The following is a 57,671-nucleotide window of genomic DNA, read 5'->3' on the forward strand; positions in this document are numbered from 1 at the left end:
GAGGGGCTGGGGGAGGGGAGGATAGCGTCTCGCTTCTACATTCAGGCCCTCTCCCGACCCCTCCCGCAAGCGGGAGGGGAGCGCGAGTGGAGAGGGAGAGGGATCCCAAGATGACCAACCCCTTCGACCTTACCGGCCAGGTGGCCGTCATCACTGGCGCCAACACCGGCATCGGCCAGGGCATCGCGCTGGCGCTCGCCGCCGCGGGGGCGGATATCGCCGCCGTCGGCCGCACTCCGGCCGAGGAAACCGTGCGCAAGGCACGCGCCCTCGGCCGCCGCGCCGAGATCATTTCCGCCGACCTGTCCACAATCGAACCTGTGAACAGGGTTGTGGACGAAGCTGTGGATAAGCTGGGGAAAGTCGACATCCTGGTCAACAACGCGGGGATCATCCGCCGCGCCGACAGTCTCGATTTCACCGAGGCGGACTGGGACGCGGTGGTCGATACCAACCTCAAATCGGTGTTCTTTCTCTGCCAGGCGGCGGGCAAGTTCATGGTCCGCCGCTATGGCGAGACGGGCGAGCGGGGCCGCATCATCAACATCGCCTCGATGCTCAGCTTCCAGGGCGGCATCCGCGTGCCGAGCTACACCGCGTCCAAATCGGGCATTGCGGGGCTGACCAAGCTGCTGGCCAACGAGTGGGCGGGGAAGGGCGTGAACGTCAATGCGATCGCCCCGGGCTATATCGCCACCAACAACACCTCGGCGCTGCAGGCCGACGAGACCCGCAATCGCCAGATCCTCGAGCGCATCCCAGCGGGGCGCTGGGGCGATCCGGAGGATCTGGGGGGCGCTGCGATCTTCCTTGCATCGCGCGCTTCGGATTATGTGCAAGGGCATATTCTCGCCGTTGACGGAGGCTGGCTGGCACGATGACGTTCGCATTCTTCGGGGAAATGATGCTGCGGCTCTCGCCGCCGGGCCGCGAGTTGCTGCTGCAGACGCCCAAGCTCGACGTGGCGGTCGCGGGGGCCGAGGCGAATGTCGCGACCGGCCTGGCTTGCCTGGGCCACGATGTGGCGATGATCAGCGCGGTGGCGGACAATCCGCTCGGCGCGGCGGCGGTGGGCGAGTTGCGCCGGCGCGGCGTGGATACCCGGCGCGTGCTCGCCGAGCCGGGTCGGATGGGGCTGTATTTCCTGACCCCCGGTGCGGGGCTGCGCGCCTCCGAGATCGTCTATGACCGCGCCAACTCGGTGTTTGCGACGCGGCCTGCGGAAAGCTGGGACTGGGACGCGCTGCTCGACGGCGCGACCCGGCTGCACCTCTCGGGCATCACCCCGGCCCTGGGGCCGAACACCGCCGCCGCCGCCATCGCCGCGGCCGAGGCAGCGAGCGCGCGCGGCATCGCCGTGTCGTTCGACGGCAACTACCGCGCCAAGCTGTGGGAAGCCTGGGACAGCGATCCGCGCGGCGTGCTCACCCAGCTGATCCGCCATGCCGATGTGCTGTTCGGCAACCACCGCGACATCTCGTTGCTGCTCGGCGAGCATTTCCCGGGCGACGGCGCCGATCGCCGCCGCGAAGCGTCCGAGGCGGCGTTCGCAGCCTTCCCCAAGCTCCAGCTGATCGCCTCGACCGCGCGGCACGTCGACGATGTCGACAGCCACCGCATCGCCGCCCGCGTCGACACCCGCGACGGCGGGCACCAGACCGAGGAACTGCGCGTCAGCGGCATCGTCGACCGCATCGGCGGCGGCGACGCCTTCGCGGCGGGCGTGCTCCACGGGCTGCTGGAGGGTGGCGACGCCCGCGCGATGGCCGAGGCCGGGCTGGCGTTGACTGCGCTCAAGCACTCGCTGCCGGGCGACGCGAGCCTGTTCACCCGCGCCGATCTCGCCGCTTTCGCCGAGGGCGGGCTGGACGTTCGGCGGTAACCGCATGGCGCGCGGTGTGTGCGGGTGGTTTCGCACCTGCACGGCACCGCGCGCAGGACCCGCTTCCTGTGTCGATTTGGGCAGTTGAAGGCACCTGTCCACCGGTGTCGGGCACGTCGTTCGCTATCGCCATCGGTGCCGCCGCCGTATAGCATGGCGGCATGGAGAAGACGGGCAAGCCCACCATCAACGACGTCGCCCGCATCGCCGGGGTGTCGAAAAAGACCGTCAGCCGGGTCATCAATCGTTCGCCGCTTCTGAACCAGGATACCCGCGCCAAGGTGGAGGCGGTGATCGCCGATCTCGGCTACATCCCCAATGTCCAGGCGCGCGCCTTGGCCTTGCGGCACAATTTCCTGCTCGGCCTGATCCACGACAATCCCAACGCGCAGATGGTAATGAACGTCCAGGCGGGCATCCTGGAGGCCATTCGCGACACCGAGTTCGAGCTGATCGTCCGCCCGATCGATCGCGGTTCGTCCACCATGCTGTCGGACGTGCGCGCCTTTCTCGAGCGGCAGCGGCTGTACGGCGTGCTGATCCTGCCCCCCGTTTCCGAGAACGACATGCTGGCGGAGCTCTGCCAGAGCCTCGGCACCCGCTATGTCCGCATGGGGTCGACGACGCTGGATGCGCCCGAGCACATGGTCGCCTCGAACGACTGCGACGTGGTGGTGGAGGCGGTGCAGCATCTGGTTGCGCTCGGCCATCGCCGGATCGGGCTGATCGCGGGCCCGCACGGTTTCCGATCCGCGCGCGAACGCCGCAAGGGCTTCGAGCAGGCCTTGAACGAGGCCGGCATCAAGCTGCCGCGCAGCATGATTGCCGAAGGCACCTACACGTTCGAGAGCGGGCTGGCCGCCGCCGACCGGTTGCTGGACCTGTCGCCGCGTCCCACCGCGATCTTCTCCTGTAACGACGAAATGGCGGCCGCGACGCTCCATGCCGCGAGACGTCGGGGAATGAGCGTGCCCGAGGATCTGTCGATCATCGGTTTCGACGACACGGCGATAGCGGCTCATATGTGGCCGCCGTTGACCACCGTGCACTGGCCGATCGTGTCGATGGGCCGATCGGCCGCGCTCAAGCTGCTGGCCGATTTCTTCGGCGACGAGCAGGGGGTGGAGGAGCCGTCGCTGTTCCCCTCGACGCTGATCCACCGCGCCTCGGTAGCCCCGCCGCGGCCGGGCACCGCCTGACGCGCTTAAGGTAGTGAAAGCGGGGCGACGGCAAGCCGCCGCCCCGCATCGCGCGTCAGAAGCTGCCGCGCAGGCCGACCAGGAACTGGCGGCCGGGCTTGTACTGGGTGAACGTCGCGTTCGGGAACTGGAAGTAGGAACGCAGCGTCGCGTTGGTGAAGTTCGACACGTTGATCGTCAGCTGCGGCGCCTTCTTCACGCCGAGGATCTTGTCGAGATCGAAGGCCGAGGAGAAGTCCCAGGTGGTGTAGTCGGCGTTGAACAGCGCCGCTGCCGGGATGCCGTTCTGCGTATCGCCGCTGCTCTGCGACCCCTCGCGCGAGGTGGTCGACACGCGCAGCATCACGCCATTGCGCTCGTAGTAGCCGGTGATGTTGTAGGTGAACGGTGCTACGCCGAACGCGCGTGCCGCACCATCGCTGGTCTGATCGACGATCGTGGCGTTGGCGTTGAAGCCGAAGCCGCGGAAACCGAGCTTCTCGGTAAGGAAGTCGAGCGGCTGGACCCACTGGAATTCCAGGCCGTTGATCTTCAGCTTGTTCGGCACATTGACCTGGCTGGTAACCAGCACGCGCGCCGCGGTCGGTCCGCCGCGCGAATCCAGCGCGATCCGTTGCGTCGGGTTCAAGGTGTCGTAGGTGATGCCGTACTGGGCCAGCGCGGAGAACGGAACGTCGAGATTTTTGTTCTGGGTGAAGCCGTTGATCGACTTGCGGAAGGCGTTGAAGCTGATCACGCCGTCGCGGCCGGTATAGTATTCGAAGCCAAGATCGATGTTGGTGGAGATGTACGGTTCAAGCGCGGGGTTGCCGATCGTCGCCTGGTCGGCCGAAGGCGCGCCGAAGCTCACGCCGGGCAGCTGCGCCGAGGGATCGGGGCGCGTCATCGTCTTCGAGGCGGCGAGGCGGACAACGGCGTGCGAGCTCACGTCATAGGCGACGGTCGCGGCGGGCAGCCAGTTGGTGTAATTGTTGCGGGTCGACACGATGGTGACCAGGTTGGGATAGCGGCTGCCGTCCGGAATCTGGGTGCCGCCGGCGGTGGTGTTGCGCGGATCGGCAACCGATACGCGGCCTTCGATCGTCTGGATCGTGTTGACGTAGCGCAGGCCGAGATTGAAGCGCAGCGTGTTGCCGCCGACTTCCTGCTCGCCGTTCAGCGTGGCGAAGGCCGACTTGACGACTTCGCGGATCAGGCCGCCGCTGGCGCCGGTGTTCGATCCGCCGCTTTCCGGCGTGTTGTCATGGAAGAAGTCATAGTTGCTGGCCTTGCGGAACGCGTCCCAGTCGACCGTCACGAAGCCGGCAGGGCCGGGCTTCAGATAGCTCGGGAACGCCGCATTCGGGATCAGCGAACCGGCATAGGTGACCGGTCCGCTCTGACCGGCGGTGTAGCCGGTGCCATAGCCCGGATAGTTCGGATAGCCCGCCGGTGCCGCGCCCGGCTGGTTGAGACCCGCACAGGGCGGCTGACCGTTCGGGCTCGGCAGGTTGACGCTCGGGTTGTTGCCGCACGCCGCATTCTGCCAGGCGCCGCTATTGTCATAGCCGCGGATCCGGCGCGAGACATCGTCATACGCGCCGCCGACCTTCAGGTTCAGCGCGCGATCGCCCCAGGTCAGGTCGCCGCGGATACCCTTGTTCTTGTTGAGCCGGCGCTCGTCCTGCATGTTGAGGCGCGCACCGGTGTACCAGCCGAAATTGGCCGGATTGTTGAGGTCGATACTGCTCTTGATGTCCGGGATGCCGCCATTGTTCGTATAGGTGACGGTGCCGCCCTGGCCGAGCGGGGTCATGCCGCCGACGGTCGGGCTCTCGCGGTGGAAGGTCGAACGGGCATAATTGCCCTGCAGCGTCGCCTTCAGCTTGTCGTTGATCTCCCATTCCGCGCCCGGATTGACGCTCCACAGCTCCGTCGTCTCGTAATAGGGGCGGAATTCGTCGAAGAACTGGGTGTTGGCGAAGGTGCCGCTCGTGACGGTGCAGCCGGCGCTGCAATCCGACTTGTCGAACTTCAGGTTCAGCGGGATAGAGGCGCCGTTGCGGCCCACCCACGCCATGTCCTCGCGGATCAGCTCGTTGTGCTTATAGCCGTACAGGCCGTCGATGTAGAAATGCAGCGTGTCCGACGGACGGTATTCGGCGCTGAGGATCGCGTTGATGCGATCACGCGGGCCGCGGATGTCGGCGATGCGGCCCAGGCGCGGGATCAGGCCGTTGTCGATCTGCTGGAGCGTCGCGCCGGGGTTGTTGGCGAGCAGGAAGTCCTGGTTGATCGCGGTGCCAGCCACCAGGCCTGCACCCGCGCCTGCCGGTACGACCGACGGGATCGTCCAGTTGCCGCCGCCGGTGGTGTTGCAGCTGCCGGTACGGCACTGCGCCGCCGCGATCTGCGCGGCGGTGGCATTCGCCGGCGGCGTGGTCAGCGCCGGATTGGTATAGCCGATCGTCTCGAAGCCCTTGGTGCGGGTGTACAGCCGCTGCGCCGAAACACCGGCGAGGATGCCGATCGTGTCGTTGTGCCAGCTGCCGATCAGCGAGCCGCGGCCGCCGATCTGCTTCGCCGGCTCCTGGTTCGAACCCTGGATGTTATAGGCGATGAACGAGTCCGCACGGTCGAACGGACGTGCCGAGCGCAGGTCCACATTGCCCGCCGCGCCGCCCTCCAGCAGGTCGGCGGTGTAGCTCTTGTTCACGGTCAGCTTGGTGAACAGATCGGTCGGGAAGAAGCTGAGGTCGACCGAGCGATCGGTGCCCTGCGCATCGGTGGCGCCGGAGGAGGCGACGGCGATCGGCGCGCCGTTCAGGGTGACGTTGGTGAAGTTCGAGCCGAGGCCGCGGATCGCGACGTTGACGCCTTCGCCGGTCACATCGCGCGCGATGGTGATGCCGGGGATGCGGTTGAACGATTCCGCGATGTTGGTGTCCGGGAACTTGCCGATGTCTTCGGCGAAGATCGAGTCCGTGAAGCCGGTGGAATCGCGCTTGGCATTGACCGCCTTGGCCAGCGACGAGCGATAGCCGGTGACGACGATTTCCTGCTCGCTGCCCTGCGCGATCGGCGCTTCGCCCGACTGGGGCGAGACGGAGGGCGCATCCGGCGCGGTCTCGCCGGCGGGAGGCGTGCTCTGCGCCCAGGCGGTGGAGGCGCAGGTGGCGCTGAGGATGGTGGCGCACAGCAGGGCGGTACGGGCAGGGCGGAAGCTGCGGGAAAGGTTGGTCATGTTCAGGTCCCCTCGAAGTGGCCCGGCGCGCGGCCGGTCCTTGTCTTCATCATTTCGCTGTTCGCGGACGAGATGCTCCGACGGCGGACGCACGCAGTGCCCGCAGGGAAGAGGTTCGTTCGCGCTGTTGGTTCAAAGGTGCCGGGTCAGGGTGGATCGGCGCCGCCTGCAACGCCCGCCCTCGCGATCGATTCGCTCGGCATGCAATGCGTTGATCGGCTCATCCATCCTCTTCCCGCGGTGTGCGCCGACTTATGCTGTCAGCGTCATGTTAGCGTTATCTTCCATGCTTTGGTCTGGCCGTCAATGGTCCGTTGGTCAGGCCATGCGGTTTGGCACCATGCGAGGTTTTGCAGCAACACCTATGGGGGCGCTGAACAATTGTGTCGCGCGCGACGGCGTGCCAGACCATGGATCCGCTGGGAGGGACCAAAGCATGCACGCACTTCGCCTCGGGCTTCTGCTCGCCACCGCCGCCATCCTGCCTGCCGCCGCGCAGACGCAGAAGGCGGACCTGATGACGCCGCCTGCGGGCGCGCGGCACTTCACCATCACCTCCACCGCGGGGAAGCATGGCGACGTCTGGTCGTGGACCCTGGCCGACGGGCGGATCGCCTATCGCATGTCGATGTCGCTGCGCGGCTGGATCACCGAGACAGACGAGGTGGTGAAGCTCGGCCCCGACCAGCGGCCAATCGACCTCGCCGTACGCGGCTTCACCGACAGTGGCGACGCGACGGAGACCTTCACCGTCGATGCAGGTGGTGTCGCCCGTTGGAAGACGGCGGTCGATGCCGGCGAGAAGCCGTTCGGCAAGGCGCGCTACAGCAGCTATGGCGGCCCCTGGCTGGCGTTCGAGAACGATGTCGACGCGCTGGTCGCCGCCGGCTCGGCGGGGATCGACCTGCTGCCGAGCGGCCATGCCGGCATCTCCATCGGCAAGGCGGTGGAGATCGACGGACCGGCCGGCAAGAAGACGGTGAAGCTCGCCTATGTCACCGGCACCGGCTTTTCGCCTTCGCCGGTGTGGCTCGATGCGCAGAACCGGTTCTTCGGCATGGCCGGGGGCATGTCGCTGCTCCCCGAGGGCTATGAGGCCGCCGGCCCGAAGCTGAAGGAGATCCAGGACAAGGAAGCGGCGGAGATGGTGCGCGGGGTGGCGCACCGCTTCCTCGTGCCCGCTAACCGCACGCCGACGCTGATCGACCATGTGCTGCTGTTCGACTCGGTGGGCGGCCGCTATGTGCCCGACCAGGCCGTGCTGATCATGGACGGCAAGGTGGCCAAGGTCGGTCCGGCCGGCAGCATCGCGGCGCCTGCGGGGGCGACGGTGCTCGACGGCAAGGGGCGCACGCTGCTCCCCGGCCTGTGGGACTCGCACCAGCATGTCGGCGACGACTGGAACCTGCTGCAGAACGTCGCCACCGGCATGACCAATTATCGCAGCCCCGGCTCCTCGATCGAGGATGCGCAGAGCATCTTCAAACGCCGCGCGGCGGGCGATCTGCTCGCGCCCGATGGCAAGGTGTCGGTGATCATCGACAAGAAGGATCCGCTGGCGGCGCAGGGCGCGCTCACCGTCTCCTCGGCGGCGGAAGCCGTGGCGGCGGTGGACAAGATCAAGGCCGCTGGCATGTGGGGGGTGAAGTTCTACACCTCGATGGACCCGGCCTGGATCGCGCCCGCGGCGGCCGAGGCGCACAAGCTCGGGCTGCACGTCCACGGCCATGTGCCGGCGCATATGCGTCCGCTTGATGCGGTGCGCGCGGGCTACGACGAGGTCACCCATATCAACTTCATCCTGATGCAGGCGATGCCGCAGGACGTGGTCGACAAGGCGAATACTGCGGCGCGGCTGGAGGGGCCGGCGCAGTACGGCAAGGACCTCAACCTCGACTCCCCCGAGCTGCGCGCCTTCTATGCCGAGCTCGCCAAGCGCAAGACGATCATCGACCCGACGCTGACCGTATGGGAACCGCTGATGACGTCGGACGGCAGCGCGGTGCCGCCCGAATATGCCGCCTATGTCGACGTTGCGCCGCCCTCGGTCGCGCGTGGCTGGAAGATCGGCGGCTATCCGCTGTTCGGCGGCCTGACCCGTGCCGATTTCCGCAAGAGCTTCGGCAAGATGGTCGAAGTGGTCGGACGCCTGCACCAGGCGGGCGTGCCGATCGTTGCAGGCACCGACGGCTATGGCCTTGAACTGGTGCGCGAGCTGGAGCTGTACCAGCAAGCCGGCCTGACCAATGTCGAGGCGCTGCAGACCGCGACCATCGTGCCCGCGCGGATGGTCGGGATGGACGATCGCGTCGGCGCGATCGCGCCGGGCAAGACCGCGGACATCATCCTCGTCCAAGGCGATGTCTCCAAGGACATCGGCAATCTCCGCCATGTCCAGACCGTGTTCCTCGACGGCTACCGCCTCGACGGCGACGCGCTGCGCAAGGCGAGCGGGCTGACGGGCATGCCCAAGTAACATTTCGTTACGGCACCATCGCGCGATCCCTGCGTTGATCGCGTGATGGGCCGTTCCTCCACCTTCTTGCCTGATCGGGGCGTCCGCCGGCGCTTTGCGCTGCCGACGGCGGTGTGGACGTTCGTGCTGGCGCTGCTGTTCGGCGCGGTGGCACCGATTGGCCCGCCCGACACGCTGGTGCATGGGCCGGCGTTCAACCCCGCGACGACCAGCGTGGCGATTGCCGCCAAGCGCAGCGATCAGACCGCAGGTGTGTGGCAGAGCGTCCGTGGCGTGCGGCACGATGGCGCTGGCGGCGGCGGAGCTTTGCTCGCCCTCGTACCGGCGCTCGCGTCGATCCTCCTTCTCTTCGTACTGCTCTACGCCTGCAGGCCGGCCAAGCTGCTTCGGCCGGTGCGCTGCGGTGCGCGCGGCGCACGGTCGCCACCGGCGCTTCGCTGCTAAGGCGCCACACGCGCCCCAACGCCTGAACTTCGTCTTCGCCGCCGCTGCGGCGGTAGAGGAGGACCTTATGCGTACAAGAAGAGGCAAGCGGCCCCCGAAATGGTTCGCCATCGCCGTCTGGTCCGGCATCGCCGGCACCGCGGCGCTATTGGCAGCCGCGATCGGCGTGGCCCAGGCCTGACCTGCATCGACACCGGTCGCCTTCAGGCGCGACCGGTGTCGAACCAGTAATCCATTTCAAGGAGGATCGATGCCGCATCATGCGCCCCTGATCGCCACCATCGTCGCCGGGCTCGTCGTCGCCTTCCTCTTCGGCGCGATCGCGCACCGGATCAAAGTCTCGCCGATTGCCGGCTATCTGCTCGCCGGCGTCGCGGTGGGGCCGTTCACGCCCGGCTTCGTCGCCAATTCGGGGCTCGCCAACGAGCTTGCCGAGATCGGCGTGATCCTGCTGATGTTCGGCGTCGGCCTGCACTTCTCGCTACGCGACCTGATGTCGGTGCGCCGGATCGCGGTGCCCGGCGCGGTGGTCCAGATCGCCGCGGCGACCGCGATGGGCATCGGCCTCGCACATGTCGCCGGATGGGGACTGCAGGCGGGCATCGTCTTCGGCCTGGCGCTGTCGGTGGCGAGCACCGTCGTGCTGCTGCGCGCGCTGCAGGGGCATGACATCGTCCAGACCGAGCGCGGACGGATCGCGGTCGGCTGGCTGATCGTCGAGGACCTCGCGATGGTCGTGGCGCTGGTGCTGCTGCCGGTGCTGGGCGAGGTGATGGGCGGCGAGGGCGGCGGGTCGCTGCTCCAGCCCTTGCTCTCCACCTTCCTCAAGGTCGCCGGCTTCGTCGCAGTGATGCTGCTGATCGGTCGCCGGGTGATCCCATGGACGCTGCAATGGGTGGTCGGCACCGGCTCGCAGGAGCTGTTCCGGCTGGCGGTGCTGGCCATTGCGCTGGGTGTCGCGTTCGGCGCGGCGCTGGCGTTCGACGTGTCGTTCGCGCTGGGCGCGTTCTTCGCGGGCATGATCCTGGGCGAGACCTCGCTCAGCCGGCGCGCGACCGAGGAGACGCTGCCGCTGCGCGACGCCTTCGCGGTGTTGTTCTTCGTCTCGGTGGGGATGCTGTTCAATCCGTCGGTGCTGGTCGAGCAGCCGCTGGTGCTGCTCGCGGCGGTGGCGATCATCCTCGTCGGCAAGTCGCTCGCGGCCTATGGGATCGTCCGGCTGTTCGGCTATTCCAACCAGACCGGGCTCACCGTCGCGGTCAGCCTCGCGCAGATCGGCGAATTCTCGTTCATCCTGGCGGGCCTCGGTACCGACCTGGGCCTGATGCCGGCGGCGGCGCGCGACGTGATCCTCGCGGCGGCGATGTTCTCGATCTTCCTCAACCCATTCCTGTTCGCCTGGGTTGCCAAGCGGTACGAGGCGGCGGAAGCGGCGCGCGAGGCGGTTGCCCCGGTGGATCTGCCCAAGGGGCATGTGATCCTGATCGGCTATGGCCGGGTGGGCAAGATGATCGCGGAGGATCTCCAGCAGCATGGCAAGGCCTTCGCGCTGATCGAGGACCAGAACGACATGGCCGAGCAGGCGCGTAAGGCGGGCATCACCGTGGTGGCGGGCAACGCCGTCGACGTGCGGACGCTGGTCGCCGCGCAGATCGGTCAGGCGAGCAAGCTGCTGATCGCGATCCCCGCCGGGTTTGAGGGCGGGGCGATCCTCCAGCATGCCCGCCAGCTGGCGCCGGGCGTGCCGGTGGTGGTGCGCGCCCATTCGACCGACGAGGTCGCCCACCTCGAAGGCCTGGGCGCCGACGAGGTGGTGATGGGCGAGCGCGAGACCGCCAACCGGATGATCGAGCTCGCCCGCGGCATGCCCGCGGGATCCGATCAGCCGGCGATCAGCCCCGCATAGGCCGGCAGGCGGTGGAGCGTTGCGCCGTTCAGCGCCTCCACCACCGCCAGTCCCTCCACCAGGGTGGGCGGCAGGTCGACAGGCGCCGCCGAAAGGTTGAACGCGCAGACGAGGTGCGCATCGTCGATGGTGCGGGCGAAGACCAGCAGCGCTTCGTCGGCATGGAGGACTGCCATCGCGCCTTCGACCAGCGCCGGGTGCTGCTTGCGCAGGTCGATTAGCCGGCGGGTGAGGCGGAGCAGCGAGGCGGGGTCGGCCTCCTGCACGTCCACTGCGCGGCCGAGATGGTCCGGGCCGAGCGGCAGCCACGGCCGGGCAACCGAGAAGCCGGCATTGGGTGCGTCCGCAACCCATGGCATCGGCGTGCGGGCGCCGTCGCGGCTGAGGGTGAGCGGCCAGTTGGCGATCGCCTCGGGATCCTGCAGGTCCTCGAAGCCGATCTCGACCTGGGTGAGCCCCAGTTCCTCGCCGTAATAGAGGATCGCATTGCCGCGCAGGGAGAGCAGCAGCAGCATCTTGAGCGCGGCGAAGGCGGCACGGTACTCGGGCGCGACCCAGCGCGAGATGGCGCGGGGAGCATCGTGGTTCTCGAACGCCCAGCTCGGCCAGCCGACGCCCGGCGCCTCGGGCCATTCGGCCACCGCGTCGCGGACAAGTGCGGGTGTGAGCCGATCGGCGTAGAGGAAGTTAAAGCCATAGGCGCTGTTCAGGCGGGTCTCGCCCGCAGTGAACAGGTGCATCTCCGCCTCAGGTGCCGGCCCGCCGACTTCGGCGACGGTAAAGCGCCCCGGATACCGGTCGGCCAGCGTGCGCAGCTTCTCGAGCAGCAGCGGGATGTCCGCATGGCTCTGGTTGTAGACATGCTGCTGGAAGTCGAAGGGGCGGGTGCGTGGCAGCCCCGTGTCCGGCGCCGGCGGATTATCGCGCAGCTCCGGATCGTGCATCGTGAAGTTGATCGCATCGAGCCGAAAGCCGTCGACGCCGCGATCGAGCCAGAACTTGGCGGTGGCGAGGGTAGCGGCCTGCACCTCGGGATTGTGGAAATTGAGGTCGGGCTGCTCGCGCAGGAAATTATGGAGATAGTACTGGCCGCGCCGTGCGTCCCAGGTCCAGGCCGGGCCGCCGAACACCGACTGCCAGTTGTTGGGCGGGCTGCCGTCGGGCTTGGCATCGGCCCAGACATACCAGTCGGCCTTTGGGTTGGTGCGGCTGGTGCGGCTCTCCTGGAACCACGGATGCTGGTCCGAGCTGTGCGAATAGACCTGGTCGATCAGCACCTTGAGGCCGAGTTCATGGGAGCGGGCGACAAGCGCGTCGAAATCCGCCAGCGAGCCGAACACGGGATCGACGTCGCAGAAATCGGCGATGTCATAGCCGAAGTCCCGCATCGGTGACGTGAAGAAGGGCGAAATCCACACCGCGTCCGCGCCCAGCGCCGCGACATGATCGAGCCGCGCCGTGATGCCGGGCAGGTCGCCGACGCCGTCGCCGTTCGAGTCCGCGAAGCTGCGCGGGTAGATCTGGTAGATCACCGCGCCGCGCCACCAGGGCCGGGTTTCGGTGGAGAGGGCGTGCATCGGCATCAGGTTCACTTGGAGGCTCCGGCCGCGCAAACGGCATAGCCGAACGCGGGAAGGGAAAGGGTGAGGCTGCCGGGGGCAGCGGCGTTGGCGGGGCAGGCGCCTGCCAGGGTGCGGAAAGCGGTGGAGCCGGTTTCGACTTGGACGTTGCCCGTCCAGGGCTCGGGGCCGGTGTTGAAGGCGATCACGGTCTCCGCGCCGGTAGTCGGATCGAAGCGCGAGACGGCGAACAGACCGGGCTTGTCGCTGGCGAAGCGGGTGACCTGCCGGCCGCGGGTGAGCGCCGGGTGGCTGGTCCGCAGCCGGGCGAGCGTGGCGATTTCGCGGAACAGGGGATGGGCGGGATTGAAGCTGGGCGTGGCGGTGGTCGCATCGGTGCCGAGCAGCTTGTTGTCGTTGTAGCTCGCCACCTTGCTCCCGAACATGTCCTCGCGGGCATCCTGATCGTTGCCGTCGCTGACGAAGCCCTGCTCGTCGCCCGAATAGATGGTCGGCACGCCGCGGAGCAGCAGCAGCATCGCCTGGGCGAGCTGGACGCGCTGGAGCAGTTCGGCCTGACCGATCTTCGGATTGGCCTGCCTGATGAAGGTGGCGGCGCGGCCCGCATCATGGTTGCTGACGAAGGTGGGCAGGCGGTGCGCGGTCTTCTCGCCGCCTTCGTACAGCACGTCCGCCGCGAAGACCTTGGCGAGGCGATCGGTGCCCTTGCCCCCGGCAACGTCGATCACCGCCTGGTTGAAGGCGAAGTCGAGTACCGCCGGGAACTTGTCGACGCGGGTATGCTGGGCGAGTGCTGCCACCTCGGGATCGGCGACCTCGCCGAAGATGTGGAAGTTCGGGATGCCCTTGGCCTTGGCGCGGGCGAGCATCGCCGGAACGAAGGCCTGCCAGAACTCGGGGTTCACATGGCGCGCGGTGTCGATGCGGAAGCCGTCCACGCCGAAGCGATCGATCCAGCCGCCGAAGATGTCGATCATGCCCGCGACGACGCGCGGATGCTCGGTCATCAGGTCGTCGAGACCGACGAAATCGCCCATGGTCGAGCTCTCACCGGCAAAGGTCGAGTTGCCGCGATTGTGATAGTAGATCGGGTCGTTGAGCCAGGCGGGCACCTTCACGTTCCGCTCCGCCTCGGGGACAACCGGCGTATAGGCATAGTCGGGCCGGGTGAGCTTGGCGAAATTGGCGGCGCGGTGGTCGTCGTCGCCGGCGAAGCCGGGGTTGATGGCTTGGCCGGCGACGCCCCCTTTACGGCTGTATGGATAGTCCGCGCGGCTGCGGTAGCTGCAGTCGCCGCACTCCCGGAACTGGATCACGTCCGCGGTGTGGTTCACCACGATATCCATATAGACCTTGATGCCGCGCCGGTGCGCCGCATCCACCAGCGCCTTGAACTCGGCATTGGTGCCGAAATGCGGATCGACCTGGGCGAAATCGGTAATCCAATAGCCGTGATAGCCGGCCGATTCCTGCTCCTTCGGCCCCTGCACGGGCTTGTTCTTGAAGATCGGCCCGACCCAGATTGCGGTGGCGCCCAGCGCCTGGATATAGTCGAGCCGGTTCAGCACGCCCTTGAGGTCGCCGCCATGGTAGAACCCCTTGGATGCGGGGTCGAAACCGGTGACAAGCCGATCGCCGGCCAGCCCGCCGCGATCATTGGCGGTGTCGCCATTGTCGAAGCGATCGGGGAGGAGGAAGTAGAGCACTTCGTCCTCGGGCAATCGGTCGCGAAAGCTTTGTGCCATGGCCGGCGTCGCGGCGAGCGCGGCGGCGAGCAGGGCAAGGGCAGTCGAACGGATCATGCGGCAATCTCCGCGTCCGCGGCGCCGTGCGCGTGGACGAAGTCGCTATGGGAGGGCATCTGCGCGACTTCGCGCGCGTTCAGCTTGGCGAGCAGGTCGAGATATTCGGCGATCTGCGCACGCGGCGGCTGATCGGCGAGGGGATGGTGTCCCCGGGCGGTGATGCCTTGGCCGACAAGCACTTGCAGCCAGGCGACGTCGCTGAACAGATCGCCGTCCTCGCGAACGATCTCGCCGGTCTCGCGCCACAGCGCGATCTTCTCGGCAAGCTCGTCGGGCAGGGGCGCTTCGCGGCATTCGCGCCAAAAGGGCTGGTCCCGGTCGTTCGCCCAGTAATGAAGGATCAGGAAGTCGCGAATGCGCTCGCTTTCGTGCGCGGCCTGGCGATTGTAGCTGTCGCGCAGCGGCGGGAGGTCTCGGCGGCCGGGCAGCAGCTTGAGCACGCGCTCCACAGCGGACTGGATCATGTGGATGCTGGTCGATTCCAGCGGCTCGAGGAAACCGCTGGACAGGCCCAGCGCGATGACATTGCCCGCCCAGGCATACGCGCGGCGTCCGGCGTGGAAGCGGAGCGGGCGCGGATCGCCGAGCGCGGGTTCGTCCAGCCCGGCGAGCAGCCGCGCCGCAGCCTCGTCGTCCGAAAGGTGTCCGCTCGCATAGACGATACCGTTTCCGGTGCGGTGCTGGAGCGGGATCCGCCACTGCCAGCCGGCATCATGCGCGGTGGCGCGGGTATAGGGGGTGAAGTCGCGGGCGCGGGCGCTGGGCACGGCGAGCGCGCGGTCGCAGGGCAGCCAGTGCGACCAGTCGTGATAGCCGACGCCCATCGCCGCGCCGATCAGCCGGGCATGGAAGCCGGTGCAATCGAGGAACAGGTCGCCGTCGATCCGACGGTCGCCGTCTAGATGGATCGACTGGAGGTTCCCTGTCTCGCCATCGCGGGCCACATCAAGGATACGCCCCTCGTGCCGCACGACGCCGCGCGCCTCGGCATAGTCGCGCAGGAAACGGGCATAGAGGCCCGCGTCGAAATGAAAGGCGTACGGCATCTCGGGCAGCACCCGCGCGGTGCGTGCAGGGCCCCGCTGCATCCGGTTGCTAAGCGCCGCGACATTGTTGAGCGCATAGGCCGCGAGCGGCTCGGCTACGCCCTCGGCCAGCCCGCGCAGCCAGGTGTGGCGGAAGGCGAGCAGGCCATTGTCGCGGCCGACATCGCCGAAAGCGTGCATGTAGCGCCCGCCGTTGGTCCAGCCGACGAACTCGATCGCAAGCTTGTAGGTTGCCTGGGTGGCGGCGACGAAGGCGTCCTCGTCGACGCCGAGGCCGGCGTTGAACATCCGGATTTGCGGGATGGTCGCCTCGCCCACGCCCACCGTGCCGATCGCTTCGGATTCGACCAGCGTGATCGTGAAGCCGTCACCGAGGAAGCGGGACAGCGCCGCCGCGGCCATCCATCCGGCCGTGCCGCCGCCGGCGACGACGATGCGATATGGTGCTGCGACTGCCATGGCGCTCCCCCTCCGGTGCCGATGGAACGGCCCGGTCTCCCGCAGGAAACCGGGCCGCCGACCATCAGAACTTGTACGTGATGCCGAGATAATAATCGCGACCGTAGCGCTGATATTCGCGCACCAGGCGAGTATCGCCCGCCTCGGTGGTGATGAACGGCGCGTCGGTGAGGTTCTTGACCTGCGCCAGGATCGCCAGACCCTTCAGCGGACCGGTCTGGAACTCATAGCCGATCTGCGCATCCAGCACGCCTTCGGACTTGCCGGTGCGGAACTCCGGATTGGCCGAGAGGCCCGCCAGCTCCGCCAGGAAGCTGTCGCGCCAGCGATAGGTGGCGCGCGCCTGGAAGCCGTTCTTCTCGTAATAGGCGGTACCGGTGGCGATCCACTTGGACTGGCCGGGCAGGGTGACCGGCGTGTTCGGGTTGCTGCCATAGACCACGCGGCTGTCGACATAGGAGCCGCTGGCGAAGACGCCGAACCCGTCGAGCGCCTGTGCGAACATGCTGAACGGCACCGACGCGGTGGCCTCCACGCCGATGATGTCGCCGCGGCCGGTATTGTCCGGGGTCTTCACCAGGCCGAACTGCGAATTCTGCGCGCGCACGATCGCCTGCGCCGCAGGCGGCAGTGCCGAGATCAGGGCCGAGAAGTCATAGAGCGTGCTGTTGTTCGGATCGACGAAGTCGGTGAGGTGCTTGTAGAAGCCGGCTACCGAGAGATAGCCGCCGCCGCGCAGATACTTCTCCAGCGAGATGTCGATGTTGGTCGACTGGTAGGGGCGCAGGCGGAAATTGCCGCCGTCCGAGCTGAACGGGCTGTTCTGCGGCAGGCTGCCCAGGCCGAGCTTGGACAGGTCGACGTTGACCGCCTGGGTGATCCGCTCCTGGTCGAGGCGCGGGCGCACCATGGTCTGCGCGGCACCCATCTTTACGTAGAAGGTGGGGACGAGTTCGAGGCTGAACGTCGCCGAGGGCAGGAAGTTGGTGTATTTGGTGTTGTCCGCCACCGGCGCCACGGTGACGACGCCGCCCTGCAGCGCCGCGATCGCACCCGACGAGCCCTGGTCGGTATGCACCACCTGCAGGCCGAGCGTGCCCTTGAGCGACTTGCCGCCCACGGTGCCGTCGATCGTCAGCTTGGCATAGCCGGTATAGACCTTCTCGGTCACCGTGTTGTCGCGCACCAGCGAGCCGGGGCGATTGTCGAACACCGGCCGCAGCAGGCCGTAGACCTTGAGCGGATCATAGGTCAGCATCTTCGGCACGCCGAGATAGGCGAGCGCCACCTGCTGCCCAAGTACCGCGTCCGACGGCACCGCGAAGCTGGTCGGCGTGCCGCTGGCGATCGTGCAGCCGGTGCCGGCACCCGGCGGGCAGAGGAAGTAGGAGGTGTAGCGGCTCTGCTTCTCGCGACGGCTGAAATTGCCGCCGACTTCCCAGCTCTTGACGATGCTGCCGCTGAACTCGCCGTTGAAGCTGGCGCGCAGCGACTTGAGGTCGTCCTCGAAATCCGGGCGGTTGAGGAAGCCGGCCTGCACCACCGACTGGGTGCCATTATACCCCCAGCCACGCGGATCGGTGAGGCTGATCACGCCCGTGTTGGTATAGTCCAGCGTCGGCACGATGCTGTAGGTGCCGTTCGCATTCTGGTTGATCTTGATCGTGTCCTTGGCGCCGGACTGGTTGTAGCCGGTGCCCGAATAGGTCTCGAGCAGGAAGTCGGTGCGGGTGGCGTGGCTCCAGCTGGCGTCGACGACGAAGTGGATGCTGTCGCTCAGCTTGAAGTCGTTGTTCCAGCCCAGCGAGATGTTCTCGGCCTTGCGCTGGTTGTAATCGTTGCGCTGTACGGCGACGACGCTGGAAATCGTCGCGGCGGTGACCAGACCGTTCTGGACGGTGTAGCCCGGCTGGATCGTCGCGTTCGAACCATAGGCAGGCGCGATCGGGAATTCGATGCCGCGCAGGCGCTGGGTTTCCTCGAAGTGCGAATAGAGCGCATCGAAGGTCGAGTGGAAATTCTCGCTCGGCTGCCATTCCACCGTCGCGACGCCGCCATAGCGCTTGAGCAGGTTGGACTGCACATAGGGCTTGGCGCCGCCGAGGAAGAGGTTGTTGCCGGCGTTGGATTCGGCCGGGAAGCCCCAGGCGGCGTAGCGTTCGATCTGGGTGGGCGTGTTCTGCGCGGAGAGGCCGATCGCGATGCCGAGCGTGTCGTTGGCGAACTTGTCGACATAGGTCGCCGAGGCGCGATAGCCGTAGCGGGTGCCGTCGGGGTTGAGCTTCTTCTGCTCGTTCATCTGGCCGCGCGCGGCCACCACGAAGGTGCGCTGCGACTGGGCGAGCGGGCGCAGCATGCGCAGGTCGACCGTACCGGCGATGCCGGCGGCGATCAGCGAGGCGTCGGCCGACTTGTAGACGTTGACGTTCTTGAAGAATTCCGACGGGTATTGGTCGAACTCGACGCCGCGATTGTCGCCGACGGTCACCTGTTCGCGGCCGTTGAGCAGCGTGGTGGAGAAGTCGGGGCCGAGGCCGCGGATCGACAGGCGCTGGTCGCGGCCCTCGAGGCGCTGCGCGGTGACGCCCGGGATACGCGCCAGCGAGTCCGCGATCGAGACGTCGGGCAGCTTGCCGATGTCCTCGGACGAGACCGAGTCCACGATCATCGTGTTGTTGCGCTTGATGTTCGCCGAGCTGGCGAGCGCGGCGCGGAAGCCGGTGACGACGATCTCGCCCGGGCCATTGTCCTGCGCATCGGCGGCGGGGGTGCCGCTGTCCTGCGCGAAGGCAACGGTGGTGAAGCAGAAGGCGATCGCGGCGGCGCTGGCGCCGAGGCCGATGCGGGCGGCACGACGGCCGCGGAACGTGCTGAGCAAGGTGTCTCTCCCCAATCTTTGTCTCTACCCCCGGCTCTTGGGTGGCCGGATGAATGCCCGCCCCATGCGGGATGCGCCGGTTCTGCGCAGTGCGGCATTCAATCTTGCAAAAGGGGGTATGGAGGCCAGCCGCTCACATACGTATTCAGGCCCGATCCGGGCCGGCTATGGCCTTTCGGCACCAGTCTGCCGATTGACGGCACCGCCATGCTGCGCCCATGCATAATATGCGATGCGGCGACCACGGCCGTACGCCGGGAGGAAGCAGGATGGGCATGCAGCGCAAGCCTACATCGTTCGATATCGCGCAGCTGGCGGGCGTCTCGCAGCCAACGGTTTCGCGCGCGCTACGCGGCGAGGCCGGCGTCAATCCGGCGACGCGGTTGCGTATCGAGTCGATCGCCAAGCAGTTGAACTACCGCGTCGACAAGGCTGCCTCCAATCTCCGTACGCGCCACTCGCAGACGCTGGCGCTGCTTTTCTTCGAGGATCCGACCTCGGACGATTCACTGATCAATCCTTTCTTTCATTCGATGCTGGGTTCGATCATCCGTGCTTGTGCGGAGCATAACCATGACCTGCTGATCAGCTTCCAGCAGCTATCCAGCGACTGGCACACCGATTACGAGGATGCGCGCAAGGCCGACGGACTGATCCTGCTCGGCTATGGCGATTTCGAGCTGTACCGCGCGCGGCTCAAGGCACTGCAGGACGCCGGCACCCATTTCGTGCGCTGGGGATCCGTATTGGCGGAGGGCGCCGGGCTGACCATCGGCTGTGACAATCGCGGCGGCGGGGCGGAGGCGACGCGGCACCTGCTGGGCTTGGGTCGCAAGCGCATTTCATTTTTGGGTACGGCGTCGAGCCATTATCCCGAGTTTCACGAGCGCTATCGCGGCCATGCCGAAGCGCTGGCGGGGGCGGGGCTGTCGGCCGACCCTGCGCTCCAGATCGACGCGATCACCACGGAGGAATCCGGGGCGGCCGCGGCACAAGCGCTGCTCGACGGCGGCGCGGATTTCGACGCGATCCTCGCGGCGAGCGACCTGATCGCGATCGGCGCGATGCGGGCGCTGCAGGCCGCGGGCAAGCGCATTCCAGAGGATGTTTCGGTGATCGGTTTCGACGATATTCCCGCGGCCAGCTCGGCCAGTCCGCCGCTTACCACGGTGATGCAGGACGCCCGGCTTGCCGGCCGCACGCTGGTGGAGACGCTGATCGGGCGGATCCGCGAGAAGCCGGTGGGCCCGGCGCTGCTTCCGACCAAGCTGATCGTGCGCAAGTCGTGCGGGGCGTGAGCATGGAGAAACCGCGCCAGTCCTTCGCAGGCCTGTGGAACATCAGCTTCGGCTTTTTCGGCATCCAGATCGGCTTCGCGCTGCAGAATGCGAATATGAGCCGGATCTTCCAGTCGCTGGGTACGCGGCTGGATGACCTGCCTGCGCTCTGGGTGGCGGCGCCGCTCACCGGGCTGCTGGTCCAGCCGATCATCGGGCATCTGAGCGACAAGACCTGGCTGGGCCGGCTCGGGCGGCGGCGGCCCTATTTTCTGGGCGGCGCGATCCTCGCCGCGCTCGCGCTGCTGCTGATGCCCGAGAGCCCCGCCCTGTGGTTCGCCGCGGGGCTGCTCTGGGTGCTCGACGCCTCGCTCAACATCTCGATGGAGCCGTTCCGGGCGTTCGTCGGCGACATGCTCCGCAAGGACCAGCACAGCGCCGGCTATGCGGTGCAGACCGCATTCATCGGCATGGGCGCGGTGCTGGGGTCGATCTTCCCCTGGGCGCTCGAGCATCTCGGCGTTTCCAATGCCGCGGTGGCGCGTGGCGTGCCGGATACGGTGCGCTACGCCTTCTGGTTCGGCGGCGCGGCGCTGTTCTGCTCGGTGCTGTGGACGGTGCTGACCACCCGCGAATACAGTCCGGCGGAAATGACGGCATTCGACGGGCCTTCGACGGTGGACGGCGCCGCGGTGACGCTGCTCGCCGCACGACATCCGGCAGCGGGATTGCCCTGGATCGTCGCGGGCGCGCTGGTGGTGCTCGCGGTGGCGCGGTTCGCGCTGGAGAAGGAAGTCTATCTGCTGGGCGGGCTGCTGATCGCCTATGGCCTGGCGCAGGCTGTGGCGATCCTGCGGGCGCGGGCGGGCAGGGCGAGCATGCTTGGCCATATCGTCGGCGATTTCGCCGGCATGCCGGTGCTGATGAAGCGGCTGGCGGTGGCGCAGTTTTTCAGCTGGTCGGCGCTGTTCATCATGTGGATCAACACCACGCCGATCGTCGCCGGCGCCTTTTACGGTTCGCCCGATCCCAAGAGTGCCGGCTATCAGGAAGGCGCCAGCTGGGTCGACGTGCTGTTCGCCACCTATAACGGTGCTGCCGCGGTGGCGGCGCTGACGCTGCTGCCGCTGCTTTCGGCGCGCCTCGGCAAGGCGCGGACGCATATTTTCGGGCTGCTGTGCGGCGCAGCGGGCTATGCGAGCTTCTTCCTGGTCCGCGATCCGGCGTGGCTGATCGCCAGCGAAGTGGGCATCGGCATCGCCTGGGCATCGATCCTCGCCATGCCCTATGCGATCCTCGCCTCCAGCCTGCCCCAGGCCAAGCTCGGCATCTATATGGGGCTGTTCAACGTCTTCGTGGTGGTGCCCCAGCTGTTGGTGGCGACGGTGATGGGATCGATCATGAACCGCTTCTTCCCCGGCGAGCCGATCTGGACCATGGCATTCGCCAGCGGAACGCTGCTGCTGGCCGCGGTGGCAATGCTGCGGGTGGCCGCACTGTCGCGGGAGTGAGCGGGCCTGCCGCCGCGCCCGGTTCCGGCACACCGCGGCTATGGTTCTGCGTGCCTCGGCTTCTCGCAGAACAGGGGCGCAGGAATGCGACTGTCGACGGGACCGTCAAGTCCAACAGAATCCGGAGCGAATTCGTCTCTGCTTGGCCAAGTAAAGCTCTGTGTATATTTCTTATTCTCCATTCATATTGGTCTTTCGCGGCATTGATCCGGCACGTGGTGAAAGAAGAATGGACAAATTTGGATAATGAAGGTAACATGATTGCTGTGAAATATCAGAGATTCTCGCGCTAACTGGTGGATATACAGGCAGTTCAAGCGCGAACGCCCGTCGAAGATATAAAAATGGTCGCCGACTGAAGCCCCCTTGCTGCTTGCGGCAAGGCATCCTCGGAGGTGACCGTGACGACAGAGCTGTCCAAGTTCAAGGAAGCCTATGCCACCATGACGGTGGCGACCTACGAGCCGCTCATTCTGCGCTGGATCTCCGGCTGGACGCTGCGCACCGTCGCAGGGACCATCGCAAAGCGCAAAGCCAAAGCGGACATGTTCAGGCGCCAGGCCGAAGGGGCTGCATCGACCGCGATCGCAATCGCCAGCGTTCATGCGGCGACCCGCATCAAGAGCCTTCCATCTGCCGCGGCGATGGCCGATCTGGTCAAGGGGCGGAACCTGATCAACCATGACGATGCCGAACGCGCGGAAACGGCCGGCGTCCAAAAGCTTGAACTCAAGGGGTTTCCGCAAGCAGTTGCCTATCGCGGCGTGATCCACCCCTTTGGTTTGACCCTGCAGCCCGGCGAGCAGGCGCGTCGCGCCAAGAGCGTGTCCAACGTCGCCGATGACATTCCCACCTATGTCGCGGGCAACGCGATTTCCCGCGAAGACAATTTCAATCTGAAGGCCGCCCAAAGCGACGTCTACCGTTCGATGGTGCAGGCGGTGAAACATGCGCCTCACGGCGACATCGGCAAAGCGTTGCAGCTTCACCTGAAAGATAGCGGGATCTATCAGTTCTTCCCGGAACTTCGCATCGAGGAAGCCCTGTCGCCCATTGGCATCGCGCACTTCTATCGCCAGCTCTATTTCAACGCCGAAGAAGGGTTCGGCCCGATCGAGCAGGCGTTCACGGTGGCGCCGCTCGAGACGCTCGAGGTGGTCTACGAAACCGTTCGCAAGCAGATCCACGAGGAAGTGCTTGAAATCGGACTGGAGCAGGTCAGCGAAACGGCAAGCGAGGAAAAGAATACCGACGAGGTGTCCGACAAGGTTTCCTCGATGATCCAGCGCGACTCCTCGGCGGCGATGTCGGCAACCGTGTCAGGCTCGATCGGTGTCTGGCAGGCGAGCGCTTCGGCCAACGCCAGCTTCAAGAACGCCAGCCAGCGGGGCCGCGAACAGACATCCCGGCGCTTGAAGGAAGTCACCAACCGTGCTGCCGAACGCATCACCAAGACATTCAAGCTGACGACACGGGATGTCACCGACATCACCACCACCAACCTGACGCGCCGGATCATCCGCAACGATAGCCCCGCGCCGGTCAGCTATGGTCTGCGCCGTGTCCTGCGCCGGGTGAAGGTGAAGGTGCAGGACCTGGGGCCGCGGCTGGTCTGGCAACTATATGTTCGTACCCCGGGCAAGGGCCTGGCACGTAGCAAATTCGTGCATTTCCGGGAGTCCGGCCCGATATCTGTGCCCAATGAACCGCCGGGTCTGCCGCCGCGGCCGGTTGGCGGAACGGACACGGGCACGACCAGTTCGAGCCTGAAATGGGACAATGGCCGCAAGACCTGGTACGTGACCATCGTCGTTCAGCCCGGCTCCGACCGCAAGGTGACGTCGGTCAGCATCGATTCGATCACCGATCTTGAAGGCGGCGGCAAGGATGATCTGGCGCCCTCGCCCAAGAACAACCTGCACTGGGGCGACAATTGGGACGCTGCCGCCCACACCTTCACCACCAATATCGCCATATTGGAAGGCGATGGTGCCAGCGTTTCGGTGAATTTCACCTATGCGTGGGATCCGGCAGGCAGCGTGATGGCCGACTGGGAGACGAAGCGGCAGGCAGCTGTCGCCGCGATCACCGAGGATCTGCTCAACAAGAAGTTCGAGCGGGAAAAGGCGCTCATCACGGAACGGAGCAAGATCAAGCCCCGCCCCGCAGCCGATCTTCGCAAGGAGGAGCGCTACGAGGTGATGAACAGGATGATCTCGCATCTGTTCGCCAATGGCGGCAATGATCCCAGTCCGCTGGAGATCGAATATTTCCACCGCTATTTCGAAATCGACGCGATGTTCACCTACACCCACCCGTCCTGGTGGAAGCCGCGGTATACCCCCGTGGCGACGGGCGCGGCCCGCCCCGCGTACGAGATAACCGCCGATTCCGAGCCTGCGCCCCTCGGCAGTTCGCTTGGCTGGGCGATACAGCTCGACGGCGACGCGCGGCGCAACGAGTTTCTCAACAGCCCGTGGATCCGGGTATGCCTGCCCATCTATCCCGGTCGGGAGGCGGAAGCGATCGACTGGCTGTCCAGGCATATCGAGGGCGAGGAAGGCTATGACGTTCAGGATGGACCGCTGGCCGACCTGTTGAAGCAGGTCGCGCAATATCGCGATCAGGAGGCGAGGCTGGGCATCAACGGCCCGGACTATGTCACCGTCGACTCGACGATCGGTGACGAACCGGGCGATCCGAACGCGCCGCTGACGCCGGAGGACATCTATCCCATCGTCCAGGAGTTCGAGGTGACCGTTCCGACGGAGGGGTTCGTCTATGACGAGTTGAAGCTGGTCTAGCGACGAGCAGGCCTCGTCCGATGACCGACATCATCATCGCGTACGGATGCGAGATACGCGACACCGGCAACGAGAGAGACGTGGTCGCGTATCTCAATGCCAATGCCGATTCCGCAGGCACCGGCAAATGGACCTATCCCAAGGGCGCCAAGACGCACACGGTACGCCTCGTCTACACCAAGTCCGAATTTGCCGCCGCACTCGACAAGAGCGGTGCGGTGGTTGTCTATGATGGCCATTCGCGTATCGGCCAGGGGCCGGTGTTCGGGCCGGCAAGAACCCCGACCTGCCCTGGGATAACGGCGTTTCCGACCAACCCCTGGGACGACAATTTCCGAATGGGGTGGGACTTTGCCGCTATCGACTGCATCGGCGACATCATGCACCACGGCATCAACCCTGCTGAATTCAGATTGCCGACATCGGTAAAGGGTGTGTTCGCATCCAAGGGCCTGCTGAAAATCGTCGAAGATGCGATAGCCGCAAAATCGACCAGATGCGGTACGCCGAAGGCGTGGCGCAGCCTGTCAGCCTGTTTCCCGAGGGAGGCTGCCCGGGTGAACTGTCGCGGCGGGTCTCCTCTGGCGGGCAGGCATTATTACCGGGCACGCAAGGGCGGAACCGATTTCGACACGCTGGTGAAGGTCGGCGATGCGGACCTCAAGAAGCAGAAGCTGGCCTGCGCGGTGCTCTTCATGAACAGCTGCTCGAGCAAGCGTCATTTCCTCGGTGCGTTGCGACGCCGGAAGGCGGCAGCGAAATCCAAATGCATGTTCTATGTCACCGGCGATTCCTGCAGCGCGAACACGACGCTATTGTTCCTGAAAGCGGTTCTTGCCGGGACGGACGTGTCCAAGCAGTCGAAAGCCATCTTGAAGGTCATGAACGGCTTGGCCGGTTCAGGTTTCATCAGTCTCGAGAAATGACCCATGATCAGCGCTGACGACAATATGGAGATTGCCTCGCTGATCCGCGGAGGGGACGACGCGATAGAACGTGGTGGCGAGATGCTTGAACGGCTTTTGGCCAAGCACCCCGAATGGGCCGAGACAGCAGTGCCGTTTCTGGCAACGGGGCAGCCTTTGCTGGTGGCGGCCGCGCGACGAATCCTGACCATGTTCGACGAGCAGGCGCTGTGCACGATCGCGCGCGGCTTCGACATCGACGATGCGACGGCGCGCTTCCATATTCTGGGAGTTCTCTGGGCGCACCTTATCGCCATGGACCTGCGCGCGCGCGCCGAATGGCTGGAGGAAGTCGCGCCGCATCTGCGGCAGGGGCTGGGCGATCTGCGCGTTCCGGATCGCGGCTTCAGCGAACCGGAAATCGTCGAGATCGAGAATGACTATCGGCTGAGTGACGAGACCTACCTGTTTCTCAACCGCATGCTGTTCCCGGACTTCGACGACAGCATGTTCGCCGTGTTGGAAGAGGAAGCGCGGACACCGATTGTGCAGCAGTTCGAACGCCGTTTCGACAATCTGTTCGGTACGCCTGCTGCGGCCGCGCGCAAGGGTGCCAGGCAGCCGACGCTTCTCACCGAGCTGACCATTGTCGCAGCGTTCCCGGAGGTATTCACTCCCGCGGAGGCGCAGGAAGAGCGCGACAAAGCCAAATCCGGCCAATGGGCGCCCACAACGAGGGATTTCGTCGCCGTGGCGCAGGTGGACACGCCCGATCCGGGGAAGGCTATTTTCGAGGTTAACTCCTTCCTCGGTATGGTATCCGCGATATTGTTCGAGGATCCGTCGAAGCCAGACCGTTCCGCTTTCCGTCCGCTACAGTCGATCAAGCGCGTCAACATCCTCACCCATGGTAATCCCGGTCTGATCGCCATGTCCGGCACGGTGGACAGATCCGGCGGGGTTTTGCTTTCCACCGCCGGTTCCGGTTCGCAGGATCTGTCGGGGCCAATAGACGTCGCCTCCGTGCAGGTCGCGGCCGACCCCAATCTGCTGCTCTCAAATGGCAAGCCGCTGGCGCAGTCGCTGCGGGACCGTTTTGCCGCCGATGCGGAGTTGTATCTGATCGCCTGTCACAGCGCGATGGGGTTGTCGTTGCCGTTGCTGCAGGACCTGCGAGGCCTTTTCAAAGTCAAGATTTGCGCGTTCACCAAGGAAATCGCCTATTGCCCCTCGCTCGATGCCACGCACATTATCGATCGCGCTTTCACCGCCATCGGAAACTGCGACAATGGCTCGGCGCGGGGCTACAAGCATCTCGTGCCAGACCGGACCGTGAGCGGCGGAGCGGCGTCGAGCCGACGGCCAAATGGCACAACGTCCTAACTCCGGCGAACGGTCGATACCGGCGTAGCTGTACGGTGCCGCCCGCTAGAGTGGCTTCCACGCATTCCGGTTCGTAGCCGCACGAGCTGGAGTAGTTTGGGCATTCGGCCGGCTGAAGGATGTCAACGAGGCTGCCGATCAGACTTCCTAGCGTGCTGACGGCTCGTTGGCTCGCCTTGCAAAGCACGATGCCACCAGGGTGCCCCGCTCGCCTGCCAGAATGCCGGGTACCACCCGCGGGACTTGGCCGCAGCCCGACCATGCTCGAGCGCAAGCTGCCGGCAGCGGACCGTACTCGACACGCTCACCTCAAAACGAGCCGCCGCATGGCAGCGCGGATCGCCATCGATCGATGACCAACCGGTCCCGGAGTTCCTGTGAAAGCGTGCGTGCGACACATGCTGGCCTCTCGCCATCAGCAGAAAACGAGAATCGCGTCCGCCCGGGGTTGGGAATCCTCGCCGACTCAGCTCGTGGAAAGATCAATCTAAAGTTAAGATATAGTAAATGTGTGCAAGGTATAGTGATGGCAGGTTACGTAACTGCGCGGTCGAAGGTTTTTATATAGTAAATTTGCTGCAACATGTTGATATATTGCCGGTTGTGTGTAGGTGGGGCGGAGGCAAAGAGTACAAAGTGGGGCTTATATGCGTGCTTACAAAACCAACGCCGCTTTGATGATGGCCGCTTCGCTTGCGGCTTGCGGGGGCTCCGGCGGGGGCATAAATTCAGCGCCTCCGGCGGCGCAAGGACCTGTCGCGACGCCGACGCCGACGCCGACGCCGACGCCGACGCCGACGCCGACCCCTACGCCTACGCCTACGCCTGCGCCGGCACCCGCGACTCAGGCGCTCGTCATGCCGGCCCAGGTGCAGTCGGCAGCATCCGCTGGTCCAATCAAAGGAAACTACAGCGCGACGGGGGCATCCGGGCTGAAGGAGGCGATCAGCTATGATGCGGCGAGTGGGCTCTACACCTTCTATTCGACGGACTCGAGCTCGACCCCGCTGCGTCTGACGACCGATGCAATGGTGGCAGGTGCGGTCCCCGGCTATTCCTATTTCAAGGTTTCCGATCCGCGGTCGCCTGGCGCCAAAGATCTGATTGTCGTCTATAACAGCGCCAGCAACCCGCTTACGCTGACCTATACCAGCTTCGCCTTCGCGCAGATGGATCCGTCGCTGAAAACGTCTGTACAGCAGGCATATGTTTTCGGTGTCCAAACTGCGGACCTCCCGAAGACCGGCTCGGCCAGCTATTCCGGGTTGGTGGCCGGCAGCGCTCAGGATAACGCAGGCCAGCTATACGTGCTGAACGGCACTTCCACCCTTACGGCGGATTTCGCGAAGGGGGCCTATTCGACGACGCTGAGCTTCACCGGCGTGGATGCGAACGGCCGCGCCGGCTTGGGCACCCAGAACTACGCGGGCTCCGCCGGCTCGTTCACTCTGAACGGGTCGCCGTTGAACGGCAACCTGAGCGGATCGGGGACCGGCAGCTGGGGCGGGAAGTTCTTCGGTCCCAATGCAGAGGAATTCGGCTACACCTTTGCCGTAACCGGATCCAATTATTCCGCAGTCGGCGTCGCGGCAGGTAAGAAGAACTGATCCGCCTCCGGTAATGTTGACTGCAATCATCGCAATACAAGCGTCGCCCCTGGCCCTGGGCCCAGGGGCGGCGCAACCCGGCTGCGCAGCGCTCGCCACCGAGCGCTGCCAGACGTCTTTGACGCCTGACCAGATGTTCGCGATGGCCCAAAAGCTGGCGGAGGCGAACCGCGAGGATCAGGCGATCGAACTTCTCAAGGCGTTGACCAGGGATCGAAACCCGGATTTTCGCGCTGAAGCTCGGGTACGAATCGCCCACTTGCTACTGAAACACGGCGACCGACTCGGCGCCCTTGTGTGGCTTCGCCAGCTATTGGACGAGAAGCCCGACGCAGCAGCGGTGAGGCTGGAATATGCCTCGTTGCTGGCTCAAACCGGCGACACCGTCGGCGCACGACGCGCCTTGCGTCAGATCCAGGCCGGATCGCTGCCTCCGAATGTCGCCCTGGCGGTAAACCGCTATGTCGAAGCGCTGCGTTCACGCAAGCCCCTTGGCGGCTCGCTTGAGTTGGCACTTGCGCCGGACAGCAACATCAATCGCGCGACCAGCGCCACCACGCTCGACACGGTGATCGCGCCACTGAACCTCTCGCGCGACGCCCGGGAGCAGTCGGGGACCGGTTTGAAGGAAGCAAGCCAAGCCTATATGCGTCTGGACATGGGGAACAACATAACGTTGGTGCCCCGCCTGTCGAGCCAGGCCACGCTTTATCGCGCCAGCCAGTTCAATGATATTTCGGGTTCTGCGCAAGTCGGCGTCGAGTATCGCAGCGAGGCGGACCGACTGACGCCTTCGGCCGGCTATACATGGCGCTGGTATGGCGGCCAGATCTATGCGCGCACGCAAAGCGTCAACTTCGACTGGCTTCATCCTGCCGGGCCCCGTGCTCAGATCGACGCTTCGGCCAGTGTAAATCGGGTGCGTTATACGGGAAGCAATCTGCAGAACGGGATGATTTACACGGCCGCGTTCACCTATGAACGCGCGCTCACGATCCGATCGGGAGCGAGCATAACCTTGTCTGCCAACCGCCAAACTGCCGAAGACGCTGGCTACGCAACGCGGTCCGGCGCGTTCTCCAGCGTGTATTGGCATGATGCTGGCCGAATCACCTTCTTTGCGAGCGCGACGGCAGCGCGACTGACCGCAGACGCGCGGCTCTTCATCTTCCCCGATCGGCGTGCTGATTGGTACGTACGTGGCGGCGCCGGAGCGATCTGGAGAAAAGTTCACGTCGTCGGATTTTCTCCCGTGTTCCGGTTTGGGTACGAGCGCAATTGGTCTACCGTCCCGATCTATGACTTCCGAAGAGTGTTTACGGAGTTTGGTGTTACGCGGGGTTTCTGATCCCCAGTCGTTGACGGAAATACTGTCTTTGCTTTTGGCTCCAACCTGAAGCGGTTTTCACGCGAATTGACTCGTCGTGGATTCCCGCCTCCGGCGTGATGTGATGCACGCTTCCTGCTGGTGGCAGGAGGCCAGCATGGATGGCACGCACGCTTTCACAGGATCTTCGGGGCAGGGTTGTCGCCGCGAGTGGCGGCGGCCGGAATTGCCATGCCGCGGCGGCACGCTTTGGCGTCAGCATATCGAGTGCGATCCGCTGGCGTGGTCTTGCGTTGGAATATGGCCGTACCGTGTCCAATCGATGCGGTGGCGACATGGACAACTTCTCGAGCCACAGGCTGGCCGCCGTGAAAGAGCGGATCGAAGCGGCCGGCGCAACCCTGCGCTTCCGCCCGCCCTAAAGCCCGGCTTCAATCCCGTTGAAAAGGCCTTCTCCCCGCTCACGGCAGCATGCTGCGCAAGGCGGGCGAACGAACCGTCAACGGGTCGTGGGGTTTGATCGGCAAGGCTGGTCGACATCTTCCAGCCCGCCGAACGGGCCAACTACTTCAGCTCGCGCGGCTACGAACCGGAAAGCGTGGAAACCGCCCGAATATCACCAGACGCATTGGACAAACCCACTCGCGGGGCTCCCGCTCTCGTAAATCGGGTTCGAAGCACAAACGTGATCGGATTGGGCAACTACGAACGGCGAAAATGTTCCACGACCGTTCGGCTGCTCCCGATTAGACTTGGCCGTTCCGATCCGGCGCTCGGAACGACGGCAATCCCCAACATCGGACGTTCGCGTGTTCGATAGCCGCCCGGCAGTGGGGCGGCCCGCGAGGTCGGCTTTCGGCAGGCGAACCGTTCAGGGATAGGCGAGATGCCCCTGGATCCGCTCCTCGGAGGTGAAGGTCGACATGGGCAGGCCTGCGGCATTGTACAGGCTGCCCGGTACCACCCCGCTCCAGTTGTAGCGGACATAGCGGGGCTGGGGTACGGGCCCTGTCACCACCACCGTCTCGCCATCGATCCGCGCGGTTGCGGCGACGAACTTGCGGTCCGCGCCGGCGATCTCGAAACCAGGCACGGGCGCACCGCGGCTGGTCAGGCCCGCGGCATGATCGAACCAGACGCGCATCCCGCCCGTTCCGCCGGTCGCCTGGCGGAACAGCGGGCCCTGGTAGGCGACGCGTTCGCCATAGGCGATTGCCCGTGCAGCGAGCGCGAGCCGGGCGGCAACCGTCTGTTTGTCGCCCGGATGCACATTGTTCGGGTCGCCGACATCGGTCGTCACCGCCATTGCCGTGTTGACCAGCCCCAGCGCCCGGCGCTGCGCGTCGCGTACCAAACCCCATTCCTCCTCGGGCGAGTTGAACGACGAGATCTGCGCATAGAGGAACGGGAAGTCGCCCTGCGCGAAATTGTGTCGCCAGTCGGTGATCAGGCCCCGGAAGAGGTCTGCATAATAGGGCGCGCGCGCGACGTTGCTGTTGGTCTCGCCCTGGTACCAGATCACGCCCTTGATGCCGTAGCCGGTAAAGGGGGCGACCATCGCGTTGTAGAGCGACGACGGCCGATACGCCTCCTCAGGCGGGTGCCATGGGTGCATGGGAGGAGTGCCCCCGGACGCGCGGATCGCGGCGTCCTCGCGCGCCTCGGCCGCGAGCGCGAGATCGGCGTCGGCCTGGTCGTGCTGGAAACGGGCACGCGCGTCAATCGCGGGGGCGAGCGTCGCGTCGGTCGCGAAGGCATCCGTCGACACCCAGCTGTCGGCGGGCGTGCCGCCCCAGGTGGAATCGATCACACCGACCGTCACCTTCTCGCGCGCGGCGATCTCGCGCGCGAAGAAATAGCCGATCGCCGAGAAATCGGCTGCGGTGGCGGGGGTGGTCGTCGTCCAGGTCGCATCGATGTCGCGGAGCGGCGTCGTGCTGCTCTTGTGCTCGAGGCGAAGGAGGCGGACGCGCGGGTTGGTCGCTGCGGCGATTTCTGCGGTGCCATTGTTCAAGGGCGCGCCTGTGAAGCCCTTGAGCGGGAACTCCATGTTCGACTGGCCCGAGGCGAACCACACATCGCCGAGCATCACGTCCTGGACCTGCGCCTGGCCCTCGGCCGCGCCGCCGTCGACGGTGAGCACATAGGGGCCGCCTGCCGCTTCCGGCTTCAGCCAGACCTCCCAGCGGCCGAGCCGGTCGGCGATTGCCGTCGCGCGCTGGCCGTGGAGGGTGACGGTGATGGTCGCGCCTGCGCTGGACCAGCCCCAGACGTGCAGCGGCCGATCGCGCTGCAGAACGGCGTGGTCGCTGAACAGATGGGGCAGCTTGAGCTGCGCACTGGCGGGGGAGGCGGTAGCGGCAACGACCAGGGCGGCGGCGAGCAGGCGCTTCTTCATCGGCTTTTTCCTTGTCACGTCAGGCTGGTAGCGCAATCGGCATTGGAACGCGGCGAACAGGCTTCACCCTAGTTCGCTTCTTCCGTTGCCGCCATCGCGGCGCGGGCGGCGAGGATATAGGCGGTTGTGGTGCTGACGGTGTATTCGTTCTCGAACCACAGGAACGGCCAGTCCGTCTTCGCTTCCGGAAAGTCGGGTTTGACGATCAGCACGCCGGGCACAAGGCCGCCGGGAATGAAGCTGTAGTCGGCGCGGTTGTGGCCATAGCCGATCAGCTTCGACGCGGTGCCGACGGTCGAAACCAGCGACAGGTTGTTGGCGGGATGGCGCCCCAGCACATAGTCGATCGCGTCGAGTGTGTAGCCGGTGCCGACCAGCTCCGGGAACGCCTTGTGCAGCAGGTACATGGTCGAGCCGAAGGCGACCACCTGGTTGGAGCCAGCCCATGTTCCGGTGGCGATCGGCACGCCGAACGGATTGTTCGCCTGCTCGCGGTCGACCTTGGCCTTCATCGCGCGCACCAGCGGCACGAGCTGCGCACGATAGGCGGCGTCCATGAAGGGGATAGCGCGCACCGCCGGCGCCGCGGTCCACTCGAAATTGTCGCGGATTACCGGCAGCAGCGCGCGAAGGCGATCGGCATAGACCTTGCCGCCCTTGGTGGTGAGCAGCAGCTCGACCGTGGCGGTGACGTTGGCGCCCTCCGCCGAACGCGGGGAGGTTGAATCGTCGCGGCCGTCGCCGGCCTTGATGACGCCCTGCTGCTGCTTGGCCCAAAGCGCCTCGGCGGCGTGGAGCGCTTCGGCTGCCATGGCGGGGTCGCTCTCGGCAAGCGCGCGGCTCGCGCCGGCGAGCCCCGCCGCGACCATCAGATTGTTGGCCGGAAGGTCGGTGGTGAACGCCCAGCGATCGTCCTGCGCGCCCGACGCGCCGTTCTTGCGCTCGGCCGGCTTGAGCGACGGATCGTAGATCAGCCCGTCGGTCTGCGAGCCCGCGTCGCCGAGATGCGCATATTGGCGCAGCGTCGGATCGACGATCCCGACGATGGCGTGCCCGAAGACCTTGTACTGCGCGAGCAGCTGCAGTGCGCCGTGCCGGATCTGCTGCAGCGAATCCTCGACGCCGTCGGGCTTGCGGATCTCGACCGCCCGCGCCGCTTCGTCGACGCTGGTTTCGTCCCAGTCGAGACCGAACAGCTCGCGGGCCCAGACTAGGTCGCGCACGACCATCGCGTTTTCGGGCGTCTGGATGTCGTAGTCGCCTGCATCCTGGAAGCCGCCGACGGCGAGGCCGGGGATATGCTGGCCGGCCTTGAACGGCGAATCCAGGTTCGCGCCCATCTTGTAGCCGTCGAAATGCGTGATGTTCGGCGGGGCCTGCCGGGCATCGTCGAGATGCGAGGGCGCCGACCAGACGCGATATTGCTCGCGGATGCCGACATGATCCATCTGCTCGGCGAGGAACGTGTCGAGCGAGGTCTGCCAGATCCGCGCATAGGCATCGGGCGCGATGCGGAACGGGTTGGTCGTGGTGCCTGCGTAGCGGACGGCGTAGATGCCGGGCGCGCGGACACTCGAGAAGTCGAATGCCGCATAGTCGTAGCGGGTCCAGTGCCCGCGGGGCAGCGTGCGTGCGCGCAGCACCGGCTCCTCTCGGCCGTCGGCGGTGAGGCGCACCAGCTCGGCCTCCGCCGGCGCCGCGAAGTGCGGATCCAGCTCGATCAGCGCCACCTTGGGCCGGTTGGGCGTGTAGCCTGCCTGGTTGAACGAGACGACGGGCGCGCGCACCCAGTCCTTCACGACATTGGGGCGAACATGCCAGACGACGGCATTCTCCTTCGCGCCTTCGGCGATCATCGATCGCACAACGAACCAGCCATTCTGTGCGCGTGCCCGGGCATCGTAGAGCGCCAGCGGGCCGCGGTCGGAGGTGATGGTGACGCGCGTCATCGGGTCTTCGGGCGCCAGCGTGACCGACTTGCCGCCCGACGCCAGCGGCAGCGGGTCGCCCGATCCGTCCTTCGCCATCGGTCCCGTCGGGTGGCGCGGGAACAGCCCGGGGGCGGCGTCCATCATATAGGTCTTGCCGAAATAGGCGCTCGGCAGGAAATCGAGGTTGAAGCCGGCCTTGCCTGCCAGCGCTGCGGGGAGCGGGCGATCGAGATCGACGGCGATGCGGAAGCCGTCGCCTTCGGCGGTGACCTTGACCGAATAATCGAGCTGCACGTCCTTGTAGGTCGAGCGGACCACCAGCTGGTTGGGCTCCGTGCCGTGGGTGCGGCTGACAAAGGCGGGGACGGGCGCCCATTGTTCGGGGGTCTTGTCGAGGCGCACCGCGCCGTCGGTGGCGATACGGTTGCCGTGCAGCACGATCTGGATTCCGGCATTCTTCTCGTCGAAGAAGATCGGGCTGAACTGGTTCTGATCGACGATGACCGACAGGCCCTGCCTCTCGAGCGTATCCGCCTGCGTAAGCGTCAAGGATTGGGCGATGGCCATGCCCGAGACGGCGGAGGCCGCTACCGAGGCGAGCAAGGCGGACAGAACCTTACGGTGCATGCATCTCTCCTGTGGATTGTGTTTGCCGGTGCCGCGGCTGATCGTGGTCAGCGGGTAGAAGATGTCGGTTGGAGGCTTTGCTGCGGTTGTTTTACAAGCCGTCGCGCGTCGCGCTCATCCAGACCTCGTGATCGGCCCCGATTGCGGAAAATCTGGAGCGGGTGCCGGTTCGTATCGCGAGCCGATAGCATGCACGTCGAAGCTCGACGCATCCCGTTGCCTAAATCGCGAATCACGCCCGCGCTCTCCTGATAGCTCTTGTTTTCCACCATGCTAAGGGTAGCGCTACCATTCGGCAATTAGCTCCGCGTTATTTTGCTTTCCTTCGCCACGACTGATCGAACCCGCACATTTGCGAAACCTTTAGGCAATGGTGGATCGTCATGCGCTTGTGGCAGTGGCAGGATGGACGCAACGCAACGTAGCTCGCGTGCCGACGCGTTGATGAGGGCGCGCCGGCCTTCCTCGTATCAAAGGCTATCGCAACCCGATGCACCTCCTTGCTTCCAACGGTTTGACGCGCCCGTGCTTTGCTGCCAATTCCTGCCGCAACTGCGAAAGGCGCTGGGGTGCGGATCGTCATTGTCGATGACAGCGGAGCGCGCGCATCGGTCCTCGAAGAGGGACTGCGTGAGGCGGGCTATGACGATATCCATTTCGTGCCGCCGCGCGGCGCGTTCGTCGCCAGGATCGAGCGCATGGCACCCGACGTCGTACTCATGGATCTGGGCAGCCCGAGCCGCGACACGCTGGAGGAAATGCTGCTGGTGAGCCGTGCGCTGGCAAAGCCCATCGCGATGTTCGTCGACAAGTCAGACGACACGATGATCGGCGCGGCCATCGATGCCGGCGTTTCCGCCTATGTCGTGGACGGGCTGCGCAAGGATCGGGTGAAACCTATCCTCGAGCTGGCGGTGCGGCGGTTCACTGCCTTCTCGCGGATGCAGAGCGAACTGGACGAGGCGCGCACCGCGCTCGCCAACCGCAAGACGATCGACAAGGCCAAGGCGATCCTGATGCAACAGCGCGGACTGAACGAAGCCGATGCCTATGCGCTGCTGCGCTCGACGGCGATGAACCAGGGCCGCCGGCTCGTCGACGTGGCCGAGGCGCTGATCACCGCCAGCACCCTGCTCGGCGGAGGCGCGGCATGACCCCGGTCCGCGCTGCCTTCCTGCCGCTTACCGACAGCGCCGTCCTGGTCGCCGCGCGCGAAAAGGGCTTCGCCGAGGCGCGGGGGATCGATCTGGAGCTGGTGCGAACCACCAGCTGGGCGACGCTGCGCGACCGGCTGGTCTATGGCCAGGTGCAGGCTGCGCAAATGCTGGCGCCGCTCGCGGTGGCGGTGACGCTGGGGCTGAGCCAGCAGCCCGCCGCACTCTCCGCGCCGTTCAAGCTCAACAGCAACGGCAACATGCTGGTGATGTCGGGCGAGTTCGCCGCCGCCCTGGAGCAGAACCTGCCCGCGCGCCTGGCGGACCCGCTGGGCACGGGGCACGACTTCGCCAGCGCGATCGGGCTGTTCCGGCGCAAGCCGATCATCGGCATCGTTCACCGCTTTTCCGGCCACGCATTGATGCTGCGCTATTGGCTAGGCAGCGTCGGCATCGACCCCGATCGCGACGTGGTGCTGCGCGTGCTGCCGCCTTCGCTCACCGTGGAGGCGATGCGGCTCGGCGAGATCGACGGGTTCATCGCGGGCGACCCCTGGCCGGCGGCGGCGATCGCGCAAGGCTTGGCAGAGGCGGTCGCGATCGGCGCGCGGATCTGGCAGCGCGGCGTCGAGAAGGTGCTGGCGCTCCGCACCGACTGGATGGAAGCCCATGCCGACACCGTCGACCGCCTGCTGGTGGCGATGGCGGAGGCGGCGCGCTGGTGCGACGATCCGGCGAACCGCAGCGAGCTGACGGCGCTGCTGGCGCGTGACGGCTATGTCGGCGAACCGGCCGAACTGATCGAGGCGGGGCTGGCAGGGCAGGTGATTCCGCGCGCGGAGGCACCGGCAGTGGAGCAACCCGATTTCCTGCTGTTCCACCGCGAGGCCACCGCATTCCCATGGCGGAGTCAGGCGCTGTGGATCTATTCGCAGCTGGTCCGCTGGAAGCAGGCGCAGCCCAGCGCCGAGGCGGAGGCGGCGGCCGGGGCGGTGTTCCGCCCCGACGTATATCGTCGTGCGCTGGGCGCCAGCGGCGAAGCGATGCCGGGTGCGAGCATGAAGCTGGAAGGCGCGGTGACGGCGCCGATCGGGGTTGGCGCACATCGCGGGGCGCTGACGCTCGGGCCGGATCGGTTCTTCGACGGCCGCGTGTTCGATCCCGAGCGGCTCGACGACTATCTGGCGGGGTTCGGGGACCCGCGCGGGTAACGCCAAGGGCGATCCCGCCCCAATTTCGCACTTGCAGCACGCCGCAATCCGCGCGATGATCCTTGAGTCGCGCATCGAAGCGCGCCCATCGGGAGCGCACCCCAACGCCGGGGCATGCCTCCCCCTCTGAACGCAGCAAAGCCGCTGACCGGATTTCGCGAGCCCGCGAACGTCCGGCGAGCGGCTTTTTTCTTGTCCTTTTCAGATCGGCATTGGGGAAGTCAGCATGGCAACGGCATTTCTGGATCGAAGCGTGGGTACAAGAGCCATCAAGGCAAGTGACGGCAGCTTCTGGCGGAGCGGGCACTGGCCGACGCTGGTTGCGGCGTTCCTGTATTTCGACCTCGCCTTCATGGTGTGGGTGCTGCTCGGGCCGCTCGCGCCCGACATCGCCAAGACGCTGCATCTCACCGCCGCGCAAAAGGGGCTGATGGTGGCAACGCCCACCCTGGCCGGCGCCTTCCTGCGCGTTGTCAACGGCCTGCTGGTCGATCGCATCGGCCCCAAGCGCTCGGGCGCGATCAGCCAGATGATCGTGATCGGCGGGCTGCTCTCGGCCTGGCTGCTGGGGGTGAACAGCTTCGGCGGCACGCTGGCGCTGGGGGTGATCCTGGGCTTTGCCGGCGCCAGCTTCGCGATCGCGCTGCCGCTCGCCAGCCGCTGGTATCCGGCCGAGCACCAGGGCAAGGCGATGGGGCTCGCGGGCATGGGCAATTCGGGCACCGTGCTAGCCGCGCTGTTCGCGCCCGCGCTCGCCAAGCTGTTCGGCTGGAACGCGGTGCTCGGCATGGCGTGCATTCCGCTGGGCATCGTGTTTCTGCTCTACCTGGCGATGGCCAAGGACGCACCGAATGCCCCGGCGCCGAAGACGCTGGTCGAATACCTCCACCCGCTGAAATCGGCGGACGCCTGGTGGCTGATGGGCTTTTACGCGGTCACCTTCGGCGGGTTCGTCGGGCTGGCGGCCTCGCTGCCGATCTATTTCACCGACCAGTTCAAGCTGACCCCGATCGTCGCGGGCTATTGCACGGCGGCCTGTGTATTCGCCGGATCGCTGGTGCGGCCGATGGGCGGCGCGCTGGCGGACAAGATCGGCGGCGTGAAGGCGCTGACGGGCGTGTTCCTGGTCGCCGCCGCGGCGCTGGCAGGCGTGAGTGTCGCAGCGACGCTGCCGGTGGCGCTCGGCTGCTTCGTCATCGCGATGCTGGCGCTGGGCACCGGCAACGGGTCGGTGTTCCAGCTCGTGCCGCAGCGCTTCCAGGCCGAGATCGGCGTGATGACCGGGCTGGTCGGCATGGCCGGCGGTATCGGCGGCTTCTACCTCGCCTCGTCGCTCGGCCTCGCCAAGCAGCTGGCGGGCAGCTTTGCGCCGGGTTTCCTGATCTTCGCGGGCCTTGCGCTGCTGGCGCTGCTGGGCCTGATGCTGGTCAAAGCCTCGTGGCGTGCCCGCTGGACCAGCGCCGCACGCATCTGAATCGGAGGGGAGGGCGGTGCGGCAAGAACCGCGCCGCCCCGTTTCGGGGGCAATATCCATGCGAACCATCTTCTTCACGGCGGCCGCGCTGGCCGTCGCCGGCCCTGCTTGTGCCCAGGACATTGCGGTGAAGCCGCTGATCGAGGCGCGCAGCCGCTATGAGCATGTCGATCAGGACGGCCTCAACGCGGCGGCGGATGCCTGGACGCTGCGCGTGCGGGCCGGTGCCGAACTCAGCAGCGGCCCCTGGGCGGCGCTGGGCGAGGCGCAGGGAAATCTGGCGCTGGTCGGCAACTATTATGACGGGCTGCACGGCGCCGCGACCAGGCCGCTGGTCGCCGATCCGCAGGATGTCGCGATTTACCGCGCGCAGCTGCAATACCGCACCGCGCCGCTCACCGTCACCGCAGGACGGCAGCGGATCGCGCTCGACGATGAGCGGTTCGTCGGCAATGTCGGCTTCCGCAACAATGCCCAGACCTTCGACGCGGTGCGCGCGGAGCTGGCGCCGCTGAACGGCGTGAAGCTCGACCTCGCCTATGCCTGGGACGTACGGACCATCTGGGGCAGCGACGGGCGCGGCGCACGGCAGCGGGGGGTGGGCGGCGACAATGTGTTCGCCAATCTTGGCGCGGCGACGCCGATCGGCACGCTGACCGGCTTCGCCTATCTGGTCGATCAGGACGAGGCCGAAGTGCAGGGCTACCGCCTCGCCAGCCAGACCTATGGCGGCCGGCTGGCGGGCAGCCGCACGTTGGTGCCGATGGTTAAGCTCAGCTACCAGCTCAGCTGGGCGACGCAGTCGGACTATCACCGCAACCCCAATCGCTACACCGCCGACTATTGGCTCGCGGATGCGACGCTGGACGTCCGCGGCTGGAAGCTGAACACCGGCTATGAAGTACTGGGCGCGGACAAGGGCACCGCGCTTACCAGCTTCCAGACGCCGCTCGGCACCAACTTCAAGTTCCAGGGCTGGGCGGACAAGTTCCTGACCACCCCGGCCAACGGCGTGCGCGACCTCTATGCGGGCGGCGGCTATGGCTGGAAGAAGCTGGGGAGGGTGGACGCGCTGACGCTGCAGGCGACCTGGCATCGCTTCGACAGCGACCGGCTGGGCCAGCATTATGGCGACGAGATCGACCTGCTCGCCACCGTGAAGGTCAAGAAGACGCTGCTGTCCGCACGCTATGCGCGGTACGAGGCTGATCGGCTCGCCACCGATACCAGCAAGTTCTGGCTGCAGCTCGATTGGAGCTACTGAGTGGAATCGCTTGAGCGATTCCGCGAATCGGTTTATGTTGCAACGCGAAGGACAAGGCTGTCCTTCCCACATAGCCACGCTAGTTCGAAGATGAGCAAACGTGGTCCTGTTGATGGCAAAGCCGCCATCCAGCGCTCGGTTCGCAAGATCCGGGCGCCGGATGGCGGCTTTTTTCGTTTTGGAGCGAAGCGGATGGAGTTTCTCGATCCCGGCACGACCCTGGCCGACGACAGCCCCGCGCAGGCGACGGCGCCCGCAGAGACGCGCGAGCATCTCGTGGTCATCGGCAACGGCATGGCCGGTTGCCGCGCGGTGGAGGAACTGCTGGCCCGCGACGGCGCGCGCTTCCGCGTCACCATCTTCGGCGCCGAGCCGCATGTGAACTATAACCGCATCATGCTGTCGCCGGTCCTGGCCGGCGAGAAATCGTTCCAGGAGATCGTGATCAACGATCATGGCTGGTATGCGCAGCACGGCATCGAGCTGGTCGCCGGCGATCCAGTGGTGACGATCGATCGCGCGGCCCGCACCGTCACGGCAAAGTCCGGCCGCGTCACCGGCTATGACAAGTTGCTGGTCGCCACCGGCTCCGATCCCTTCATCATCCCGGTGCCGGGGCACGACCTGCCCGGCGTAATCAGCTTTCGCGACATGGCCGATGTCGATGCAATGCTCGCGGCGGCGGGCGAGGGCGGCGATGCGGTGGTGATCGGCGGCGGGCTGCTCGGACTGGAGGCGGCGCACGGCCTCACCCTGCGGGGCATGAAGGTCACGGTGCTCCACCTGATGCCGACGCTGATGGAACGGCAGCTCGACGAGGCCGCAGGCTGGCTGCTCAAGTCGGCGCTCGAGGCGCGCGGGCAGACCATCCTCACCGGCGCCGATACCGCCGCGATCCTCGGCAAGGGCAAGGTCGAGGGCGTGCAGCTCAAGGACGGCCGCGTGATCCCGGCGAAGCTGGTGGTGATGGCAGTGGGCATCCGTCCCTCGGTGAAGCTGGCACGCGAGGCGGGGCTGGCGGTCGGACGCGGCATCCAGGTCGACGACCATATGGTGACCAGCGACGCGAACGTCCTCGCGGTCGGCGAATGCGTCGAGCATGACGGGCAGTGCTACGGCCTGGTCGCGCCCTTGTGGGACATGTGCCGCAGCCTGGCCGACGGGCTGGTGGCACGCGCCAATCCCTATCGCGGCTCGGTCACCTCGACCAAGCTCAAAGTTGCCGGGCTCGACGTGTTCTCGGCGGGCGACTTCTCGGGCGGCGAGGGCTGCGAGGACATCGTGCTGCGCGATGCGGCGCGGGGAATCTACAAGCGGGTGGTGCTGAAGGACGACCGCGTGATCGGCGCGGTGCTGTTCGGCGATACCAGCGACGGCGGCTGGTATTTCGACCTGCTCAAGAAGGGCGAGGACGTCGCCCCTATCCGCGACGTGCTGATCTACGGCCAGGCCTTCGCCTCGGGAGGGGGGCTGGCGGACCCTAAGGCGGCCGTTGCGGCGCTCTCGGACGATGCCGAGATCTGCGGCTGCAACGGCGTTTCCAAGGGGCAGGTGGTCGCCACGATCAACGGCGGGGCGTGCAGCCTCGATGCGGTGCGGGCCGGGTGCAAGGCCTCGGCCAGCTGCGGATCGTGCACCGGCATCGTCGAGCAGTTGCTGGCACTGACGCTGGGCGAGGAGGGCGTGCAGAGCGGCCCCAAGACGATGTGCAAATGCACGACCTACGGCCATGACGAGGTCCGCCGCGCGATCGTCGAACAGGGCATGCGCGCCATTCCCGAAGTGATGCAGACGCTGCACTGGTCAACGCCCGATGGGTGTTCCTCCTGCCGGCCGGCGCTCAACTATTACCTGCTCTGCGCATGGCCCGGCGAATATGTCGACGACCAGCAGAGCCGCTATGTCAACGAGCGGCTCCACGCCAACATCCAGAAGGACGGCACCTATTCGGTGGTGCCGCGCATGTGGGGCGGGGTGACCACGGCGAACGAACTGCGCGCCATCGCTGATGTGGTGGAGAAGTACAACGCGCCGATGGTGAAGGTCACCGGCGGCCAGCGGCTCGACATCTTCGGCATCCGCAAGGAGGATCTGCCCGCTGTCTGGGCCGATCTGAACGCCGCCGGAATGGTCTCGGGCCATGCCTATGCCAAGGCCTTGCGCACAGTGAAGACCTGTGTCGGCTCCGAATGGTGCCGCTTCGGCACCCAGGATTCGACCGGGCTGGGCATCAAGCTGGAGCGCGGCTTCTGGGGCAGCTGGATGCCGCACAAGTTCAAGATGGCGGTTTCCGGCTGCCCGCGGAACTGCGCCGAGGCCACCATCAAGGACTTCGGCGTGGTGTGCGTGGACTCGGGCTACGAACTGCATGTCGGCGGCAATGGCGGCATCCATGTCCGCGCGACGGACCTGCTGGTGAAGGTGGCAACCGAGGAGGAGGCGATGCATTATGCCGCCGCCTTCGTGCAGCTCTACCGCGAGGAGGCGCGCTATCTGGAGCGCACCGCGCCGTGGATCGAGCGGGTCGGGCTCGCCAGCATCAAGGGGCGGGTGGTGGAGGACGAAGCGGGGCGCGACGCGCTCGCCGCGCGCTTCTGGCATTCGCAATCCTTCAGCCAGGACGATCCCTGGGCCGATCGCGTCGCCGGCGCCGATGCCGGCCTCCACCAGCCCCTTCTCGCCGCCGCGGAGTGATGCCCATGACCGACTGGACCGATATCGGTACCCTTGCCGACCTGCCGCTGCGGGGCAGCCGTACGCTGACGCTGGGCGGGGAGCCCATCGCGGTGTTCCGCACCCATGACGACCGGGTCTTCGCGCTGATCGACCGCTGCCCGCACAAGGGCGGCCCGCTCAGCGCGGGGATCGTGCATGGCCATGCGGTGGCGTGCCCGCTCCACAACATGCGCATTTCGCTCGCGACCGGGGCTGCCCTGGGAGAGGATGCCGGCTGCACGCCGGTGGTGCCGGTGCGGGTGGAGGGCGAGCGCATCCTGCTCGCCATGCCGGTGCGGGCGGCGGCGTGAGCGACGCCGTCCGCACTACCTGCGCCTATTGCGGCGTCGGCTGCGGCATCCGCGCGACCGTTACCGGCGACCGCGCCGTTCGCATCGAGGGCGATTCCGAACACCCCGCCAACCAGGGCCGGCTCTGCTCCAAGGGCACGCATCTCGGCGAGACGGTCGGGCTGCAGGGCCGGCTGCTCCATCCGATGATTGGCGATCGCCGCGCCAGCTGGGACAAGGCGCTCGATCTCGTCGCCCGCCGCTTCCGCGAGGCGATCGCCGAACACGGCCCGGACAGCGTCGCCTTCTACGTCTCCGGCCAGCTGCTGACAGAGGATTATTACGTCGCCAACAAGCTGATGAAGGGGTTCATCGGATCGGCGAACATCGACACCAATTCGCGACTGTGCATGTCCAGCGCGGTAGCGGGACACATGCGCGCGTTCGGCGAGGACGTTGTCGCGGGCAGCTATGCGGATCTCGACGCTGCCGATCTGATCGTGCTGGTGGGATCGAACACCGCCTGGTGCCATCCGGTGGTCTACCAGCGAATCATGGCCGCGCGCGCCGAACGCGGCACGAAGCTGGTCGTCATCGATCCGCGCCGCACCGAAACCGCGGAGGAGGCGGACCTGCATCTGGCGCTGCGCCCCGGCAGCGACGTGGCGCTGTTCAACGGCCTGCTCGCGCATTGCCGGGCGGAGGGCCTCGCCGGTGCCGCGAACCTCGACGTGCCCGAAGGCTTCTGGGAAGCGCTGGGGCAGGGGCACGACCTCTGGTCCACCGCCCAGACCTGCGACCTCGCGCCCGCAGACCTCCAGCGCTTCTACCAGCTCTTCGCCGCCCACCCGCGCGCCGTCACGCTGTTCAGCCAAGGCATCAACCAGTCGATCCGCGGCACCGATCAGGTCAACGCGATCCTCAACCTCCACCTCGCCACCGGCCGGATCGGCACGCCCGGTGCCGCTCCCTTCTCGATCACCGGCCAGCCCAACGCGATGGGCGGGCGGGAAGTGGGCGGGCTTGCCTCGACGCTGGCGGCGCATCGCGGCTTCGGCGCCGACGATATTGCCGATGTCGGCCGCTTTTGGGCCGCCGCGCGGATGGCGACCAAGCCGGGCCTCAAGGCCGTCGACCTGTTCCGTGCGGTGGGCGAGGGGCGGATCAAGGCGCTGTGGATCATGGCGACCAACCCGGCCGTTTCGATGCCCGATGCCGGCCGGGTGCGCGAAGCGCTCGCCGCCTGCCCCTTCGTCGTCGTGTCGGACGTGATCGCCGAAACCGACACCAGCGTCCATGCCCATGTCCGCCTGCCCGCCGCCGCCTGGGGCGAGAAGGACGGTACCGTCACCAATTCCGAGCGGGTGATCAGCCGCCAGCGTGCCTTCCTGGCCCTGCCGGGCGAGGCGAAGCCGGACTGGTGGATCGTCAGCCAGGTGGCGCGGCGGATGGGGTTCCGCACCGCCTTCGCCTATGATCGCCCGGCCGAAATCTGGCGCGAACATGCCCGGCTGACCGCCTATCGCAACCGGGGCGCGCGCATGCTCGACCTGCGGACCAAGGCGGCGATCGGCAACGAAGCCTATGACGCGATGGTGCCCTTCTCGTGGAATCCGCAGCCCTTCGCCGACGGGCGATTCTCGACTGATAGCGGCCGCGCCCGGCTGGTCGCGGTTGCACAGCGGCCGCTCGACGCGCCGCTGCGCGACTGGCCGATGACGCTCAACACTGGCCGCTACCGCGACCAGTGGCACACGATGACGCGCACCGGCCTGTCGCCCAAGCTCGCGCGCCACCGTGCGGAACCGTTGGTGGAGATCCACCCGCAGGATGCCGCCGCGCTGAACCTTGCGGACGGCGCGCTCGCACGGGTGACGACTCCGCAGGGCGAAAGCCTGTTCCGCGTCGCGCACGCGCCCGGCCAGCGCCGCGGCGAGCTGTTCACGCCGATCCACTGGACCGACCAGGAGGCGCGTGGGGGGCGCACGGGATTGCTCGCCCGGGATCTCGTCGACCCGCATTCGGGACAGCCTGGCTTCAAGCTTTCGCCCGCGCGCGTCGCGCCGGTGGCGGTGGACTGGCGCGGCTTCTTGATCGTGCAGGGCGAGGCACCGGCGCCGGACTGCCTGTGGGCGACGCGCGTGACGGTGCCCGGGGGCGTGCTCTACGAACTGGCCGGCACCGGCGATCCCGCAGCGCTCGATCGGGCGCTGCCTCGCGGGGAGCGTATGGAGGCGAGCGATCCTGCGCGCGGCACCCTCCGTGTGGGCGTCCTGCGGGACGGCCGCCTTGCTGCAGTGCTGTTCGTCACCCGCCACGGAGAATTGCCGAGCCGGGACTGGCTGATCGGCCAGCTTAGGCAGCCGCAGGGCCCGCAGGTGCTCGCCGGTCGGGCGCCTGGGCGCAGCAGCGATCGCGGGCCGGTCGTCTGCGCCTGCTTCGATGTCGGGTTGCACAGCATCACCGCCGCGATCCGCGACCAGCAATTGCAGGACGTTGCCGCGATCGGCGCGGCATTGGGGGCAGGCACCAATTGCGGATCGTGCCGCCCGGCGCTTGCCCGCATTCTCAACGACATGCCAAAGGAGGCCGCGCATGGCTGACGAATTCCCCGCAGGCAGCGTCTGGCTGGTCGGTGCCGGGCCGGGCGACCCCGACCTGCTCACCCGCAAGGCCGAGCGGCTGCTGCGTACCGCGACGATCGTCTTCTACGATGCGCTGGTGGGCGAGGGCGTCCTGGCGCTGGTCCCCGCATCGGTGCGGCTGGTACCGGTGGGCAAGCGCGCGGGCCGGCATTCCAAGGAGCAGGGGACGATCAACGACCTGCTTGTCTCCGCAGCGCTGGCAGGCGAGCGGGTGGTGCGGCTCAAGGGCGGCGACCCCTCGATCTTCGGCCGATCGATGGAGGAATGTTCGGCGCTCGTCCAGGCGGGCGTGCAGGTGCGGATCTGCCCTGGCATCACCGCCGCCAGCGCGGCCGCGGCCTCCGCGGGCGTGTCGCTCTCGCTGCGCGGCCTGGCACGCCGGGTACAGTTCGCTACCGCGCACAAGCGCGGTGATGCGCCTTTGGATCTGGATTGGGCCGCCCTGGCGGACCCGCATTGCACCACCGTGTTCTACATGGGCCGCAGCGCGGCGACAGAAATCGGCCGAAACCTTCAGGCGGCGGGGCTATCAGGCGCCACACCGGTCCTGCTAGCTTGCGATGTCAGTCTGGACAGCGAGCGGTTGCTGCATACCCGTCTTGATCTTCTTCACATCGCGGTAGCGGGCTTTCCCAATGACCAGCCGACCCTCATCCTGATTGGCGACGCGATTGCAGTTGCGAGCAGCGCGGCGATGGCAAGTTATGCCATGGACGCGGCCCGAGCTGCGACAACCTGATCGACGTCCGCTGTCGGGCAAGACTGCCGTTTGGGCCTGCCCGTTGGAATGACGGCTTCGTGTCAGAAACGTCAACCAGCCTTCCGACAGCAGTCGACCAACATACGCCGTTCAAGCGATGGAGCCGGAACGCCCGCTTTAGCTAAAAGCGGCCGATCGCACCGTGCTTCTCAACGGCAGCCATGTCGCACCGTCTTGTCGGTTTGAGTCTCGCGATTGGTTCCTGGAGCGCAACAAGCGCTCGGGCGCACCTACGCCGCGGAAAACCTCCTAGCCTGGGTTAAAGCCGCTACGGATCGCCGGAACCGGTGCCGCTGCCAATCCTTTGCCCAGGATCATTCCTTGGTTCGGAGAGGCGCATGCCGAATACGGCAATCCTCGAGGCGACACCGGCAAGCCCGTACCTGCTCACCCTGCGGGATGCGCTGCGCGCGGCCGATGCGCCTGTGGCGAGCTTTGACATCGGCGATCTTGCGGTGGAGATCGTCGCAACCGGCGATTCCATCTTCGCCATAATCCGCCGCGACGGCAGGGGCGGGCTGGCAGTCCGGGCGGCGTTCCTCCCGGCGCCCTTCGAGGTCGCGATGGCGCGCACGGCGCCGGACGAGGCGGTGCGGCTGCGTGTGACCAGCCGGTTGGGCGAGCATGTCCTGTCCTTCGTCGCCGCGCAGGACGCGCTGGAGCAGGTCCGGATCGTCACTCGTTTCACTCCGGTGGTGGCGATGGTGCTGCCGTTCGTGCCCCGCGATCTCTATCCGCTGGGTGGTCGCGACGACCCCCTGCGCGCGGAAGGCACCGTCGAGGCGTCGCAGCGCGGGATCAACACCGGGCTGCTCTATTTCCGCATCGACGAACCGGCCTTCGGCAACGTCCTCTACGTCCAGAACCTGACCGCCTCGAACGTCTATTTCCGCGCCACCGGCACCAAGCCGCGCGAGGCGGTCGGCGGTGCCTGGCCCGAGCTCGGCTACAAGCTGCCGGTGCCGCCGGAGAATGCCGACCCTGCCGAGGTGGCGCTGGCGGCCGGCGAGACGGTCACGCTGTCGGATGCGATCCTTGTCTTCCGCCACGAAGCGCCGCCGCACGAGCGTGAATCCGCCCGGCAATTCCTCCAGATGCTGGGCACCGCCTATCGCATGCTCGAGCTGCCGCCGGTGGCGTATCGCGACTGGGTCGCGCGGGCCGAACGGTCGCTGCGTGACCTGGCGGAGGCGCCGGAAGCCACCATCCGACACTATGGCCATCGCTATGTCCATCCGTACACGGCGGCCGAATATCCGGACATCATGGTGCAGATGTCGGTGGTGTCGGCGCTGCACGACTGGGGCAGCTGGCGTGGCGAGCCGGACCCGCTGGAAGCAGAACTGAAAGCCGGGCTGCGGAAATTCTACGACCCCGAGCTTAAGACCCTGCGGCGTTACCTTCCCAATGTCGGCAAGGACAAGGATGCCGATGCGGTCGACAGCTGGTATCTCTACCACCCGCTGGTGAACCTGGGCTTCCTCGCGCTCGACGGCGATGCGGAGGCACGCGAGTTGTTCCTTGGCTCGCTCGACTATGGCATCCGCGCCGCCCGGCATTTCGGCTATCGCTGGCCCATCCAGTACAATGTCACCGATTTCAGCGTGATCACCGCCGAGGCACCCGCGGACGGTCGCGGCCAGACCGATGTCGGCGGCATCTATGCCTGGGTGATGCTGCAGGCGTTCGAGCTGACCGACGACAAACGCTATCTCGACGAGGTGCGGGCGGCGATCGACGCGGCGATGGGGTTGCGGTTCGACATCAACTACCAGGCCAACCTCACCGCCTGGGGCGCGGCCGCCTGCATGCGGCTGTGGCGGGTCACCAACCGCGACGTGTATCTGCAGCAGAGCTACGTCTATCTCGCCAGCTTCCTGCACAATGCGGTGATCTGGGACAGCCAGATCGGCCATGCGGCGGCGTACGAGACGTTCCTGGCGGTCACCTGCCTGCAGGACGCGCCCTATATGGCGATGTACGAGTGCTTCGACAGCTATGTCGCGTTCGGCCATTATCTCGACGACGGCGGGCCGGAGCTCGATCCCGAAGCCCGGATGCTGATCGGCGAATATTGCAAATACGTGCTCTCGCGCGCCTGGTACTACTACCCCGATGCCTTGCCGGAGGAGGCGGTCGCCGAGGAACAGCGCGACGCGAACGGGCATGTCGATCGCAACCTCTCCTTCCCGCTGGAGGACCTCTATCCCGACGGGCAGCAGGCGGGCCAAGTGGGGCAGGAGGTGTACGGTGCGGGTGCTGCCTTCATCTTCGCCTCGCGCGCCTTCCACCGCATCGACGGCGCGCCGTTCCTGCTGTTCTGCGACTCGCTCGTCCGCGCCGTCGAGCGCACCGGCGACCAGGCGCTGACGATCCAGCTCGACGCGGGCGAAACCGCCACCGCCAATGTGCGGCTGGTGCGGCTGAAGCGGCGCAGGCTGCCCAAGAGCAACCTCACCACCGCGGGCGGCGACGCGATCCGCCCGAGCGGCACTTCCGACGATCGCATCGACTATGTCGTGCCGGCGAACGGCCGGCTGATCCTCACCTGGGAATGATCATGGCACTTGAAACAACATCGCTTGCCGGCAAACGCATCGTCCTGACCGGCGGCACCACCGGCATTGGCAGGGCGACCCTAAAGCTGCTGTCGGAGGCGGGGGCGCGCGTCCTCACCTTCGGGCGGCACCAGGAAGCGCTGGACGAGGCGATCGCGCTTACCGCGGCGCACGAGAAGGCCATCGGGATCGTCGCCGATGCGGCGACGAAGGAGGGCGTCGACAGCGTCTTCGCGGCCGCCGATGCGGAACTGGGCAGCGTCGACATGCTGGTAACCTGCGCGGCACTCGGCGCGCAGCCGATCCACGAGATGGACGATGCCGACTGGCGCTACGTCATCCACACGAACCTGATCGGCACGCTTGCCTCCGCCAGGGCCGCCGTCAAGCGCATGGAAAAGCAGGGCGGCGGCCATCTGCTGTTCGTCGGCTCGATCAGCACCGAGATCAAGGCCGAGGGCGAAAGCGTCTATGCCGCGACCAAGGCCGGCATCCACGCCTTTGCCGAGACGTTGCGCAAGGAGGTGGCGGCGAAGAACATCAAGGTCAGCGTGATCCAGCCCGGATCGGTCGACACCGACATGCAGGAGTGCAGCGACGCCGAGAAGGCGGAGGCAGTCGCGCAGGCCGAGATGCTCCACGCCGAGGAAATCGCCGAGGCGATCCGCTTCGTCCTCACCCGCGGGGCGGCGAGCGACGTGGTCAACCTGCGGATCGAGCCGCTGGTCCAGAAGACGAGCTGAACCCTTAGGATCGCCCCGCGCGCCGCTGCCGCGCCCGCAGGCGGGCATCGCGCAGGAGCGCGGCGGGGACGTCGGTCGCAGACCGCAGCCCCGCCACGCTGGAGATGTTGCGGATCGTGCGGCGCGTCTCGTTGAGCAGCTGCCCGACCATCTCCCGCCGTTCGATCTCGCCATGCTCCTCGACCAGCGACAGGCGGTGGATCGCATAGATGCCGATCAGCCCGGCGATCAGGAAGTAGAAGTCCCAGCGCGTCAGCACGAAGGGCAGGGCGACGACGCCGTTGGGGCTGCTCCAGCGCGCCAGCAGCTCGAACTGGCGCGCCGCGAAGAAGTCGGCGAGCAGGCCGCCTAGGATCGGCGCGAGGCCGGCGGCGGCGGCGGTCACCATTGCGTTGGTCGCGACATAGGCGGTAGCAGCGCCCTTGGGCGAGAGCTTGAGCGCGATGTTGGTGTTGGCCAGCGTCACCCCGGCGATCGTCGCGCCCATCAGCAGGTGCAGCCCGACCAGCCAAAGCTTCACCACCTCGCGGTCGGCGAACTGCGAGGCGCCGGCCATCGCCACGATCGCGAGGATGTAGGCGGGCGCACACACCGCCAGCACCGACTTGTTGGCGAAGCGGTCGCTCAGCGTGCCCCAGAGGCGTAGCGCGAGGATGTTGGCGATCTGGCTCGCCACGCTCAGCACCATCACGAAGCTGATGTTGAAGTGGAGCTGGCGGACGATGAAAACGGTGAAGAAAGGCGTCGCGAAATTGACCGCGAACTGCCAGCTGGCGACGAACACCAGCAGCCGGCGGAAATTGCCGTCGCGCAAGGGGCGGCGGAGCAGCGCGATCAGGTCGACCGGCCCCGGCGCGGGCGGCATCAGCGGCTCGGGCATGCCGGCAACGACGCGGGCGCTGATCAGACCGGTGATGCAGCCGGCCGCGAACATGCCGGCGAAGACGAGATCGCGTTGAAAGGAACCCGGCAGCGTCCGGTCCAGCGCCAGCGCCGCCGCGAGCCCCAGCAGCAGGCTGATCGCGGTTAGCCACACTGTCCGCCTGGCGAAGACGGTGCCGAGCCGTTCCTCAGGCGCGAGGTCGCGCATCCAGGCGTTCCACGCGCACGAGCCGATCGCGCCCAACCCGCACAGTATCAGCTGCGCGGCGAGGAAGGCGAGCAGCGGCAGGGTCCCGCTGAAGAAGGCGAGCACCGCCATGATCGCCAGCATCAGCCGCCCGATCAGGCTGGTGAACACCGCGATCCGCTTCCGCGCGCGCAGCCGCTCGACCAGCCCGATCGCCGGGAGCTGGAGCAGCTGTGCTAGGAAGGGCGCGCTCGCCAGAATGCCGACCATCGCATTGGAGGCGCCGAGGTGCAGCGCGAAGGCGGTGAGGATCACGCCGGTGGTCAGCGCCGCGGTGCCGCCCGAGAAGATCGCCTCGGTGACGAGCAGGCGCAGCCCGCGCTCGCGCTCTTCGGACGACACTTCGCGTTGCGGCTGCAGGCTGATCATGGCGCGGAAACGTGCGGCGCATGGCGAGGTGCCCCGGTGCGACCGGTGCGCGCAACATAAGTTACAGAAAAAGTTAGGCTAATTTGGAATGGGGGAGGGGCGATGTTCTCGGTTCGGAGGTTGAGGGATCACGCTTTGCAGCCAGATGTCGAGGAGCATGATGCGGATCCACCATCTCAATTGCGGTACCGATTGCCCGTTGGGCGGCGCGCTGTTTGACGGTCGCTCGATCGCGCCGCTGGGCCGGCTGGTCTGCCACTGCCTGCTGATCGAGACCGACGCGCACGGCCTGGTGCTGGTGGATACCGGCTATGGCCTGCGCGACGTCACCCAGCCGCACGGGCCCGGCGCACCGCGCATCACCCGGGCCTGGCGGACGATGCTCAACATCCGCTTGCACGAGGCGGAGACCGCCGTTCGCCAGATCGAGGCGCTCGGCTTTCGGGCGGACGACGTGCGCCACATCGTCGTCACCCATCTCGATTTCGATCACGCCGGCGGGCTGGAGGATTTCCCCAACGCCGTCGTCCATGTGATGCAGCGCGAGTATGACGACGCCACCGGCCCGCATGCGGGCGTCGTCGCGCGCAACCGCTGGCGGCTGCCCCAGCTGGACGGCGTCCAGCAATGGCGCGGCTATGGCGCGCGGGGCGAGCGCTGGTTCGGCTTCGATGCGGTGCGCGACCTGGAGGGATTGCCGCCCGAGATCCTGCTCGTGCCGCTGCCCGGTCACACCTGGGGCCATGCCGGCGTGGCCGTCCGCCGCGACGATGGCCGCTGGCTGCTTCATGCGGGCGACGCCTATTTCTACCGCGGCGAGATGCGCGACGCGCGGCGGCGCTGCACGCCGGGGCTCCGCGCCTATCAGCGACTGATGGAAGTCGATGCCGACAGCCGGATGGCGAACCAGGCGCGACTGCGGCGCCTCTCTATGGAGCGGCGCGACGAGGTCTCGATCGCCTGCGCGCACGACGCCGTCGAGTTAGAGCGTTGTCAGGCGGGGCAGCCGCTTTGACGGCGAGGGACGATCTCCGCATCGTGCTGGTACTGGCCGGCGGCAACGCGCTGGGCGCCTACCAGGCGGGCGTCTGCCAGGCGCTGCACGAGGGCGGCATCGCCCCAGACTGGATCGTCGGCACTTCCGCCGGGGCGATCAACGGCGCGATCCTCGCCGGCAACGCGCCAGACGCCGCGCTGACGAAACTCGCAGCGTTCTGGCGGTCGGATGGCTTCGACTGGTGGCAGGCCTGGCCAGAGACGTGGCGTAGGACCATAGCCACGGGCGCAACGTTGCTCGGCGGCCGGCCCGGTGTGTTCGGACCCTTGGGCACCGCACTGCTCGCCGCGCCCACGCCGGCGCTGTACGATACCGGCCCGCTCGCTGCGACCTTGGAGTCCTGCATCGACTTCGCGCGGCTGAACGACGGCGCACCGCGCTTCACGGCGGTCGCGGTCGACCTGGAAAGCGGTGCGGAAACGGCCTTCGACACCTGCGATCGCCCGATCGGTGTGGAGCATGTCCGGGCCAGCGCGGCGATGCCGCCGGCCTTGCCGGCGGTAGCCGTCGACGGTCGGCTCTATGTGGATGGCGGCCTTTCCGCCAAATTGCCGCTAGATGCCGTGCTGTCGACGCCCTCGGAACGCCCAACGCTCTGCATCGCCGTCGACCTGCTGCCGATGCGCAGCGGCCGTCCGGACACGCTGGGGGACATGGCGGCGCGCGCGCAGGACCTCACCTTCGCGAGTCAGACGCGCCGCACGATCGCACGCTGGCAGGCGCAATATACGACCGACCCTGCCTATCGCGGCTGCTCGGTGACGCTGGCGCAACTGCTCTATGCCGATCAGCAGCAAGAAGTAGCGGGAAAGGCGATGGATTTCTCGCCCGCCTCGGTTCGCCAGCGCTGGGAACACGGCCTTCGTGATGGCATCGACCTTGCCCGCCGCATCGCCGGCGGCACGCTCCCGATCGGCGGTGGGGGCCTCCATCTCCTGCCCGGATTCGCCAAGAGCGCACCATGAGCGCGGATCCGAAATTGTCGTGTTGCCCGTCGGCTCCCTGAACTTCGTTGGACGAAGGAGGAGGCTATGCGGATTGTTGGGTCGGACAACTGCAACGGCATCTTGGCTGTTGAGATCCCACCCGAGCTTTCGCCCGACGAAGGCGATCACCGTGTTTTTACCTATCTGCGCACTCATAAAGCTGCCACGTAACGCCGGTACCGCCGATGCTTGCACGGGAGGGAAGAATGTTACGTTCAGAGTTGGTTAGCTGCCTGCTACAGGAGAACACATCCCTTTCGGTTCCAGAGGTGGAGCACATCGTCTCTACCTTCTTTGATGAAATCGTCAGCCAACTGCGCAAAGGGGGCCGCGTCGAACTGCGAGGGTTTGGAATCTTTTCTGCGCGGAGCCGAGATGCACGACTCGGGAGAAATCCGCGAACAGGGGAGGCTGTCGAGGTTGCATCCACCATTGTCCCATACTTCAAGCCGGCCAAGGACATCCGGCACCGCCTGAACCATCAATAGCCTTGGTAGGGCTTCGCTGTTGGTTGCGCGATGCACTTCCAGGCACTGGCGCAGCAGCAGCTCAAGCGCGACGTGGCGATCTCCGGCACCAACTTCTTCGCGGTGGCGGAGATGGTCGCGGTCACCGATTATCGCGCGACGCTGCCATCGCTGATCTGTCGCAGGCGGGCGCATTATCCGCGGCTGAAGGTACTCGAGGCGCCGGTCGGCCTGGGAACCTTCCCGTTCGAGATGGCCCGGCACGTCCGCTACCGCCAGGACCCGGCGCACCGCTGAGTGCGCAACCTCATCAGCGAAGTCGCGGCAGGGTCGTAGGCGCCTTCCCTGCTTGTGCGCGAGGTCGTCACCAGAGAGGCCGCAATCGCCCCTAGCAGCAGACGCTATCCAGAAGCGCTGGAGTCCCTGCAGCTCGACGTGGCAGATCGATCAGGCCTTCGGCGCTTCCGCCGGGAGCAGCTGGGCCAGCGAGACGGGCGCGAAGCCGTGGACGTCCACGCCCACGTCGAACTGGCGCGGCATGGGTTTCAGCTTGCCATGGCTGTGACCGTGCAGATTGATGGCGCGGCGGTGCTGCCCGTTCCAGCTTCGAAACGGATAGTGGCAAAGCACGATCGCATGGCCTTCCGCCTCTATCTCCGCATAGTCCTGCACGCTCGACCATCCCTCCGCCGCGCACGTCGCCGACGGGTCATTGTTGCCGCGGAGCAGATGCTTGATGCCGTTCAACCGGGCGAGCAGCCCTGGCACATCGCCCGGCCGCCGCGCGACATCGCCCAGGTGCCACACCGTGTCAGCCGGGCCGATGACGGCATTCCAGCGGGTCACCAGCGTCGCGTCCATCTCGGCGACCGAGGCAAAAGGACGGCGATGAATGTTGATCGTGCGATGGTCGCCGAAATGGGTGTCCGAGGTGAAGAATACCGCCATCAGCGTAACGCCGTCGCCCGGCCGCTGCATGCCGGCTCCACCGGGTGCGACGACGCAAGTGCTATTGGCACCAGAGCGCACCGCGGACCAGGTGCGGCTTGGGGCAGGGGCCCGCTGGCAGCGGCAGCGGCGATCCGGGCCGCCAGAGCCCCAGCCGCCGATAGAGTTCCGGGCGTTCGGAATCGATCACCGCAAGCCTGTTTCCGTCACCATAGCGCGTGGCGCTGCGATAGCGCAGGACCTCGGCATAATGTTGGTCGGCGCCGATCCGGTTCACCGTCACCCAGAAACCGAACGGCGCATTGTCGGTCGGCTCGGCCGAGATGATGGCGCCTCGCAACGGGCCCGCGGCGATGTACCGCACCTCCTGATTGTTGTTGCGATTGGTACGCCGTTCATAGGCGACAAAGAACGCGTCCTTCGCACGATCATAGGCAAGCGCCACCGTGCCGATGCGCTGGTCCCCGTTCATGGCCTTGAGACTGCCCACCTGGAGCAGCAGCAAAGGTGTGCCGGCGGCGGGATACACGATCCGGGCGTCGTTCAGATAATGCGCCTCGGAGAAGCTGTCCGGCTCGCCCTGCACGGTCAGGACATCATCCAGTACCGGCGAACAGGTCCTGCCACGATTTTTGCTGATGCACAGGCGGATCTTGCCGGGGGCGGTTTCGCCGGGCTCGTCAAAGATCGGATCGGGGATGTCCGGAGCCTGGGGCGACAGGAACGTCCAGGGGGGGCGTGTGTTGAAGGCCTTTGCCAGATCGATGGTCCGCGCGACCGCCGGAGCTTCGGGTGCTGCGGCGGAGGCGGCAAGCCCGACCGTCGCGGCGAGCGCCATCGCCGCTGCGACCAGCAATTTTCTCGCACCCATCGGAAGTCTCCGTCCTGTATCGTCACGTCGTCGGAAGCGAAAAGCACCGACCCGCGCGCCGCATCCGTTGGGCACAGCTATACCAGCACGGGCAGCTATGGCGACCGCTGCCTGCGTGGAGGCGCGAGATCCTGGGCTGCAACGGAGCCTTCGCGACTTGGGAGTTGCCGGACTTCTATCCGCGACGAATTGGCTTTGAAGCGTTGGTGCGCTGCAGTCCCTTCAAGGTCGCGAGCGCAAAGGCAAGAGATGCGGGAAAGTGCAGATAGGCGGCATCTATCGCAACTGTGCCGCGCTTGCTAACAGCTGGGGATTCCACGTAATAACGCGAAGTTCGGGTTGGCTGCGGCGTTGCTTTGCGCCAGGCCCGCTCCCAGGAGAAGATATGATCGGAGCGAGGACCCAAGCCGTCATCGGGATTGACGGACTGGATGACGTGCTGAGCGGCGGCCTGGAACGCGGACGCGTATTCCTGCTCGAGGGCAGCCCCGGCACGGGCAAGACGACGATCGCGCTGCAGTTCCTGCGTGCGGGCGCGGCCGCGGACGAGCGCTGCCTGTACATCACCCTCTCGGAGACCGAGGAAGAGTTGCGCGCCACCGCCACCGCGCATGGCTGGGACCTGCAGGGGCTCGAGCTGTTCGAGCTGGTGCCGCCCGAGAACCTGCTCGACGAGGAGCAGCAGCAGAGCCTGCTCTACTCCTCGGATCTCGAACTGGGCGAGACCACCCGGCGAATTTTCGACGTGTTCGAGCGCGTCCGGCCCGATCGCGTGGTGCTGGACAGCCTCTCGGAAATCCGGCTGCTCGCGCAGAGCTCGCTCCGCTATCGTCGGCAGATCCTGGCGCTGAAGCATTATTTCGCACGGCAGAACGCCACCGTGCTGATGCTCGACGACCTGACCACCGATGCGAACGACAAGACCGTCCACTCGATCGCGCACGGCGTTGTTCGGCTGGAGGAACTCGCGCCCGAATATGGCGCGGAGCGCCGGCGGCTGCGGGTGATCAAATATCGCGGCCGGCGGTTTCGCGGCGGCTTCCACGACTTCGCGATCGAGACCGGCGGCGTACGGGTCTTTCCCCGGCTGGTATCGGCCGAACACAAAAGGCCGGTGGACCGTGCGGTGCTGGGCACGGGCATGGCCGAGTTCGACGCGCTGCTGGGCGGCGGCGTCGAGCGCGGCTCCAGCGTGCTGGTGCTGGGCCCGGCAGGCACCGGCAAGTCGATCATGACGCTTACCTTCGTGCGCAATGCCGTTGCGCGCGGCGAACGCGCGGCGATGTTCGTGTTCGACGAGGAACGCGGGCTGCTGATCGAGCGGGCCAAGGGGCTGGGCATCGACCTGCAGGCGATGATCGAGGCCGATGCGCTGGTGCTGGAACAGGTGGATGCCGCCGAGCTGACGCCGGGCGAGTTCTCCGAAAGAGTGCGTACCTGCATCGAGACGCACGGCGCCCGCACCGTCGTGCTGGACAGCCTCAACGGCTATCAGGCCGCGATGCCGGGGGAGAATGCGCTCGTGCTCCATGTGCACGAGCTGCTCCAGTATCTGAACCGCCGCGGCGCCACGACCTTCCTCACGGTGGCGCAGCACGGCCTGGTCGGCGACATGAAGTCGCCGGTGGACGTCACCTATCTGGCGGACACCGTCATCCTGCTGCGCTATTTCGAGGCACTGGGTCGGGTGCGGCGCGCCGTTTCCGTGGTGAAGAAGCGTACGGGTCCGCACGAGGACACGATCCGAGAATACCGCATCGGCGCGCGCGGGCTTACGCTGGGGCCACCGCTGGCCAATTTCCAGGGTGTGCTCCGCGGGGTGCCGGTCATGGTGGGCGAGGCGACCCTGCTCGACGATCCCGAAACGTGAAGCACAGCACGCTTTCGGAGCGGGCATTGGTGCTGGCGCCGCGCGGCCGCGACGCGGCGATCGCCGGGGCGATGCTGACCGAGGGCGGTATCGAGGCGACCGTCTGCCCGTCGCTGCTCGCACTGATCACCGAGCTTGATGCCGGCGCTGCCTTCGTGCTGGTGACCGAGGAGGCTATCACCAGCGCGGACCTCAACCCGCTCGCCGACTGGCTGTCGCACCAGGAGGAGTGGTCGGACATGCCGTTCGTGCTGCTCACCACCCGGGGCGGGGGGCTCGAGCGCAACCCGGCGGCGGTGCGCTATCTGGAGGTGCTCGGCAATGTCACCTTCCTGGAGCGGCCCTTCCACCCGACCACGCTGATCAGCCTCGCGCGCTCTGCGCTGCGGGCGCGCAAGCGACAATATGAGGCGCGGGCACGGCTCACCGAACTGCGCGAGGGCGAGGCCCGCTACCGCACGCTGTTCGACACGATGGACGAAGGCTTCGCCG

39 protein-coding genes and 3 pseudogenes (1 of these 42 running past the window's edge) are annotated in these 57,671 nt (G+C 66.5%); 31 read left to right on the forward strand and 11 right to left on the reverse strand.

Going from position 1 to position 57,671, the window contains the following annotated elements; all coding sequences use genetic code 11:
• Positions 1 to 110 precede the first annotated feature (110 nt).
• From kduD to QZ670_RS19775, 3 genes are all read left to right on the forward strand, one after another.
• Positions 111 to 881 carry a 2-dehydro-3-deoxy-D-gluconate 5-dehydrogenase KduD gene (kduD, locus tag QZ670_RS19765; RefSeq protein ID WP_294258929.1) on the forward strand — a complete coding sequence of 257 codons (771 nt, stop codon included), beginning with the start codon at positions 111 to 113 and terminating at the stop codon, positions 879 to 881.
• Positions 878 to 1,882, forward strand: coding sequence for a sugar kinase (locus tag QZ670_RS19770; protein ID WP_294258933.1), 1,005 nt, complete (start codon positions 878 to 880; stop codon positions 1,880 to 1,882). The genes kduD and QZ670_RS19770 overlap by 4 nt, the downstream gene beginning before the upstream one ends.
• Positions 1,883 to 2,043: 161 nt before the next feature.
• Positions 2,044 to 3,081, forward strand: a complete 1,038-nt coding sequence (locus QZ670_RS19775; RefSeq protein ID WP_294258936.1) for a LacI family DNA-binding transcriptional regulator — start codon at positions 2,044 to 2,046, stop codon at positions 3,079 to 3,081.
• A gap of 55 nt (positions 3,082 to 3,136) precedes the next feature.
• Here QZ670_RS19775 and QZ670_RS19780 read toward each other — a convergent pair whose 3' ends face one another.
• The gene (locus QZ670_RS19780; protein WP_294258939.1) at positions 3,137 to 6,304 is read right to left on the reverse strand and encodes a TonB-dependent receptor; all 3,168 of its coding nucleotides are present in this window, start codon (positions 6,302 to 6,304) and stop codon (positions 3,137 to 3,139) included.
• A 436-nt stretch (positions 6,305 to 6,740) separates the two neighbouring features.
• Between QZ670_RS19780 and QZ670_RS19785 the strand changes: the two genes are divergently transcribed.
• The 3 genes from QZ670_RS19785 to ybaL all read left to right on the forward strand — a co-directional run bounded on the left by QZ670_RS19785 (position 6,741) and on the right by ybaL (position 11,130).
• Complete coding sequence (locus QZ670_RS19785; RefSeq protein WP_294258943.1) at positions 6,741 to 8,780, forward strand: amidohydrolase family protein; 2,040 nt, start codon at positions 6,741 to 6,743, stop codon at positions 8,778 to 8,780.
• Positions 8,781 to 8,825: 45 nt separating this feature from the next.
• Positions 8,826 to 9,224 carry a hypothetical protein gene (locus QZ670_RS19790; RefSeq protein ID WP_294258945.1) on the forward strand — a complete coding sequence of 133 codons (399 nt, stop codon included), beginning with the start codon at positions 8,826 to 8,828 and terminating at the stop codon, positions 9,222 to 9,224.
• A 250-nt stretch (positions 9,225 to 9,474) separates the two neighbouring features.
• A complete protein-coding gene (ybaL, locus tag QZ670_RS19795) occupies positions 9,475 to 11,130 on the forward strand; it encodes a YbaL family putative K(+) efflux transporter (RefSeq protein WP_294258947.1) in 1,656 nt (551 codons plus the stop codon).
• Here the strand turns inward: ybaL and QZ670_RS19800 are convergent.
• The 4 genes from QZ670_RS19800 to QZ670_RS19815 all read right to left on the reverse strand — a co-directional run bounded on the left by QZ670_RS19800 (position 11,106) and on the right by QZ670_RS19815 (position 18,898).
• The gene (locus tag QZ670_RS19800) at positions 11,106 to 12,713 is read right to left on the reverse strand and encodes an alpha-amylase family glycosyl hydrolase (protein ID WP_294258949.1); all 1,608 of its coding nucleotides are present in this window, start codon (positions 12,711 to 12,713) and stop codon (positions 11,106 to 11,108) included. The genes ybaL and QZ670_RS19800 overlap by 25 nt on opposite strands.
• A 5-nt stretch (positions 12,714 to 12,718) precedes the next feature.
• Positions 12,719 to 14,512, reverse strand: a complete 1,794-nt coding sequence (locus tag QZ670_RS19805) for an alpha-amylase family glycosyl hydrolase (RefSeq protein ID WP_294258951.1) — start codon at positions 14,510 to 14,512, stop codon at positions 12,719 to 12,721.
• Positions 14,509 to 16,020 (reverse strand): tryptophan halogenase family protein, encoded by a 1,512-nt coding sequence (locus QZ670_RS19810; RefSeq protein WP_294258954.1) that lies wholly within the window; start codon positions 16,018 to 16,020, stop codon positions 14,509 to 14,511. Before QZ670_RS19810 ends, QZ670_RS19805 begins: the two co-directional genes overlap by 4 nt.
• Before the next feature lie 64 nt (positions 16,021 to 16,084).
• Entirely contained in the window at positions 16,085 to 18,898 is a 2,814-nt protein-coding gene (locus QZ670_RS19815; RefSeq protein ID WP_294258956.1) for a TonB-dependent receptor, read from the reverse strand.
• Between the two features lie 269 nt (positions 18,899 to 19,167).
• On the opposite strand from QZ670_RS19815, the gene QZ670_RS19820 reads away from it, so the two are divergent.
• From QZ670_RS19820 to QZ670_RS19840, 5 genes are all read left to right on the forward strand, one after another.
• The gene (locus QZ670_RS19820; protein ID WP_294258958.1) at positions 19,168 to 20,196 is read left to right on the forward strand and encodes a LacI family DNA-binding transcriptional regulator; all 1,029 of its coding nucleotides are present in this window, start codon (positions 19,168 to 19,170) and stop codon (positions 20,194 to 20,196) included.
• A gap of 2 nt (positions 20,197 to 20,198) precedes the next feature.
• The gene (locus QZ670_RS19825; RefSeq protein WP_294259051.1) at positions 20,199 to 21,686 is read left to right on the forward strand and encodes an MFS transporter; all 1,488 of its coding nucleotides are present in this window, start codon (positions 20,199 to 20,201) and stop codon (positions 21,684 to 21,686) included.
• Between the two features lie 401 nt (positions 21,687 to 22,087).
• On the forward strand, positions 22,088 to 24,490 hold the full coding sequence (locus QZ670_RS19830) for a hypothetical protein (protein WP_294258960.1): 2,403 nt from the start codon (positions 22,088 to 22,090) through the stop codon (positions 24,488 to 24,490).
• 20 nt (positions 24,491 to 24,510) lie between these two features.
• Positions 24,511 to 25,416 carry a hypothetical protein gene (locus QZ670_RS19835; RefSeq protein ID WP_294258963.1) on the forward strand — a complete coding sequence of 302 codons (906 nt, stop codon included), beginning with the start codon at positions 24,511 to 24,513 and terminating at the stop codon, positions 25,414 to 25,416.
• A 3-nt stretch (positions 25,417 to 25,419) separates the two neighbouring features.
• Positions 25,420 to 26,778, forward strand: a complete 1,359-nt coding sequence (locus QZ670_RS19840; protein ID WP_294258967.1) for a hypothetical protein — start codon at positions 25,420 to 25,422, stop codon at positions 26,776 to 26,778.
• Between the two features lie 64 nt (positions 26,779 to 26,842).
• Here the strand turns inward: QZ670_RS19840 and QZ670_RS19845 are convergent.
• Positions 26,843 to 26,965: pseudogene (locus tag QZ670_RS19845) on the reverse strand (IS630 family transposase); the annotation flags it as partial.
• Between the two features lie 670 nt (positions 26,966 to 27,635).
• Between QZ670_RS19845 and QZ670_RS19850 the strand changes: the two are divergent.
• From QZ670_RS19850 to QZ670_RS19865, 4 genes and pseudogenes are all read left to right on the forward strand, one after another.
• A complete protein-coding gene (locus QZ670_RS19850; RefSeq protein ID WP_294258971.1) occupies positions 27,636 to 28,385 on the forward strand; it encodes a hypothetical protein in 750 nt (249 codons plus the stop codon).
• A 13-nt stretch (positions 28,386 to 28,398) separates the two neighbouring features.
• Positions 28,399 to 29,733, forward strand: a complete 1,335-nt coding sequence (locus tag QZ670_RS19855; RefSeq protein ID WP_294258974.1) for a surface lipoprotein assembly modifier — start codon at positions 28,399 to 28,401, stop codon at positions 29,731 to 29,733.
• 140 nt (positions 29,734 to 29,873) lie between these two features.
• Positions 29,874 to 29,993, forward strand: a pseudogene (locus tag QZ670_RS19860) (IS630 family transposase); the annotation flags it as partial.
• A 54-nt stretch (positions 29,994 to 30,047) separates the two neighbouring features.
• Positions 30,048 to 30,307 (forward strand): annotated as a pseudogene (locus QZ670_RS19865) (transposase); the annotation flags it as partial.
• 276 nt (positions 30,308 to 30,583) lie between these two features.
• On the opposite strand, the gene QZ670_RS19870 reads toward QZ670_RS19865, so the two are convergent.
• On the reverse strand, positions 30,584 to 32,110 hold the full coding sequence (locus QZ670_RS19870; protein ID WP_294258977.1) for a sialate O-acetylesterase: 1,527 nt from the start codon (positions 32,108 to 32,110) through the stop codon (positions 30,584 to 30,586).
• Positions 32,111 to 32,178: 68 nt separating this feature from the next.
• Positions 32,179 to 34,668, reverse strand: a complete 2,490-nt coding sequence (locus tag QZ670_RS19875; protein WP_294258979.1) for a glycoside hydrolase family 9 protein — start codon at positions 34,666 to 34,668, stop codon at positions 32,179 to 32,181.
• Positions 34,669 to 35,237: 569 nt separating this feature from the next.
• On the opposite strand from QZ670_RS19875, the gene QZ670_RS19880 reads away from it, so the two are divergent.
• The 10 genes from QZ670_RS19880 to QZ670_RS19925 all read left to right on the forward strand — a co-directional run bounded on the left by QZ670_RS19880 (position 35,238) and on the right by QZ670_RS19925 (position 49,482).
• The gene (locus QZ670_RS19880; protein WP_294258982.1) at positions 35,238 to 35,822 is read left to right on the forward strand and encodes an ANTAR domain-containing protein; all 585 of its coding nucleotides are present in this window, start codon (positions 35,238 to 35,240) and stop codon (positions 35,820 to 35,822) included.
• On the forward strand, positions 35,819 to 37,033 hold the full coding sequence (locus QZ670_RS19885) for a CmpA/NrtA family ABC transporter substrate-binding protein (RefSeq protein ID WP_294258985.1): 1,215 nt from the start codon (positions 35,819 to 35,821) through the stop codon (positions 37,031 to 37,033). The genes QZ670_RS19880 and QZ670_RS19885 overlap by 4 nt, the downstream gene beginning before the upstream one ends.
• A gap of 226 nt (positions 37,034 to 37,259) precedes the next feature.
• Positions 37,260 to 38,507: a nitrate/nitrite transporter gene (locus tag QZ670_RS19890; protein ID WP_294258988.1), complete on the forward strand. Its 1,248-nt coding sequence runs from the start codon at positions 37,260 to 37,262 to the stop codon at positions 38,505 to 38,507.
• A 58-nt stretch (positions 38,508 to 38,565) separates the two neighbouring features.
• Positions 38,566 to 39,771, forward strand: coding sequence for an alginate export family protein (locus QZ670_RS19895; RefSeq protein ID WP_294258991.1), 1,206 nt, complete (start codon positions 38,566 to 38,568; stop codon positions 39,769 to 39,771).
• A 192-nt stretch (positions 39,772 to 39,963) separates the two neighbouring features.
• The gene (gene nirB / locus QZ670_RS19900) at positions 39,964 to 42,465 is read left to right on the forward strand and encodes a nitrite reductase large subunit NirB (RefSeq protein WP_294258993.1); all 2,502 of its coding nucleotides are present in this window, start codon (positions 39,964 to 39,966) and stop codon (positions 42,463 to 42,465) included.
• Positions 42,466 to 42,470: 5 nt separating this feature from the next.
• Positions 42,471 to 42,797: a nitrite reductase small subunit NirD gene (gene nirD, locus QZ670_RS19905; protein WP_294258996.1), complete on the forward strand. Its 327-nt coding sequence runs from the start codon at positions 42,471 to 42,473 to the stop codon at positions 42,795 to 42,797.
• The gene (locus QZ670_RS19910) at positions 42,794 to 45,379 is read left to right on the forward strand and encodes a nitrate reductase (RefSeq protein ID WP_294258999.1); all 2,586 of its coding nucleotides are present in this window, start codon (positions 42,794 to 42,796) and stop codon (positions 45,377 to 45,379) included. Before nirD ends, QZ670_RS19910 begins: the two co-directional genes overlap by 4 nt.
• The gene (cobA, locus tag QZ670_RS19915; RefSeq protein ID WP_294259001.1) at positions 45,372 to 46,160 is read left to right on the forward strand and encodes a uroporphyrinogen-III C-methyltransferase; all 789 of its coding nucleotides are present in this window, start codon (positions 45,372 to 45,374) and stop codon (positions 46,158 to 46,160) included. The genes QZ670_RS19910 and cobA overlap by 8 nt, the downstream gene beginning before the upstream one ends.
• A gap of 359 nt (positions 46,161 to 46,519) precedes the next feature.
• Positions 46,520 to 48,739, forward strand: a complete 2,220-nt coding sequence (locus QZ670_RS19920) for a hypothetical protein (protein WP_294259003.1) — start codon at positions 46,520 to 46,522, stop codon at positions 48,737 to 48,739.
• A gap of 2 nt (positions 48,740 to 48,741) precedes the next feature.
• On the forward strand, positions 48,742 to 49,482 hold the full coding sequence (locus QZ670_RS19925) for an SDR family oxidoreductase (protein WP_294259005.1): 741 nt from the start codon (positions 48,742 to 48,744) through the stop codon (positions 49,480 to 49,482).
• A 4-nt stretch (positions 49,483 to 49,486) separates the two neighbouring features.
• Here the strand turns inward: QZ670_RS19925 and QZ670_RS19930 are convergent, their stop codons facing one another.
• Positions 49,487 to 50,980 (reverse strand): MFS transporter, encoded by a 1,494-nt coding sequence (locus QZ670_RS19930; protein ID WP_294259008.1) that lies wholly within the window; start codon positions 50,978 to 50,980, stop codon positions 49,487 to 49,489.
• Between the two features lie 157 nt (positions 50,981 to 51,137).
• Between QZ670_RS19930 and QZ670_RS19935 the strand changes: the two genes are divergently transcribed.
• From QZ670_RS19935 to QZ670_RS19950, 4 genes are all read left to right on the forward strand, one after another.
• Positions 51,138 to 51,995, forward strand: a complete 858-nt coding sequence (locus tag QZ670_RS19935) for an MBL fold metallo-hydrolase (protein ID WP_294259014.1) — start codon at positions 51,138 to 51,140, stop codon at positions 51,993 to 51,995.
• Positions 51,992 to 53,002: a patatin-like phospholipase family protein gene (locus QZ670_RS19940; protein WP_294259018.1), complete on the forward strand. Its 1,011-nt coding sequence runs from the start codon at positions 51,992 to 51,994 to the stop codon at positions 53,000 to 53,002. The genes QZ670_RS19935 and QZ670_RS19940 overlap by 4 nt, the downstream gene beginning before the upstream one ends.
• A gap of 227 nt (positions 53,003 to 53,229) precedes the next feature.
• Complete coding sequence (locus QZ670_RS19945; RefSeq protein WP_294259020.1) at positions 53,230 to 53,511, forward strand: HU family DNA-binding protein; 282 nt, start codon at positions 53,230 to 53,232, stop codon at positions 53,509 to 53,511.
• Positions 53,512 to 53,541: 30 nt separating this feature from the next.
• Positions 53,542 to 53,787: a hypothetical protein gene (locus QZ670_RS19950; RefSeq protein WP_294259022.1), complete on the forward strand. Its 246-nt coding sequence runs from the start codon at positions 53,542 to 53,544 to the stop codon at positions 53,785 to 53,787.
• 150 nt (positions 53,788 to 53,937) lie between these two features.
• Here the strand turns inward: QZ670_RS19950 and QZ670_RS19955 are convergent, their stop codons facing one another.
• On the reverse strand, positions 53,938 to 54,468 hold the full coding sequence (locus QZ670_RS19955) for a metallophosphoesterase family protein (protein WP_294259024.1): 531 nt from the start codon (positions 54,466 to 54,468) through the stop codon (positions 53,938 to 53,940).
• A 31-nt stretch (positions 54,469 to 54,499) separates the two neighbouring features.
• Entirely contained in the window at positions 54,500 to 55,276 is a 777-nt protein-coding gene (locus QZ670_RS19960) for a hypothetical protein (RefSeq protein ID WP_294259029.1), read from the reverse strand.
• Positions 55,277 to 55,694: 418 nt separating this feature from the next.
• Here QZ670_RS19960 and QZ670_RS19965 point away from each other — a divergent pair, with 418 nt between their 5' ends.
• Entirely contained in the window at positions 55,695 to 57,179 is a 1,485-nt protein-coding gene (locus tag QZ670_RS19965; RefSeq protein WP_294259030.1) for an ATPase domain-containing protein, read from the forward strand.
• Positions 57,176 to 57,671: the beginning of a response regulator gene (locus tag QZ670_RS19970; protein WP_294259033.1), read on the forward strand. Its footprint extends 1,520 nt past the window's final position; only the first 496 of its 2,016 coding nucleotides appear in the window; its start codon is at positions 57,176 to 57,178; its stop codon lies beyond the right edge, outside the window. The genes QZ670_RS19965 and QZ670_RS19970 overlap by 4 nt, the downstream gene beginning before the upstream one ends.

Origin of the sequence: uncultured Sphingomonas sp. (genome assembly GCF_913774285.1) — a bacterium.
Lineage (GTDB): Bacteria > Pseudomonadota > Alphaproteobacteria > Sphingomonadales > Sphingomonadaceae > Sphingomonas.

Excerpts from the sequence above, each read along its gene's own strand:
- kduD (WP_294258929.1), top strand. The coding sequence starts at position 111 with ATGACCAACCCCTTCGACCTTACCGGCCAGGTGGCCGTCATCACTGGC.
- QZ670_RS19770 (WP_294258933.1), top strand. The coding sequence starts at position 878 with ATGACGTTCGCATTCTTCGGGGAAATGATGCTGCGGCTCTCGCCGCCG.
- QZ670_RS19775 (WP_294258936.1), top strand. The coding sequence starts at position 2,044 with ATGGAGAAGACGGGCAAGCCCACCATCAACGACGTCGCCCGCATCGCC.
- QZ670_RS19780 (WP_294258939.1), bottom strand. The coding sequence starts at position 6,304 with ATGACCAACCTTTCCCGCAGCTTCCGCCCTGCCCGTACCGCCCTGCTG.
- QZ670_RS19785 (WP_294258943.1), top strand. The coding sequence starts at position 6,741 with ATGCACGCACTTCGCCTCGGGCTTCTGCTCGCCACCGCCGCCATCCTG.
- QZ670_RS19790 (WP_294258945.1), top strand. The coding sequence starts at position 8,826 with ATGGGCCGTTCCTCCACCTTCTTGCCTGATCGGGGCGTCCGCCGGCGC.
- ybaL (WP_294258947.1), top strand. The coding sequence starts at position 9,475 with ATGCCGCATCATGCGCCCCTGATCGCCACCATCGTCGCCGGGCTCGTC.
- QZ670_RS19800 (WP_294258949.1), bottom strand. The coding sequence starts at position 12,713 with ATGCCGATGCACGCCCTCTCCACCGAAACCCGGCCCTGGTGGCGCGGC.
- QZ670_RS19805 (WP_294258951.1), bottom strand. The coding sequence starts at position 14,512 with ATGATCCGTTCGACTGCCCTTGCCCTGCTCGCCGCCGCGCTCGCCGCG.
- QZ670_RS19810 (WP_294258954.1), bottom strand. The coding sequence starts at position 16,020 with ATGGCAGTCGCAGCACCATATCGCATCGTCGTCGCCGGCGGCGGCACG.
- QZ670_RS19820 (WP_294258958.1), top strand. The coding sequence starts at position 19,168 with ATGGGCATGCAGCGCAAGCCTACATCGTTCGATATCGCGCAGCTGGCG.
- QZ670_RS19825 (WP_294259051.1), top strand. The coding sequence starts at position 20,199 with ATGGAGAAACCGCGCCAGTCCTTCGCAGGCCTGTGGAACATCAGCTTC.
- QZ670_RS19835 (WP_294258963.1), top strand. The coding sequence starts at position 24,511 with ATGACCGACATCATCATCGCGTACGGATGCGAGATACGCGACACCGGC.
- QZ670_RS19840 (WP_294258967.1), top strand. The coding sequence starts at position 25,420 with ATGATCAGCGCTGACGACAATATGGAGATTGCCTCGCTGATCCGCGGA.
- QZ670_RS19850 (WP_294258971.1), top strand. The coding sequence starts at position 27,636 with ATGCCGGCCCAGGTGCAGTCGGCAGCATCCGCTGGTCCAATCAAAGGA.
- QZ670_RS19855 (WP_294258974.1), top strand. The coding sequence starts at position 28,399 with ATGTTGACTGCAATCATCGCAATACAAGCGTCGCCCCTGGCCCTGGGC.
- QZ670_RS19870 (WP_294258977.1), bottom strand. The coding sequence starts at position 32,110 with ATGAAGAAGCGCCTGCTCGCCGCCGCCCTGGTCGTTGCCGCTACCGCC.
- QZ670_RS19875 (WP_294258979.1), bottom strand. The coding sequence starts at position 34,668 with ATGCACCGTAAGGTTCTGTCCGCCTTGCTCGCCTCGGTAGCGGCCTCC.
- QZ670_RS19885 (WP_294258985.1), top strand. The coding sequence starts at position 35,819 with ATGACCCCGGTCCGCGCTGCCTTCCTGCCGCTTACCGACAGCGCCGTC.
- QZ670_RS19890 (WP_294258988.1), top strand. The coding sequence starts at position 37,260 with ATGGCAACGGCATTTCTGGATCGAAGCGTGGGTACAAGAGCCATCAAG.
- QZ670_RS19895 (WP_294258991.1), top strand. The coding sequence starts at position 38,566 with ATGCGAACCATCTTCTTCACGGCGGCCGCGCTGGCCGTCGCCGGCCCT.
- nirB (WP_294258993.1), top strand. The coding sequence starts at position 39,964 with ATGGAGTTTCTCGATCCCGGCACGACCCTGGCCGACGACAGCCCCGCG.
- nirD (WP_294258996.1), top strand. The coding sequence starts at position 42,471 with ATGACCGACTGGACCGATATCGGTACCCTTGCCGACCTGCCGCTGCGG.
- cobA (WP_294259001.1), top strand. The coding sequence starts at position 45,372 with ATGGCTGACGAATTCCCCGCAGGCAGCGTCTGGCTGGTCGGTGCCGGG.
- QZ670_RS19920 (WP_294259003.1), top strand. The coding sequence starts at position 46,520 with ATGCCGAATACGGCAATCCTCGAGGCGACACCGGCAAGCCCGTACCTG.
- QZ670_RS19925 (WP_294259005.1), top strand. The coding sequence starts at position 48,742 with ATGGCACTTGAAACAACATCGCTTGCCGGCAAACGCATCGTCCTGACC.
- QZ670_RS19930 (WP_294259008.1), bottom strand. The coding sequence starts at position 50,980 with ATGATCAGCCTGCAGCCGCAACGCGAAGTGTCGTCCGAAGAGCGCGAG.
- QZ670_RS19935 (WP_294259014.1), top strand. The coding sequence starts at position 51,138 with ATGATGCGGATCCACCATCTCAATTGCGGTACCGATTGCCCGTTGGGC.
- QZ670_RS19945 (WP_294259020.1), top strand. The coding sequence starts at position 53,230 with ATGTTACGTTCAGAGTTGGTTAGCTGCCTGCTACAGGAGAACACATCC.
- QZ670_RS19950 (WP_294259022.1), top strand. The coding sequence starts at position 53,542 with ATGCACTTCCAGGCACTGGCGCAGCAGCAGCTCAAGCGCGACGTGGCG.
- QZ670_RS19955 (WP_294259024.1), bottom strand. The coding sequence starts at position 54,468 with ATGCAGCGGCCGGGCGACGGCGTTACGCTGATGGCGGTATTCTTCACC.
- QZ670_RS19960 (WP_294259029.1), bottom strand. The coding sequence starts at position 55,276 with ATGGCGCTCGCCGCGACGGTCGGGCTTGCCGCCTCCGCCGCAGCACCC.
- QZ670_RS19965 (WP_294259030.1), top strand. The coding sequence starts at position 55,695 with ATGATCGGAGCGAGGACCCAAGCCGTCATCGGGATTGACGGACTGGAT.